The 57,671-nt window shown below is 27.9% G+C and carries 53 protein-coding genes and 1 tRNA gene (1 of these 54 running past the window's edge); 33 read left to right on the forward strand and 21 right to left on the reverse strand.

Annotation, left to right across the window (positions count from 1 at the left end; genetic code table 11):
- The first annotated feature begins 1,283 nt into the window (after positions 1-1,283).
- The 26 genes from cysQ (at position 1,284) to Q0731_RS07195 (ending at position 27,042) form a co-directional block, all read left to right on the forward strand.
- A complete protein-coding gene (cysQ, locus tag Q0731_RS07070) occupies positions 1,284-2,087 on the forward strand; it encodes a 3'(2'),5'-bisphosphate nucleotidase CysQ (protein ID WP_299061898.1) in 804 nt (267 codons plus the stop codon).
- Positions 2,077-2,508, forward strand: coding sequence for a DUF2061 domain-containing protein (locus tag Q0731_RS07075; protein ID WP_299061901.1), 432 nt, complete (start codon positions 2,077-2,079; stop codon positions 2,506-2,508). Before cysQ ends, Q0731_RS07075 begins: the two co-directional genes overlap by 11 nt.
- Positions 2,490-3,089 (forward strand): adenylyl-sulfate kinase, encoded by a 600-nt coding sequence (gene cysC / locus Q0731_RS07080; RefSeq protein WP_299061904.1) that lies wholly within the window; start codon positions 2,490-2,492, stop codon positions 3,087-3,089. Before Q0731_RS07075 ends, cysC begins: the two co-directional genes overlap by 19 nt.
- The gene (gene cysD, locus Q0731_RS07085; protein WP_299061907.1) at positions 3,086-3,991 is read left to right on the forward strand and encodes a sulfate adenylyltransferase subunit CysD; all 906 of its coding nucleotides are present in this window, start codon (positions 3,086-3,088) and stop codon (positions 3,989-3,991) included. The genes cysC and cysD overlap by 4 nt, the downstream gene beginning before the upstream one ends.
- 33 nt (positions 3,992-4,024) lie before the next feature.
- Positions 4,025-5,281 (forward strand): GTP-binding protein, encoded by a 1,257-nt coding sequence (locus tag Q0731_RS07090; RefSeq protein ID WP_299062355.1) that lies wholly within the window; start codon positions 4,025-4,027, stop codon positions 5,279-5,281.
- Positions 5,282-5,298: 17 nt separating this feature from the next.
- Positions 5,299-6,249: a KpsF/GutQ family sugar-phosphate isomerase gene (locus Q0731_RS07095; RefSeq protein WP_299061910.1), complete on the forward strand. Its 951-nt coding sequence runs from the start codon at positions 5,299-5,301 to the stop codon at positions 6,247-6,249.
- Positions 6,250-6,253: 4 nt separating this feature from the next.
- Positions 6,254-7,012 carry a 3-deoxy-manno-octulosonate cytidylyltransferase gene (kdsB, locus tag Q0731_RS07100; protein WP_299061912.1) on the forward strand — a complete coding sequence of 253 codons (759 nt, stop codon included), beginning with the start codon at positions 6,254-6,256 and terminating at the stop codon, positions 7,010-7,012.
- Complete coding sequence (locus Q0731_RS07105) at positions 7,002-7,538, forward strand: HAD family hydrolase (RefSeq protein WP_299061913.1); 537 nt, start codon at positions 7,002-7,004, stop codon at positions 7,536-7,538. Before kdsB ends, Q0731_RS07105 begins: the two co-directional genes overlap by 11 nt.
- Positions 7,539-7,554: 16 nt before the next feature.
- Entirely contained in the window at positions 7,555-8,382 is an 828-nt protein-coding gene (gene kdsA / locus Q0731_RS07110) for a 3-deoxy-8-phosphooctulonate synthase (RefSeq protein WP_299061914.1), read from the forward strand.
- Positions 8,375-9,559 carry an oligosaccharide flippase family protein gene (locus Q0731_RS07115; RefSeq protein WP_299061915.1) on the forward strand — a complete coding sequence of 395 codons (1,185 nt, stop codon included), beginning with the start codon at positions 8,375-8,377 and terminating at the stop codon, positions 9,557-9,559. The genes kdsA and Q0731_RS07115 overlap by 8 nt, the downstream gene beginning before the upstream one ends.
- Complete coding sequence (locus Q0731_RS07120) at positions 9,556-10,407, forward strand: hypothetical protein (RefSeq protein ID WP_299061916.1); 852 nt, start codon at positions 9,556-9,558, stop codon at positions 10,405-10,407. The genes Q0731_RS07115 and Q0731_RS07120 overlap by 4 nt, the downstream gene beginning before the upstream one ends.
- A 185-nt stretch (positions 10,408-10,592) precedes the next feature.
- Entirely contained in the window at positions 10,593-11,543 is a 951-nt protein-coding gene (locus Q0731_RS07125; protein ID WP_299061917.1) for a hypothetical protein, read from the forward strand.
- Positions 11,544-11,915: 372 nt separating this feature from the next.
- Complete coding sequence (locus Q0731_RS07130; RefSeq protein ID WP_299061918.1) at positions 11,916-12,716, forward strand: putative capsular polysaccharide synthesis family protein; 801 nt, start codon at positions 11,916-11,918, stop codon at positions 12,714-12,716.
- Positions 12,704-13,723, forward strand: a complete 1,020-nt coding sequence (locus Q0731_RS07135) for a hypothetical protein (RefSeq protein ID WP_299061919.1) — start codon at positions 12,704-12,706, stop codon at positions 13,721-13,723. Before Q0731_RS07130 ends, Q0731_RS07135 begins: the two co-directional genes overlap by 13 nt.
- The gene (locus Q0731_RS07140) at positions 13,720-14,292 is read left to right on the forward strand and encodes an acyltransferase (protein WP_299061920.1); all 573 of its coding nucleotides are present in this window, start codon (positions 13,720-13,722) and stop codon (positions 14,290-14,292) included. Before Q0731_RS07135 ends, Q0731_RS07140 begins: the two co-directional genes overlap by 4 nt.
- A 1-nt stretch (position 14,293) precedes the next feature.
- Complete coding sequence (locus Q0731_RS07145; RefSeq protein WP_299061921.1) at positions 14,294-15,427, forward strand: NAD-dependent epimerase/dehydratase family protein; 1,134 nt, start codon at positions 14,294-14,296, stop codon at positions 15,425-15,427.
- The gene (locus tag Q0731_RS07150) at positions 15,427-16,461 is read left to right on the forward strand and encodes a hypothetical protein (protein WP_299061922.1); all 1,035 of its coding nucleotides are present in this window, start codon (positions 15,427-15,429) and stop codon (positions 16,459-16,461) included. The genes Q0731_RS07145 and Q0731_RS07150 overlap by 1 nt, the downstream gene beginning before the upstream one ends.
- A gap of 4 nt (positions 16,462-16,465) precedes the next feature.
- On the forward strand, positions 16,466-17,338 hold the full coding sequence (rfbA, locus tag Q0731_RS07155) for a glucose-1-phosphate thymidylyltransferase RfbA (protein ID WP_299061923.1): 873 nt from the start codon (positions 16,466-16,468) through the stop codon (positions 17,336-17,338).
- A 4-nt stretch (positions 17,339-17,342) separates the two neighbouring features.
- On the forward strand, positions 17,343-17,897 hold the full coding sequence (gene rfbC, locus Q0731_RS07160) for a dTDP-4-dehydrorhamnose 3,5-epimerase (RefSeq protein ID WP_299061924.1): 555 nt from the start codon (positions 17,343-17,345) through the stop codon (positions 17,895-17,897).
- 1 nt (position 17,898) lies between these two features.
- On the forward strand, positions 17,899-18,771 hold the full coding sequence (rfbD, locus tag Q0731_RS07165; protein WP_299061925.1) for a dTDP-4-dehydrorhamnose reductase: 873 nt from the start codon (positions 17,899-17,901) through the stop codon (positions 18,769-18,771).
- Positions 18,772-18,778: 7 nt separating this feature from the next.
- On the forward strand, positions 18,779-19,828 hold the full coding sequence (rfbB, locus tag Q0731_RS07170) for a dTDP-glucose 4,6-dehydratase (RefSeq protein WP_299061926.1): 1,050 nt from the start codon (positions 18,779-18,781) through the stop codon (positions 19,826-19,828).
- 21 nt (positions 19,829-19,849) lie between these two features.
- Complete coding sequence (locus Q0731_RS07175; protein WP_299061928.1) at positions 19,850-20,824, forward strand: glycosyltransferase family 4 protein; 975 nt, start codon at positions 19,850-19,852, stop codon at positions 20,822-20,824.
- Positions 20,814-21,920: an aminotransferase class I/II-fold pyridoxal phosphate-dependent enzyme gene (locus Q0731_RS07180; RefSeq protein ID WP_299061929.1), complete on the forward strand. Its 1,107-nt coding sequence runs from the start codon at positions 20,814-20,816 to the stop codon at positions 21,918-21,920. The genes Q0731_RS07175 and Q0731_RS07180 overlap by 11 nt, the downstream gene beginning before the upstream one ends.
- 24 nt (positions 21,921-21,944) lie before the next feature.
- Positions 21,945-23,840, forward strand: coding sequence for a nucleoside-diphosphate sugar epimerase/dehydratase (locus Q0731_RS07185; RefSeq protein ID WP_299061930.1), 1,896 nt, complete (start codon positions 21,945-21,947; stop codon positions 23,838-23,840).
- A gap of 39 nt (positions 23,841-23,879) precedes the next feature.
- A complete protein-coding gene (locus Q0731_RS07190; protein WP_299061932.1) occupies positions 23,880-24,650 on the forward strand; it encodes a polysaccharide biosynthesis/export family protein in 771 nt (256 codons plus the stop codon).
- A gap of 4 nt (positions 24,651-24,654) precedes the next feature.
- Complete coding sequence (locus tag Q0731_RS07195; protein WP_299061934.1) at positions 24,655-27,042, forward strand: tyrosine-protein kinase; 2,388 nt, start codon at positions 24,655-24,657, stop codon at positions 27,040-27,042.
- Between the two features lie 41 nt (positions 27,043-27,083).
- Here Q0731_RS07195 and Q0731_RS07200 read toward each other — a convergent pair whose 3' ends face one another.
- On the reverse strand, positions 27,084-27,824 hold the full coding sequence (locus Q0731_RS07200; protein ID WP_299061936.1) for a CpsB/CapC family capsule biosynthesis tyrosine phosphatase: 741 nt from the start codon (positions 27,822-27,824) through the stop codon (positions 27,084-27,086).
- Positions 27,825-27,979: 155 nt separating this feature from the next.
- Here Q0731_RS07200 and Q0731_RS07205 point away from each other — a divergent pair, with 155 nt between their 5' ends.
- The gene (locus Q0731_RS07205) at positions 27,980-28,831 is read left to right on the forward strand and encodes an N-acetylglucosamine kinase (RefSeq protein WP_299061938.1); all 852 of its coding nucleotides are present in this window, start codon (positions 27,980-27,982) and stop codon (positions 28,829-28,831) included.
- On the opposite strand, the gene murF is transcribed toward Q0731_RS07205, so the two are convergent.
- Complete coding sequence (murF, locus tag Q0731_RS07210) at positions 28,824-30,077, reverse strand: UDP-N-acetylmuramoyl-tripeptide--D-alanyl-D-alanine ligase (protein WP_299061939.1); 1,254 nt, start codon at positions 30,075-30,077, stop codon at positions 28,824-28,826. The genes Q0731_RS07205 and murF overlap by 8 nt on opposite strands.
- Before the next feature lie 71 nt (positions 30,078-30,148).
- Positions 30,149-31,813, reverse strand: coding sequence for a gliding motility lipoprotein GldJ (gene gldJ / locus Q0731_RS07215; protein ID WP_299061940.1), 1,665 nt, complete (start codon positions 31,811-31,813; stop codon positions 30,149-30,151).
- A gap of 201 nt (positions 31,814-32,014) precedes the next feature.
- Between gldJ and porU the strand changes: the two genes are divergently transcribed.
- The 6 genes from porU to Q0731_RS07245 all read left to right on the forward strand — a co-directional run bounded on the left by porU (position 32,015) and on the right by Q0731_RS07245 (position 41,949).
- Positions 32,015-35,437, forward strand: a complete 3,423-nt coding sequence (gene porU / locus Q0731_RS07220) for a type IX secretion system sortase PorU (RefSeq protein ID WP_299061942.1) — start codon at positions 32,015-32,017, stop codon at positions 35,435-35,437.
- A 41-nt stretch (positions 35,438-35,478) separates the two neighbouring features.
- Complete coding sequence (porV, locus tag Q0731_RS07225; protein ID WP_299061944.1) at positions 35,479-36,594, forward strand: type IX secretion system outer membrane channel protein PorV; 1,116 nt, start codon at positions 35,479-35,481, stop codon at positions 36,592-36,594.
- A gap of 348 nt (positions 36,595-36,942) precedes the next feature.
- Entirely contained in the window at positions 36,943-37,326 is a 384-nt protein-coding gene (locus Q0731_RS07230; RefSeq protein ID WP_299061946.1) for a group III truncated hemoglobin, read from the forward strand.
- Between the two features lie 115 nt (positions 37,327-37,441).
- Positions 37,442-38,506, forward strand: a complete 1,065-nt coding sequence (locus Q0731_RS07235) for a 3-oxoacyl-ACP synthase III family protein (protein WP_299061948.1) — start codon at positions 37,442-37,444, stop codon at positions 38,504-38,506.
- A gap of 267 nt (positions 38,507-38,773) precedes the next feature.
- The gene (guaA, locus tag Q0731_RS07240; RefSeq protein ID WP_299061950.1) at positions 38,774-40,309 is read left to right on the forward strand and encodes a glutamine-hydrolyzing GMP synthase; all 1,536 of its coding nucleotides are present in this window, start codon (positions 38,774-38,776) and stop codon (positions 40,307-40,309) included.
- A complete protein-coding gene (locus Q0731_RS07245) occupies positions 40,300-41,949 on the forward strand; it encodes a LysM domain-containing protein (protein ID WP_299061952.1) in 1,650 nt (549 codons plus the stop codon). Before guaA ends, Q0731_RS07245 begins: the two co-directional genes overlap by 10 nt.
- A gap of 708 nt (positions 41,950-42,657) precedes the next feature.
- On the opposite strand, the gene Q0731_RS07250 is transcribed toward Q0731_RS07245, so the two are convergent.
- The 18 genes from Q0731_RS07250 to Q0731_RS07335 all read right to left on the reverse strand — a co-directional run.
- On the reverse strand, positions 42,658-43,173 hold the full coding sequence (locus tag Q0731_RS07250) for a DUF2892 domain-containing protein (RefSeq protein ID WP_299061955.1): 516 nt from the start codon (positions 43,171-43,173) through the stop codon (positions 42,658-42,660).
- Between the two features lie 105 nt (positions 43,174-43,278).
- The gene (gene ccsA, locus Q0731_RS07255) at positions 43,279-46,422 is read right to left on the reverse strand and encodes a cytochrome c biogenesis protein CcsA (protein ID WP_299061957.1); all 3,144 of its coding nucleotides are present in this window, start codon (positions 46,420-46,422) and stop codon (positions 43,279-43,281) included.
- Between the two features lie 148 nt (positions 46,423-46,570).
- Positions 46,571-48,634 carry a methylmalonyl-CoA mutase gene (scpA, locus tag Q0731_RS07260; protein WP_299061959.1) on the reverse strand — a complete coding sequence of 688 codons (2,064 nt, stop codon included), beginning with the start codon at positions 48,632-48,634 and terminating at the stop codon, positions 46,571-46,573.
- Positions 48,627-48,959: a TIGR00366 family protein gene (locus Q0731_RS07265; protein WP_299061960.1), complete on the reverse strand. Its 333-nt coding sequence runs from the start codon at positions 48,957-48,959 to the stop codon at positions 48,627-48,629. Before Q0731_RS07265 ends, scpA begins: the two co-directional genes overlap by 8 nt.
- 9 nt (positions 48,960-48,968) lie before the next feature.
- Entirely contained in the window at positions 48,969-50,324 is a 1,356-nt protein-coding gene (locus tag Q0731_RS07270) for a methylmalonyl-CoA mutase subunit beta (RefSeq protein ID WP_299061961.1), read from the reverse strand.
- The gene (locus Q0731_RS07275) at positions 50,325-50,642 is read right to left on the reverse strand and encodes a septum formation initiator family protein (RefSeq protein ID WP_299061962.1); all 318 of its coding nucleotides are present in this window, start codon (positions 50,640-50,642) and stop codon (positions 50,325-50,327) included. It lies immediately after the preceding gene.
- A gap of 370 nt (positions 50,643-51,012) precedes the next feature.
- A tRNA-Thr gene (locus tag Q0731_RS07280) sits at positions 51,013-51,086 on the reverse strand.
- 269 nt (positions 51,087-51,355) lie between these two features.
- Positions 51,356-52,663 (reverse strand): deoxyribodipyrimidine photo-lyase, encoded by a 1,308-nt coding sequence (locus Q0731_RS07285; RefSeq protein ID WP_299061963.1) that lies wholly within the window; start codon positions 52,661-52,663, stop codon positions 51,356-51,358.
- Positions 52,663-53,127 (reverse strand): SRPBCC family protein, encoded by a 465-nt coding sequence (locus Q0731_RS07290; protein ID WP_299061964.1) that lies wholly within the window; start codon positions 53,125-53,127, stop codon positions 52,663-52,665. Before Q0731_RS07290 ends, Q0731_RS07285 begins: the two co-directional genes overlap by 1 nt.
- A gap of 1 nt (position 53,128) precedes the next feature.
- Complete coding sequence (locus Q0731_RS07295) at positions 53,129-53,590, reverse strand: TspO/MBR family protein (RefSeq protein ID WP_299061965.1); 462 nt, start codon at positions 53,588-53,590, stop codon at positions 53,129-53,131.
- 7 nt (positions 53,591-53,597) lie between these two features.
- Positions 53,598-53,768, reverse strand: a complete 171-nt coding sequence (locus Q0731_RS07300; protein ID WP_299061966.1) for a Lacal_2735 family protein — start codon at positions 53,766-53,768, stop codon at positions 53,598-53,600.
- Between the two features lie 4 nt (positions 53,769-53,772).
- Positions 53,773-54,246 (reverse strand): glutathione peroxidase, encoded by a 474-nt coding sequence (locus Q0731_RS07305; protein ID WP_299061967.1) that lies wholly within the window; start codon positions 54,244-54,246, stop codon positions 53,773-53,775.
- A gap of 15 nt (positions 54,247-54,261) precedes the next feature.
- Positions 54,262-54,945 carry an SDR family oxidoreductase gene (locus Q0731_RS07310; protein ID WP_299061968.1) on the reverse strand — a complete coding sequence of 228 codons (684 nt, stop codon included), beginning with the start codon at positions 54,943-54,945 and terminating at the stop codon, positions 54,262-54,264.
- Between the two features lie 6 nt (positions 54,946-54,951).
- A complete protein-coding gene (locus Q0731_RS07315) occupies positions 54,952-55,167 on the reverse strand; it encodes a hypothetical protein (protein WP_299061971.1) in 216 nt (71 codons plus the stop codon).
- Between the two features lie 77 nt (positions 55,168-55,244).
- A complete protein-coding gene (locus tag Q0731_RS07320; RefSeq protein ID WP_299061974.1) occupies positions 55,245-55,469 on the reverse strand; it encodes a hypothetical protein in 225 nt (74 codons plus the stop codon).
- Between the two features lie 36 nt (positions 55,470-55,505).
- Complete coding sequence (locus Q0731_RS07325) at positions 55,506-55,778, reverse strand: TIGR03643 family protein (protein ID WP_299061977.1); 273 nt, start codon at positions 55,776-55,778, stop codon at positions 55,506-55,508.
- 10 nt (positions 55,779-55,788) lie between these two features.
- Positions 55,789-56,223 (reverse strand): hypothetical protein, encoded by a 435-nt coding sequence (locus Q0731_RS07330; RefSeq protein WP_299061980.1) that lies wholly within the window; start codon positions 56,221-56,223, stop codon positions 55,789-55,791.
- A gap of 83 nt (positions 56,224-56,306) precedes the next feature.
- Positions 56,307-57,671, reverse strand: partial view of a cryptochrome/deoxyribodipyrimidine photo-lyase family protein gene (locus Q0731_RS07335; protein ID WP_299061983.1) — the 3' portion only. Its footprint extends 126 nt past the window's final position; the window shows 1,365 of its 1,491 coding nt (coding positions 127-1,491); the start codon falls outside the window, past its right edge; the stop codon is at positions 56,307-56,309.

The following is a 57,671-nucleotide window of genomic DNA, read 5'->3' on the forward strand; positions in this document are numbered from 1 at the left end:
ACTAAAATGTTATATTCTTTGCTAAAATCGTCTAAAAGACAAAATATTTCGATAATTTTACTGTCAGTAATCATAGAGGAGATATTTATTATCAACTTGTTATTCAGACCATTAAGTTAATAATTTCTTCTCTATTTTACTAATAACTAATACATTTTCTTAGCTCGAACTCACGTTAAGTTAATTATTCCTTCTCTATTTTACTAATATTTAGACTTTTTATTAAGTCGAACTCCTATTAATTATATAAATACAACTAAATATTTATAATTGTACTAATTGAAGATACAGCTTTTATTGCTAAAAGATAATTACATGTATTTAATACCTAAAACAACCAGTAAGTTAGTTTTTTATCTTGTAATAGGATAAATTTGCTAGTTATTTAGAATTTAAAAACAAAAGTTTAAGTTAGCTTTTGTGAGATGATTAAAGTGTTTTAAGCAATTGGCTAAAAACACAAATAATTTTTCCTTCATAGTAGTTTATAATCTAGCAAAAGACTTTATTACCAATTTGTATCCTAAAATTTATAATTAAATATTGAAAGGAAACAATTTTAGGCTAAGATTTCTATGAAATTCATAGAAATTGTTTGTGATATTAGGAATATGGTAATTAGTGAAGTTGGCAAGTATTCAATTCTTTGTAAAGTAAATAAATAGTATATATTTGTAGGAATAGTTTTATAATATCAATTTACATATTTTACTGCTAAACATTTTAAAATTTTTAACAAGTTCTGTATTGTTGTGGTCATTATAACTTAAGAAAGTAAGTTGAAAAAGAAATTAAATTTTATTGATAAAATAGTTGATTTTAGTTATGTTTGGTTTATTTTGATTTTTAAATAGAAAATATTTACAAGCAAAACTGTCTATTTATCGACTAAAAAAAAATAATAAGATTACCTTATCTAGTTTAATTAGGGATATGACTCTGTAAATGTGAAATAACTATACTAATTTTAAGAATTATTTTATCTTTGCGGCATATTGTATATTTATAACCTAGTCCTTAAAAAAAATATTTTTAGTAACATTGATTGGTTCTTTTAGTACGACGACAAGTTTTGTTAGTTAAATTATTGTTTAGTAATAATATCATTAACCATGTAATAGAGGTGATAATTGTTTTGTAGAAATAGGTTTAAAAGTATGTTAGGAGTGCTTAAATATTTTCTGTACAAATTGGTAAAGAAGTTTTAGTGATATTCAAATATCAACTAAGCAACATTATAGGTATCGAAGTGATTAGTTTTAGAATTAATACTATTAAAAATAATGAAAAAAGAATATAAGATAGCAATTGAAGCTTCATTAAAAGCAGGACAAGCTATAATGAATGTATATGAAAATGAGGATTTTAATGTGGAGTTAAAAGGTGATAAATCACCATTAACTCAAGCAGATAAAGATGCAAATGATATTATTAATTCATTTTTAATTTCTACAGGAATCCCTATCATAAGTGAAGAAAATAAACAGATAAATTACGGAATTAGGAAAGATTGGGACATCTGTTGGATTGTAGATCCGGTAGATGGAACTAAAGAATTTATTAAACGAAATGGTGAATTTACAGTAAACATTGCCTTGGTTTCAAATTGTAAACCTGTTTTTGGTGTTATTTATGTTCCTGCTACTAAAATTATTTATTTTGCAGATGTAGAAAAGAAGAAAGCATATAAATCAGCATTAGATTCCCATAATGTTGATGTTGAAATCGTTTTAGATTTAGCAAAAGCTATTCACCCTAAAGATGTAAGTAATAATGTTCAGGTTGTAGGTAGTAGGTCGCATATGAGTAAAGAAACTTTAAGCTTTATTGAGTCTTTACAATTAAAAGGAAAAGAAGTGGAAATTGTTTCCAAAGGAAGTTCTTTAAAGTTTTGCCTTGTTGCAGAGGGTAATGCAGATGTATATCCTCGTTTTGCACCAACAATGGAATGGGATACTGCTGCTGGACAAGCAATTTGTAATGCTGTAGGTATAGATGTAATTTCTAAAGAAACAAACAATTCATTGCTGTATAATAAGGAAAACTTATTAAATCCCTGGTTTTTAGTTTCTAAAAATGATAAATAGTTCTAGGAAAAGACATATACTCAAAGCATTTACTTGGAGGTTTGTTGGTTCAATAGATACTTTTTTTTTATCTTGGTTGATATCAGGAGATCCAATGATAGGTATGAAAATCGGTTTTACCGAAGTGATTACTAAAACTTTTTTATATTATTTACATGAGAGGGCTTGGTTTAAATTTAGTATAATTGATAGTAAAAAAAGACATTTTGTTAAAACTATTACTTGGAGGTTTATAGGTACTTTAGATACGATGCTTTTGTCATGGTATATGACAGGTGATCCCCTTACAGGATTGAAAATAGGAATAGCAGAAGTCTTAACAAAAATGTTGTTATATTATTTGCACGAAAGACTTTGGTATCAGATTGATTTTGGATTAAAGAAACGTAGAAGATTAAAAAAATGGAAAAAAACATTATAGAACATTCGTATCAGATTTCTCTGAGTGATAGAAAGATATTAAATAACCATAATTCCTTCTTGATTTGGTTTACAGGTCTTTCAGGTTCTGGGAAATCGACAATTGCAAACGCAGTTGAGCAAGAATTATTTAAAAAAGGAATAAAAACTTATACCTTAGATGGCGATAATATTAGGAGAGGGATAAATAAAGATTTAAGTTTTAGTCCAGAAGATAGAACTGAAAATATTCGTAGAATTGCCGAGATTGCAAATTTATTTATTGATGCTGGTATTATTGTTTTAGCAGCATTTATATCACCATATAAAAAAGATAGGGAGAATATTAAGAATATAGTCAACGACGTTAATTTTGTAGAGATTTATATTGAAACAAGTGTTCAGGAATGTGAGCGAAGAGATGTAAAAGGTCTTTATAAAAAAGCTAGAGCCGGAGAAATTAAAAATATGACTGGTATTTCTGCTCCATATGAAGCACCTGAAAACCCAGCGATTAAAATAGAAACAGAAAAAGAATCAATAGAGTCTGCTGTAAAAAGAATTGTTGATTATGTAAAACCTAAATTAGAAATAAAAAAATGAGTAAGTATTATTTAAATTATTTAGACGAGTTAGAGAGTGAAGCAATTTTTATTTTACGTGAAGTTTGGACACAATTTGAAAACCCAGTAATATTGTTTTCTGGTGGAAAAGATTCAATTTTAGTTACTCATTTAGCTAAAAAAGCTTTTTATCCTGCTAAAATACCTTTTCCATTAATGCATGTAGATACAGGTCACAACTTTCCAGAAACCATAGAGTTTAGAGATAAAACGATAAAGAATTTAGGGGTTGATTTAATAGTTGGTTCTGTTCAAGAATCTATAAACGATGGAAGGGTTGCTGAAGAAAAAGGGAAAAATGCAACAAGAAATGCACTTCAAATTACTACTCTATTGGATGTTATTGAAGAAAATAAAGTTGATTGTGCAATAGGAGGAGGTAGAAGAGATGAAGAAAAAGCAAGAGCAAAAGAACGTTTCTTTTCTCATCGTAATGAATTTGGGCAATGGGATCCAAAAAATCAACGACCAGAATTGTGGAATTTATTTAATGGTAAGTATTTTCAAGGAGAGCATTTTAGGGCTTTTCCAATTAGTAATTGGACAGAAATGGATGTATGGAATTATATAAAACGTGAAAACATAGATATTCCTTCATTATATTTTGCCCACGAAAGAGAGGTTGTAAGAAGAGATGGTACTTGGATACCTAATTCTAAATTTTTAAAGTTAGATCCTAACGAAGAAATTGTTACTAAAAAAATTCGTTTCAGAACATTAGGTGACATCACAATTACTGGAGGAGATGAATCTGATGCAGATACTCTTGAAAAAATAGCAATTGAAGTTTCTGGTATGCGACAAACCGAAAGAGGTAATAGAAGTGATGACAAGAGGTCTGAATCAGCAATGGAAGATAGAAAACGTCAAGGATATTTTTAGGAACACTTCATTTTAATTAAAAAAAAATAAAATATTATGATAGATAATAATCAATTATTACGTTTTACAACTGCTGGAAGTGTAGATGATGGAAAAAGTACCCTAATTGGTAGGTTGCTTTATGATTCAAAATCAATTTTTGAAGATCAAATTGCGTCAATTGAAAATACGAGTAAGAAAAAAGGGCATAAAGGTCTAGATATGGCACTTTTTACAGATGGCTTAAGAGATGAAAGAGAACAAGGAATCACTATTGATGTTGCTTACAGGTATTTTACAACTCCAAAACGTAAATTTATTATTGCAGATACACCAGGACATATACAGTATACCCGAAATATGATAACTGGTGCGTCAACAGCCAATGTAGCAACTATTTTAATTGATGCAAGACATGGTGTAATCGAACAAACTAAGAGGCATACTTTTATAGCCTCTTTATTAAATATACCTCATGTTATTGTTTGTATAAATAAAATGGATTTAGTAGGTTATTCAGAGAAAATTTTTAACGATATTGTTTCTGAATTTGAAGAAATAGCATCTAAAATGCAAGTACAAGATGTTCGATTCATCCCTATGAGTGCCTTGCTAGGGGATAATGTAGTTAACAAATCTGAAAATATGCCTTGGTTTCAGGGAGCTCCTATGTTACATACTTTAGAAACTATGCATATTAGTAGTGATATTAATAAGATAGATTCTCGTTTTCCTGTACAAACAGTTTTAAGACCCCAAACAGAAGATTTTATTGATTATAGAGGTTATGCAGGTCGTATTGCTGGAGGTATTTTTAGATTAGGTGATGATGTTACAGTACTGCCTTCAGGATTTAGTTCTAAAATTAAATCTATAGATACTATGGATGGTCAAATTAATGAAGCTTTTGCACCAATGTCAGTATCAATAACACTCGAAGACGATATAGACATTAGCAGAGGTGACATGATTGTGAAATCGAATAATAAACCAAGTGTTACTCAAGATTTAGAAGTTATGTTATGTTGGTTAAATGATGCACCTGCAAAACCAAGAGCTAAATATTCTATTAAACATACTTCTAATCTTCAAAAAGCAATGATAAAAGAAGTTTTTTATAAAATAGACATTAATTCATTAAGTCGAAATTTAGAAGATAAAGATTTAAATATGAATGAAATTGCAAAAGTAAAAATTAGAACTACCAAACCTTTAATGTTAGATTCTTACAGAGAAAATAGAACTACCGGAAGTATTATTCTTGTCGATGATATGACTAATGAAACTGTAGCTGCTGGTATGCTTGTCTAAATGTACTTATAAAAAAAATGGATTTAAAAAAAATTGCGAAAAAAGTTTTTGAAATCGAAGCCGAACAAATTGCAAACTTATCAAAACTTCTGACGGAAGATTTTGAAAAATCAATTAATTTAATAAGCTCATGTTCGGGTAAGTTTATTATTACAGGTATGGGAAAATCTGGAATTGTTGGAAAAAAAATTGCTGCGACTTTGGCTAGTACAGGTACACCAAGTTTTTTTCTACATCCAGGAGAAGCTTATCATGGTGACCTAGGTATGATTGAAAAAGAAGATGTTGTTTTATTAATATCTAATTCGGGTGAAACTGATGAGGTTTTAAAGTTGATTCCTTTTTTGAAAAGTCAAGAAAATATAACAATCTCTATGACAGGGAATCTTAGTTCAACTTTAGCCAACAACACTAATTGTCATTTAAATGTTTTTGTTGAAAAAGAAGCTTGCCCTCTTCAGCTAGCTCCCACTTCATCTACTACAGCCACAATGGTTATGGGAGATGCACTAGCAGTTGCTTTAATGAAAGTTAGAAAGTTTAAAGATGTGAATTTTGCTAAATTTCATCCAGGAGGAAGTTTAGGTAGAAGATTATTACAAACTTTAGAAAATGTAATGAAAAAAGAAAATTTGCCATTAGTACTTCCTTCTGCTTCCATCAAAGAAACAATTCAAGTTATTACTAATGGTAAGTTTGGTCTTGTAATAGTTGTAAACAATAATAAGGAAATAGTCGGAGTAATTTCTGATGGAGACATTAGAAGAGCTATGGAAACAAATCAAAATGATTTCTTTTCACTTAAGGCTAAAGACATAATGACAGACAGTCCTAAGACAGCTATTTTGAGTACTAGTTTGGTTGAGGCAGGAAAGAAAATGAATAATGAAAAAATCAGTTCTCTTATAGTTGTTGATAATCAAAATAAATTAAGAGGAATTGCCCAGTTATTTGATTTAGGTATTTAGGATTATGAAAAGAGTTATTATAATTCCTGCAAGGTTAAATTCCAGCAGACTCCCCAATAAAGTACTGTTAGATTTAGAAGGTAAAACTGTATTGCAAAGAGTTTTTGATCAATGTGTAAAAGTACAAAATGTAATTACTTATATAGCTACTGATAGTGAGTTGATTAGGGAAGAATGCTTGACTTTTACTGACAACATCATAATGACAAAAACTACGCATGATTCTGGGACGGAAAGAGTAATTGAGGCTGTTTTAAATTTGGATTGTAACGTTGTGGTAAATGTACAAGGAGACGAGCCTTTTATAAATCCTTTATTAATTGAAAATCTATTTCAAACAATTGAAAAAGATTCCGTATTAATGGCAAGTGTAAAGGAAAGAATTACAGAAAAAAAAGATTTAATTAACTCAAACTCTGTTAAAGTTATTACTGATAAAAATAACAACGCATTGTATTTTTCAAGGTCAGTTATTCCTTTTTTTAGAGATGGTTTAGAGAGTATACTTGATGATAATGGGAAAATTTCCAGTTCATATTTTTTTTATAGGCATGTTGGTATATATGCATATAAAAAATCATTTTTATGTGAGTATTCAAATTTAAATGAAGGTTATTTAGAAAAGTTAGAAAAGTTAGAACAATTGCGTGTACTTGAGAATGGTATAAAAATTAAAATGATAGAGACTAGTTATAAGTCAATTGGTATAGATACAAAAGATGACTATTACAGTGCTTTAAAAATAATAAGGGATGGTTTTTAATAATGAAAAAGTAAAAGAGAAAGCACTTAAAATTAAGGCGTTTTTATTAGATGTAGATGGTGTGTTGACAGATGGTAGTATTATTTATGATAACGACGGCTTGGAATATAAAAAATTTAATGTTAAAGACGGTCAAATAATATCTCATCTTAAATCTTTAGGTTTTTTTATAGGTGTTATTACTGGAAGAGAATCAGATGTTGTTAAAAATAGGTGTAAAGAGTTAAAAATTGATTTTCATAAACACGGAATTAAAAATAAGCTGATAGAATATCAAAAATTTAAAGAAACTTATAATGTTAATGATGATGAAATTGTATATGTAGGTGATGATATTATTGATTTGTGTATTTTGTCAAAGTGTGGTTTAAGTGTAACGCCTAATGACGCTAGGTTTTATATGAAAGAATCTGTAGATATAATAACAGAATCTAAAGGAGGAGAAGGTGTTTTTAGAGATATAGCCGATTTTGTGTTAGATAGCCAAAACCTTTTAATTGAAATAATTGAGAAGCTAAAGAAATAAATAATATAATAATACTATGAATACTGTTTTAAAAGGAATTCCTAATATCAAAAACCTAAACTCAGATAATTTTTTCTTATTATCTGGTCCTTGTGCTATCGAGGGTGAAGACATGGCATTGCGCATTGCTGAGAAAATTGTTACTATTACTGATAAATTACAAATTCCGTATATTTTTAAAGGAAGTTTTAAAAAAGCAAACAGAAGTAGAATTGATAGTTTTACAGGTATTGGAGATGAAAAAGCACTAAAAATTTTACGCAAAGTTTCAGAAACTTTTAACGTGCCAACTGTTACAGATATTCATGAAGTTTCTGATGCTATAAAAGCAGCTGAGTATGTAGATGTTTTACAAATTCCTGCTTTTTTAGTTCGTCAAACAGATTTAGTGGTGGCTGCTGCAAAAACAGGTAAAGTTGTCAACTTAAAAAAAGGACAATTTATGAGTCCTGCTGCGATGAAACATGCTGTACAAAAAGTAAAAGATGCAGGTTCAGAAAAAGCATGGATTACAGATAGAGGTACTATGTTTGGCTACCAAGACATGATTGTAGATTTTAGAGGAATACCAGAAATGAGAAAATTTGCACCTACAGTTTTAGACGTAACCCACTCTCTACAACAACCAAATCAAACTGCGGGTGTTACAGGTGGCAGACCAGACATGATTGAAACCATTGCCAGAGCAGGAATTGTAAATAATGTAGATGGTTTGTTTATAGAAACTCATTTTGACCTTGCAAATGCAAAAAGTGATGGAGCTAATATGCTACATTTAGATAATTTAGAAGTATTATTATACAACCTTAAAGAAATTAAGAAAACAGTTAATAGTCTTGATTAAATCTAATATAAAAATTCTTCTTTTAAAATTTTCAGGATCGTTATTTTTATTTTTAATAACTATTTTGATTTCAAAAAACATTTCCTTAGAAGAATTCGGAACATATGAAGTTTTAGTTAGAATTTCATTGTTAATTTCAACAATATCGGTATTTGGTTTACCAGCCTTAATTAATAGAACTAAGAGTTTTTATGAAGCAAAAAAAATTTTTGTTTCAGGAATACAAACTGTTATAACAATTGATTTAATTATATCAATATTTAGTTGTTTGATTATATACATATATCAAGAAAATCTTAAATTTGGATTATTAATAATTTTTGGGAGTTTTTTTTACCCTTTGTATAGATTAATAGGTGCTTTGTATTTGAAAAATAAAAAATACACAAAAAGTATTTTAACTGATGATGTGTTGTTTTATCTAATTTTATATTCTTTATTATTACTAGTAATAGCAGTATCTAATAAAATAAATATTTTTGAAATCTCACTGTTTGTTCTTATTTCTCGGTTAGTCGTTTTTTTATATTTCTACCCAATCAAAAAACTCTTTTTTTTTAAGATAAAGATTAATATAAAACTTCTTCAAAAATCTTTTCTACTTTTTTTACAATCTTTTTTACAAAAAGCGCTAAATAATTTACCCGTAATTTTGTGTGGTTTTTTATTTACTCAACAAGAAGCAGGAGTTTATGCACTTTCTGTTAGATTATCTAGCATTTATTTAATAGTTCTAAGTTCATTTAATTATTATATAACACCAAAAATTTCAGAGAATTTAAATAATAGCAGATTTAAAATAATGCTTAAAAAAGGATTATTACTTTTCTTAGTTTTTTCTATATTAATTTTCACAGTAAATCTTTTTTTGTCAAATATTATTACATCTATTTGGCCTGAAATGAAAGGAGAATTTTTAACAATTTATTTTGTAGTTCTATTAGGTTATCTAGTAAATTTATCAACAGGAAGTGTAGGTGTAATATTGAACATGACAGGTAACGAAAAAAAACACTTAAAGGTTAATCTCTTTTCATTAATTTTAATTATAATTTCATTTATTTCGTCATTATTTTATAATTCTTTTTTGTATTTCACAATTTTTATAAGTTTAATTATGGGACTTGAGAATATTTTAAAACTTTTATACGTTAGATTTTTTTTTAAAACTATATGAAAAAATTATATTTACATATTGGATTTCCTAAGACAGGGACAACATTTTTGCAGAGAAATGTTTTTACGGAGTCTAAAAAGAGCGGTTATAAATATATAAGTAAGGATTATGGTAATCATAAATATTTTAATGTTTTTTTATTAAAAAACAGATTAAAGCTATTAGAACTATTTAATAATAGTAATAATGTTTTAGTTTCTGATGAAACTTATATTTTTCAAAAAATACAAACAAGTGTAGAAAATAATTTTTTTACTGATTATAATGAACTTTATGATCTGTTAAAATTTCTTAAAGAAAAAAAAATTTCTGTAAAATTATATTTTATTACTAGGTTGCAAAGTGATATTTTATGTTCTTTGTATGTACAACTACTACAAGGTCATCTTAATAAAAATTGTAGTTTTCCTGATTTTTACAATTTATTCAAGCCTAGTTCTTCACTTCATAATTTACTATTATATGATAAATTAAAATCTAAAATTTTAAAGAACTTAGATGAGAAAGATTTATTTTACTATTCTTATGAAAAATTTAATCAAGATAAATTTAATTTTGTTTGTCAAATCTTAGATCATATGGAATTGCCAAAAGATTTTGTTAAAAATGTTGACTTAACTGAAAAAGTAAACAATAGGTCTCTAAAATCATCAAGTAAGGTTACTCATCCTTTAACTTTAAGATTTATTTTATATAGAATAAAAAGAAATATTTTTGGTAATAAAATAAGCTTTGGAGTTGGAGTAAAACTTAAACCCATATTAGACTCTATAAAATTTAAGAATTCTAAAGTAGTTACTTTTACTGAGCAAGATAAATCTATAATTTTTAATTGGTATAAAAAATGAGTATTATAGATTTAACTTTAATTTTTTTGTCCTTTTTCTTGTTGATTAAATCAAAAAACTTACTCTTTATATTTCTTTCATCATATATTTTACTTTATGGTCTTAATGTTATTTTTGTTACTTATATTCTTAAGATCCCTTTCTCACCTAGTACAGATAAATTTTCTTCTTTTGATTCAGTTACTATGGCTTTACTTTCCTTTTTAATTATTTCTTGGTTTAGTTTTGGGAACATTAAACTAACATTTAATAATTTTAAGATAAAAAAAACGTATAGTAATCTTGATTTTATAAAATCATTAGTAATTATATTTTACGGACTATTCTTAATTTATGATAAAGGTTTGAGAGTTTCAGGAGCTTTTGTTGATTTCAGGGGAGATAGGTCAATTCTAGAGGATTATATAGCAATAATTTTTTTAGTTTTTTTTATAAGTTCTAGAGCGTCAAAATTTTTAATTGTAGCATTTGCTATTATTTCTATTAGTTATTTAATGGCAGGTGAAAGAATGAGAATGTTTATTTACGGAGGTACTATTTTTGTTTATTTGTATAGGAATAAGTTGTTTTTATTAAAATTAGGGTTACCAATTGCATATATATTTGCAGAGATTATTTCCGTATTTAGGTCTAGTACTAGTTTTGGTGTTAGAGATAGTGGTTATTTTGTGTCACATTTTGGTTCGGTAACTGTAAGTTCTCTTTACTTAGATGAATTTACTTCAGTTCTCCCCTTTACAGAAAAAATACAATATTATTTTGGTATTATTATAGGGAATTTCATACCTTCTTCTACAATACCCAAAGGTTTTGATATTAGAGGAGATTTATTAGGTAAATTTGAAATTCCTGGAGGAGGATGGTTTACTAGTTTCATTTTATCTACAAGTAATTGGTATATATATATACTAACTATTATAATGATTTGTTTACTATTAAGGCATATGATGAACAAAAAGTCACTCGTTACAAATTATATGATTTTTTTTATAATCATAACGTCACCTAGATGGTTTATGTATTCTCCATATTTAATTTTTAGATTTTCTATATATGCTGTATTATTACTAACACCAATTTTATTAATAAATAAAGGTAGATATTTAAAAACCTCTCATTTTTCTTCATCAAGTTAAATTTTAAGTAATAAAATTAATTATAAACTTTACTTTATAATTAATTACTAGTAATTAAAATTATAATATTTAATAAATTAATAAATTAATAAAATGTTAAAAAAGAAAACGTCTAAATAAAAGTTCTTTATATATAATTAACTAAATAACTAGAACCAATACCCAGTTGTGTATTTTAATAAAAGTCATTAAATTAGAATAATTTTTATAATATAAATGACTGAAGTTTCTATTAATAATAATAGTTTTATTTTTAAATTATTGTCGATCTAAATTTATATTAAAAAGAATTTAAATTAAAAGCACTTATTTATCATAAAAAAATACCTAATAATTTTTAAAGAAAAAATACTAACCAAAAAAAATAAAAAAATGCAAGAATCAATTGATCCACTAAGAAAAGAGTTAAATTTAATTCAAAAAATAAAAACTTGGTTTGGGAGTAATTCTGTAATAGTTCTTACTATGGGTAAAGTTGGTACACTTACTATTTGTAATTCTTTAGAAAAAATAGATATTAACCATGTTCACCCACATTCATTAATACATTCATATCCTGGAACTCATTTCTTAAAAAATGTTAAACTGCCATTTAGTAAACATATATATTATACTTACAAAACTATTACCAAAAGGATAAAAATAAAAATTTGGAAATTACTATCTTCAGAAATTGTAATAGTTACAGGTATTAGAGATCCTTTTTCAAGATATATTTCTGCTTTTTTTGAGCAAGCACATTATTTAAATTATGATACTAATAAAAATGATATTGAAGATGTGATTAAGAAATTAGACTACCATGGAGACTTTAATTCAACTTTTAATTGGTTCGATAAGGAGATTAATAAAGTTTTTGGGATAGATGTTTTTAAATTTAATTTTGATAAAGAAAAAGGTTATTCTGTTATAACAAAAGGGAAGGTTAAATTATTCATTTATAGGTTAGATAAGTTAAATGATTTAGAAGCTGAGTTAAAAGATTTTATAGGTTCTGAAAAATTTAAACTTATTTCGCATAATATATTAGATAACAATTTAAACTACCTTAAATTAAAAGATGCTTATAAATTTAAAAAAATAGAAATAAATGAAGTGGTAAAATCAGAATTTATGAAACATTTTTATAAAAAAGATGAACTAAATAATTTATTGGATAAATGGACAAATTAAATATATCAATTAAAAACTATTTAAATCCAAAAGGTTTAAGAGGTTTTTTTTTAAAAATATTTTATTTCTTTTCAGACTACACAATTTCTGTTAGAGGAAGCTTAGGTAGTGGTGTATTGTTATTTATTAACAATGAATTTTCTCTTAGAAAAGACCATTACAAACAATTAGAGAGGGTGTATTTAAGTTTATTAGAAAGGGGTGTTGATGTTGTGTTTGTAAGTGCAACAAGAAGGCTGACTTTTTTTGGAAAGTTTAATTTTAAAAAACAATTTGAAAAAGTTTTCCTTAAAATTGGTTCGAATTATGAGAAAGTATTAGTTTTTTGCGATTCAGTTCCGCTACAAAACTTTCTAGTTTCAAAATATAATACTAATAAAGTACCTACTTATTCTTTACAGCATGGTTTTTATATAGAAGATTCTAATGAAGTTTTTTTAAATGTTTATAAATCATCTAATGCTAAAAATTTTTTTGTTTGGGATAAAAGAACTTTGCAATATATGAAGAAACATAATTTTGATAGAAATTATATTCTTGTTGGGCCGCATTTAGAGAAAGAATATAGTTCAAATAGTATCTCTGTTAAATCAAAATATCAAATTGCAATATATGGATGTGGTAAAGATCAAAATGAGGAGAATGACTACTTAAAAAAGGTGTACTTTTTTTTAAAGTCTAAAGATATTAAAACAGTAATTATACCTCACCCTAAATGGACTATATTTGATAAAATATTTTTTTATTTTAAAAATAATATTTGGTTAAAATCTAATAAATTAAAACATTGTAGTTTTGATTTATCTTTAGTTTTAAATTCAACTGTTTTTAATGAATTAAAAGTTAGAGGAGAAAAATATAAAATTTTAAATTCTTATTTTAAATCAGGAATAATACCTTCTGTAGAGCAAATGTTTGATGCAGATAATGAAAGAATGGATGTTTTGTCACCTTTTTCTGATGTGAAAGAATCATTAAGTATAATTATTAATAGTTTAAAAGTATGATTTTTAAGTTTTTTTGGTTTTTGAGAGGAATAATTTATAAACCTTTTTTTGGAAAATTTAGCCTACCTTCCTACATAGGAAAACCTGTTTCTATTCGTAATTTTAAACGTATTTTTATTTCAAAAAAAGTACGTATTTTTCCAGGAGCTCGTATTGAAGTTGTTAATAAAAAATCTTCAATTATATTTGAAGAAAATATTTCTATTGGTCAAAACCTACATATTACCTCAGGAGGGCAATTGAGAATTGGAAAAAATACTGTGTTTGCTGAAAATGTTATGGTTACCAATATTGATCATGAGTATCAAATAATTGGAATGCCTATATTAGATCAACCCCACAAAATAATTAAAACTGAAATTGGTGAAAACTGCTTTTTAGGTTATGGTGTGGTTATTCAAGCCGGTACAATTTTAGGAAAGCAGTGTGTTGTTGGTTCAAATTCAGTTGTAAGAGGTGTTTTTCCGGATTATAGCGTTATAGTAGGAGCACCAGCAAGGATAGTAAAGAGATATAATGAGAAATCAAAAAAATGGGAAAGAACAAATAATAAAGGAGAATTTATATAATATGAAAAATATTTTAATTACAGGAGGAGCAGGTTTTATAGGTAGTAATTTATCACTAGCTTTAATAGATAAAGGTTACAAAATTACAATATTAGACAATTTATCACCTCAAATACATGGAGAAAATCCAATAGAAACTTCTCCTTTGTATAAAAGTATAAAAGATAAAGTTACCTTTATTAAGGGTACAGTTACTTCTAGAGATGATTGGGAAAAAGCTTTGCAAAATCAACATATAATTGTTCATTTTGCAGCAGAAACAGGCACAGGCCAATCGATGTACTGTATTGAGAAATATACAGAAGTCAATATTCAAGGAACTGCAATTATGTTAGATATTTTAGCAAACTCTAAACATAATGTTCATAAAATTGTAGTAGCATCATCGCGTTCAATATATGGTGAAGGAAAATATGTTCACCCTGAGTTAGGAGAAGTTTATCCAAAACACAGAGATGAAAATGACATGCTATCTGGAGATTTTGAAGTGAAATATGATGGGTTTTCAGATTTAGAGCTCGTTGCAACTACAGAAGAATCTAAAATTCATCCCTCATCTGTCTATGGAATTACAAAACAAAATCAAGAACAGATGATTATGACAGTATGTCCTACAATTTCTATTGCTCCAGTAGCCTTTAGATATCAGAATGTTTATGGTCCTGGGCAGTCATTGTCAAATCCATATACAGGTATACTTTCTATTTTTTCTACTCAGATTAGAAATGGTAATGGAATTCAGATTTTTGAAGATGGAAAAGAAACTAGAGATTTTGTCTATATATCTGATGTAGTAGATGCCACTATACTTGGTATTGAAAAAGATTCAGCAAATGGAGAAGTATTTAACGTAGGTACAGGAGAGGCAATAGACGTTTTAACAGTTGCAAATACTTTAATTGATTCATACAAGATTGATGTTCCTGTAACTATAACTGGAAGATTTAGATTAGGAGATATTAGGCATAATTTTGCAGATTTAACCAAAATAAATAATTTATTAGATTTTAAACCAAAAGTTTTTTTTAAAGAGGGAATAAAACAATTTACAAAATGGGTTCTAAAACAAGAAATTCAAAAGGATGAGTTGTCTACATCTTTAGAAGAAATGAAAAGAAAAGGTTTGTTAAAGTGATGGATTTTATAGATTTGGATGGAAAAAAAATATTGTATATTTCTGTTAAAACGTTTAATTACGAAAAAGAAATAGAAAAGAAACTTGTTTCTTTAGGTGCAAAGGTAGATTACTTCGATGAAAGACCATCGAATTCTATCTTAGCAAAAGGTATTATTAGAGTTAAAAGATCTTTATACAAGAAAAAGATAGATGCCTATTATAAAAGTATACTAAATTCTATAAATGATAAAGTATATGATTACTTTTTTTTAGTAAAGGGAGAAGTTATACCTAGTTTTTTTCTAATTAAATTAAGACAAAAAATGCCTAAATGTAACTTTATTTTTTACACTTGGGATTCTTTTGATAATAATCCAAATGCAGTTTCTATACTTCATTTTTTTGACAGGAAATTTACATTTGATAATCAGGATGCAGAAAAATTTAAAATTGACTTTAGACCTTTGTTTTATATAGATAGTTATAAAAACGTTTTAAAGGATATACAAAATAGCCATGAATATGAATTGTTGTTTTTAGGGACTGCTCATTCTGATAGGTATAAAATAGGAACAAACATAGTGTCTTATTGTGATTCAAATAATTTTAAAAGCTTTGCATATTACTATATGCCTAGCAAGCTTGTGTATTTTATCAAGTCTTTATTTGATTCTTCATTTAAAGAATTTGACATTAAAAAAATAAGTTTTAAAAGCTTAAATTTAGAAAGAATTATTGAGTTATATAAAAAATCAAAAATTATATTAGATATAAATCATCCATCTCAAAGAGGTATGACTATGAGAACTTTTGAGGCTCTTGGAGCAGGAAAGAAAATTATAACCACAAATAAAGAAATAAAGAAATATTCTTTCTATAATTCTAATAATGTATTTGTAATAGATAGAAATAATATTAAATTAGAAAAAAAATTTTTCGAATCAACCTTTAACCCATTAAGTAAAGAAATGTTATATCAAATGTCTATTACAGGGTGGTTAAAATCAATATTTATTGAAAACGATACGGATTTTTGGTTAAATAATAAATAATTTTATGAAAGGAATAGTATTAGCAGGAGGTTCAGGAACAAGGCTTTATCCTATAACAAAAGGGGTTTCAAAGCAGTTATTACCAGTATATGATAAACCTATGATTTATTATCCAATATCGGTTTTAATGCTAGCAGGTATTAATGAAATACTAATTATTTCTACCCCAGAAGATTTGCCTAATTTTAAAAAATTATTAGGATCTGGTGCAGATCTAGGTATTCAGTTAACTTATAAAGAGCAGCCTAGTCCAGATGGTTTAGCACAAGCTTTTATTATTGGTGAGGACTTTATAGGGAATGATAATGTTTGTTTAGTGCTAGGAGATAATATTTTTTATGGGCATGGTTTAACTGAGATGTTGCAATCTGCCAGAAAAAATGTAGAAATAGAAAATAAATCAACGGTTTTTGGTTATTATGTAAATGATCCAGAAAGATATGGGGTTGCAGAGTTTGATAATCAAGGCAATGTAACCTCAATTGAAGAAAAACCAGAAAATCCAAAATCTAATTACGCAGTTGTTGGGTTGTATTTTTATACAAATGATGTTGTACAAATAGCCAAAAAAATAAAACCTTCTGATAGAGGTGAACTAGAGATTACAACAGTAAACCAAGAATATCTTAAAAAGAAAAGCTTAAAAGTTCAGTTAATGGGTAGAGGTTTTGCTTGGTTGGATACTGGTACACATGATTCACTCATGGAAGCAGGTCAGTTTATTGAAACGATTGAGAAAAGACAAGGTTTAAAAGTAGCTTGTTTAGAAGAAATAGCTTATTTTATGAAATACATAAATAAAGCACAATTAAAAAAACTAGCAGAACCATTAAAAAAGAATGGTTATGGACAATATTTATTAAATTTAGCTAAATAAAGTAATGAAATTTATAAAAACTGAAATTCCTGATGTTTATATTATAGAACCATCAGTATTTGGAGACAATCGAGGTTATTTTTTAGAGTCTTTTAATTTACAAAAATTTGAAGAAAACGTACATGAAATAAAATTTGTACAAGATAATGAGTCTAAATCATCAAAAGGTGTTTTAAGAGGATTACATTTTCAAAAACCACCTTTTAATCAAGCGAAACTTGTTCGTTGTGTAGAAGGAAAGGTTATTGATGTTGCTGTTGATGTAAGAAAGGGGTCTCCAACCTATGGCAAACACGTTGCTGTAGAACTTACAGGAGAAAATAAAAAACAGTTATTTGTTCCTAGAGGTTTTGCTCATGGCTTTTCTGTTTTAAGTGAAACAGCAGTTTTTGCTTATAAAGTAGATAATACTTATGCCCCAGAATATGATTTTGGTATTCGATGGAATGATAAAGACTTAAATATAAATTGGGGATTAGATGAAAGCGAAGTAAGACTATCTGAAAAAGATAAAGATTTAACTTTTTTCAAAGATTTAGATTCACCTTTTAATTATTAATATGAATATTTTAGTAACCGGATCAAATGGACAACTGGGTTCAGAATTACAAGATTTATCAACTAGTTTTTTAAATTTTAATTTTATATTTAAAGATCTACCAGATTTAGATATTTGTAATTATTCAGAAATAGAAAATTGTATCACTACCAATAATATTAATGCTGTAATAAATTGTGCAGCCTATACTGCTGTAGATAGGGCTGAAGAAGATCAACAAATTGCTCAAAAAGTTAATTCAGATGGTGTTTTTAATATTGTAAAAGCTCTTAGTAAAGTAAAAGGTAAATTAATTCATATTTCTACAGATTATGTTTTTGATGGAAATGGTTATTTACCTTACCAAGAATTTGACCAGGTTAATCCTATAGGTGTTTATGGTAATACCAAAAGAAGTGGAGAATTATCAGTTATTAATTCTGATATTGATGCCATCATCATAAGAACATCATGGTTGTACTCTGCTTATGGTAATAATTTTGTAAAAACAATGTTAAGATTAGGGGGTGAAAGGGATGAGTTAGGTGTCATTTTTGATCAAGTTGGTACGCCTACAAACGCAGCAGATTTAGCAAAAGTTTGTCTTGATATATTCTCTTATAATAATGAATCTAATATTTCAGAGAAATGTCAAGTGTATCATTTTTCTAATGAAGGTGTTGCTTCTTGGTATGATTTTGCAAAAGCAATAATGGCAATTGGAGGGGTTAAATGTAAAGTAAAACCAATCGAAACAAAAGAGTATCCAACACCTGCAAAAAGACCTCATTTTTCAGTTTTAAATAAATCTAAAATTAAAAAAGATTTTGAAATTAAAATTCCTTATTGGAGAGATTCACTTGAAGAGTGTATTTCAAAGTTAAACAATAAATAAAAATTAAATGAAAAAGAATATATTAGTTACAGGAGGAGCAGGTTTTATAGGATCTCATTTGGTAAGGTTGTTAGTTAATAAATATCCAAATTATCATATTGTTAATATGGATAAGTTAACGTATGCAGGAAACCTTGAAAATTTAAAAGATATTGAAAGCAAAGAAAATTATTCTTTTGTTAAATGCGATATTTGTGATTTTGATAAGGTTAAAAATGTTTTTATCGATTACAAAATAGATAATGTTATTCATTTGGCAGCAGAATCTCATGTAGATAGATCTATAAAAGATCCTTTTTCATTTGCTCAAACCAATGTTATGGGTACTTTAAGTTTATTACAAGCTGCAAAATTATATTGGGCTAATAATTTTAAAGACAAATTGTTTTATCATGTTTCTACAGATGAAGTTTATGGCTCTTTAGGTAAAGAAGGTTTCTTTTTAGAAACTACAGCCTATGACCCACATTCACCTTACTCAGCATCTAAGGCATCGTCAGACCATTTTGTTAGATCTTTTCAAGATACTTACCAGTTTCCTACAGTTATCTCAAATTGTTCAAATAATTATGGGTCTTATCAATTTCCTGAAAAATTAATACCATTATTTATTAATAATATTTGCCAAAACAAACCCTTACCAGTTTATGGTAAAGGAGAAAATGTAAGAGATTGGTTGTTTGTAGATGATCATGCAAGAGCTATCGATGTAATTTTCCATAAAGGAAAGTTAGGGGAGACCTATAATATTGGAGGGTTTAATGAATGGAAGAATATTGATTTAATTAAAGTTATTATTAAAACTGTAGATAAGTACCTTGGTAGAGAAATTGGTGCTTCAGAAAAACTGATAACATACGTTACAGATAGGGCAGGACATGATTTAAGGTATGCCATAGATTCTACAAAGTTAAAAGATGAATTAGGCTGGGAACCTTCATTACAATTTGAAGAAGGTATAGATAAAACAGTAAAATGGTATTTAGATAATGAAACTTGGTTAAAAAATGTAACCTCTGGTGATTATGCTAAATATTACGAAGCAATGTATAAATAATTTTTTCTTTAATTTTAGTTTATGAATTTATACTTATTGGTATTTGCAATTTTAGCAATAACTTGTTTTATTTATTTAAAATTAGCTATTAAATTTAAAATTATAGATAAACCCAATCAAAGAAGTTCTCACACAAAAATTACAGTGAGAGGAGGAGGAATTGTTTTTCCAATTGCTGTTCTATTATGCTTCTTTTTCAATGAGTTTCAGTATTTCTACTTTACTCTTGGAGTTTTATTAATTTCTATTGTTAGCTTTTTAGATGATATATATACTTTAAGTTCTAAAATTAGGTTTCCTTTTCAATTTATAGCAGTTTTTTTAATTTTATACCAAGTCAGTCTTCCTTTTGTACCCATTTATTTTTTTGTATTTTATCTATTACTAGGTGTTGGGCTGGTAAATATGTTCAATTTTATGGATGGTATTAATGGTATTACAGGCATGTATAGTTTGGCTGTTTTGCTAGGGTTGTTCCTAATTAATAATAACGAGCAAATTGTAAATGAAGATTTAATTATCTACTCTGTAATTTCACTCTTAATATTTGGGTTTTATAACTTTAGAAGAAAAGCACTTTTTTTTGCAGGTGATATTGGAAGCATAGTAATTGGTATGGTTATATTTTTTATAGGCTTGTTATTTGCGATACAATTAGCATCACCATTAATTTTATTAATTGTTATTGTTTATGGAGCTGATTCTGGTATGACACTTTTGTATAGAAAGTTTTATACTCAAGAAAATATTTTTGATGCTCATAGGCATCATATTTATCAAAAAATAGTAGATGTTTATAAAATTTCGCATTTAAAAGTAGCAGCTATTTATAGTGTAATTCAGTTAATTATAAATTATATTATCTTTAATACATATAATTTAGAACTCTCTAGCCAACTTATAGTTTTCTTTGGGTTAGTTTTATTATTTATGATATTGTATGTTTTATTATTTAGAATAATAAGAAAAAAAGATTTAATTAAAAATGCCTCATAAAATTCACTTATCAACTTCAGAAATATCTTTAAAGTTTCCTTTTAAAATTTCAACTAAAAATACCAATTCTATTTTAAATTTTGAGGAAAAACTAGAAAGATATTATGGTACTGATAAGAAAATTGTAGCTTTAAATTCTGGCACTTCAGCAATACATTTAGCATTAATTTTAAGTGGTGTTAAAAAAGGAGATGAAGTTTTATGCCAATCATTTACCTATGTAGCAACAGTAAATCCAATACAATACCAAAATGCAACCCCTATTTTTGTTGATAGTGAGCTTGATACGTGGAATATGTGTCCTGTATATTTAGAGAAGGCTATAAAAGATCGAATTTCAAAAGGTAAAAAACCAAAAGCAATTATTTTTGTTCATATATATGGCATGCCAGCAAAAGTAGATGAAATTGTTAGTGTAGCAAAAAAGTACAATATTGCTTTGATTGAAGATGCTGCTGAAGCACTTGGCTCTGAATATAAAGGTAAAAAGTGTGGTAGTTTTGGTGATTTTGGAATTCTTTCCTTTAACAACAATAAAATCATATCCACCTTTGGTGGAGGAGCATTAATTTGTAACACCAAAATAGATAAACAGCAAGCTATTTTTTTAGCAACTCAGGCAAAAGATAAATCTACACATTATGAGCATTCTAAATTAGGGTATAATTATAGATTGAGTCCCTTGTTAGCAGAACTTGGTTGTTACCAATTAGATACTTTAGATCAAAATATAGCTTTTAGAAGAAAAAACAATCAATTTTACCAAAACCTATTTAAACATCGTAACCAAGTTTTACTTTTTAAAGAACCATCTAAAAGCTATTTCTCTAATCATTGGCTAAATTGCATTTTATTTTCTGAATGTAATAATGATTTTTTTAAAGAAGAGTTAAAAGTACAATTAGATAAAGATAAAATTGAATATAGAACTTTATGGAAGCCAATGCATTTACAACCACTTTTTAAAAAACATCCATTTTATGGAGCTCGTAAAAGTGAGTATTTATTTAAAAATGGTTTATGTTTACCCTCTGGATCGAATCTTAAAAAAAATGATTTTATCCGAATTAAAGATTCTATTAATAAAATTTTGTAGTTTCGTTTTAAAATGCACAAATAAATGTTAAAGAAAATTATATTAAATGCTTTAAAGAATCACGCCTCTAAATGGGTGGTTTTATTTGTAGATTTAGTTTTGATATCTTCAAGTTATGTTTTTACTTATTTTGTAAGGTTTATAGATTTAGAAGCGCAGTTTGAAATTTTATTAAAACAATTGCCAATACTAATTATAATAGCACTAATTAGTTTTCTTGCAGTTGGCTCTTATAAAGGTATCATTAGACATACAGGAACAAAAGATGTTTTTAACGTCTTTTTTGGTGTGTCTATATTCAGTTTAATTTTAACATTTGGTGTAATTTTAAATAAACTGTTTACAATAAGTTCTGTTTTAGTAATTCCAAGATCTGTATTATTGATACATTATTTAGTGTCCATATTTGTATTAGTAATCAGCAGGTACATTTTTAAAGCCTTTTATGAAACTATTTCATCACAATTAAAAACATTAACAAATGTATTAGTTTTTGGTGCTGGAGAATCTGGTATCATAACTTATAACGCACTAAATAACGAAAGAAAAAGTAATTATGTTGTTTTTGGTTTTATTGATGACGATAAAAATAAAATAAATAAAAAAATAAATAGGATTAAAATATATGATGCAAAAAAGATAACAGAAGATTTTGTATCAAAAAATCATATCCAAGAAGTAATCATATCAATTCAAAATTTAAAACCTAATAGACTTCTAGAAATAACTGATGAATATTTAAAATTAAATTTAAAAGTAAAAATTGTTCCACCTTTATCAAAATGGATAGAAGGAGATTTAAATGCAAACCAAATACAACAAATTAATATTGAAGACCTATTAGATAGAGATCAAATTACAATAGATAATCCGATTGTTCAAAGAGATGTAGATAATAAAGTGGTTTTGGTTACTGGAGCAGCAGGGTCTATTGGAAGCGAAATTTCTAGACAATTATGTCTTTACAGTTGTAAGTTAATTGTTTTATTAGATCAAGCAGAGTCGCCTCTTTATGATTTACAACAAGAGTTAATTCAAAAAGGTATCACTAATTTTGTTGCTATAGTGTCAGATGTAAGGGATAAACACAAAATTTCTAGAATTTTTAAAAAATATAAACCAGAAAGAGTTTTTCATGCTGCAGCATATAAGCATGTGCCTTTAATGGAAAAAAGTCCTTATGAAGCAATTAAAGTAAATGTTTTGGGAACAAAAAATTTAGTAGATTTATCCTTAGAAAATGAAATTGAACGATTTGTAATGATTTCTACAGATAAAGCTGTAAACCCAACCAATGTTATGGGAGCTTCTAAAAGAATTGCAGAATTGTATATTAGCTGCGCTAGCAAAAATTCTAAAACAACAAAATTTACAACAACAAGATTTGGAAATGTTTTAGGTTCAAATGGATCTGTAATTCCGCTCTTTAAGAAACAAATTGAAAATGGAGGTCCTTTGACCGTGACTCATAAAGATATTACTAGGTATTTTATGACAATTCCAGAAGCATGTAGTTTAGTTTTGGAGGCAGGAACGATGGGGAAAGGTGGAGAAATCTACATATTTGATATGGGTAAATCAGTCAAAATTTTTGAAATAGCAAAGAGGATGATTGATTTATCAGGCCTAAAATACCCTGAAGATATTGATATAAAAATAACAGGTTTAAGACCTGGAGAAAAATTATATGAAGAGTTATTAGCTAATGGAGAAAATACAATTAAGACGTATCATGAAAAAATTATGATTGCTAAAACTCAAACACTAGAGGATCCCGATATAAAATCTAAAATTGATGATTTAACTACTGATTTTAATTTATTAGACAATAGTAATCTTGTTAAATTAATGAAAGCCGTCGTTCCAGAATATGTGTCTAACAACTCAGAATTTGAAAAGCTAGATAATGTTAGTTTCTAGTTATTTTTTATGCTACTTTTGAAAAAATTTTTTAATATGATGAAGCTTAAAATTAAAGCAACTTTTATTTTATTAATATTATTAATTTCCTCATGTGTCTCAAATAAAGATATTGCTTACTTTCAATTTGATGAAATTGAGCAAAATAAGGTAAGTAATAGATTTAAAACAATATTTAAGCCAGATGATTTATTACAGATCACAATTTCTTCAGAAGATATTGATGCTGCAATGCCTTTTAATCTTCCAGCAGTAACTTTTGGAGCCTCTAATTCTGCTGCAATCGGTAGCCCAAGACAACAAAATTACCTTATAGATAGTAAAGGAGAAATAGATTTTCCAATATTAGGAAAATTAAAGCTAGGAGGTATAACAAGAGAACAGGCTATAGAGTTGTTAAAAACTAAATTATCACCAGATTACATTTCAAATCCAACAATAAATATAAGAATAGCTAATTTTAAAATAACTGTTTATGGAGATGTTCAAAGGCCAGGTACTTTTACAATTCCAAATGAAAGAGTAAGTATTTTAGATGCAATTGGTTTGGCCGGAGATTTAAACATTTCTGGTCGTAGAGATAATGTAATGGTTATTAGAGAAGAGGGGAATAGAAAAGTAAAATATAAAGTAAACTTGCTTTCTAATAAAACACTTACTTCTCCTGTTTTTTATTTACAACAAAATGATGTTGTTTATGTTGAACATAATAAGGCTAGAATACAATCTGCCATATCTAATACAAGTGTTAGTCTATTCATCTCAGTTACAGGTTTACTTATAACTATTGTTTCTCTTTTAACAAGATAATAAAATGCAAAATTTTAAAGAAAAAACCAATTTAAAAGTTGATTTAGATTCAGATACTTTAAATGTTAGAGAAGAATTAGAAAAATATCTTTTTCATTGGAAATGGTTTGTGTTAAGTGTTATAATATCATTTCTAATTGCTTTTACATATTTAAGATATACTACACCACAATTTAGTGCTTCTACTTCTATTATGATAAAAGATAATATGAAATCTGGAATATCAAAAGAGTTTGCAGCCTTTGAAGATCTAGGCATTGTAGGGGGGTCTGCAAACAACACAGATAATGAGATAGAAATTATTAAATCAAGAAAAATTGTTGGAGCAGTTGTTGATTCTTTAGATTTAAAAACGCTTTATTTTGTAGAAGGAAGAATAAAGAAGTACGAAATATACGATAATATTCCTTTTAAGATTTTATTTAACACTCTTAAAAACGATTTTGCTGAATTTAAACAAGATACATCTTTTACAGTAAATATTATTTCTGATAAAAGTTATGAATTAATAGATATGAATGATAAATTGATATCTACACACGATTTTGATAAAACTGTAAAATCTAAACTGGGTGTTTTTAAAATAAAAAAAACAAAATTATTTAATTCAACAAAACATAATAAAATTTATGTTAATTTATGGGATAGAGAAAAAGTAATAGATAGCTATAGATCTAAAATAAAGATTAATTTAGTTAATAAAAACTCTAGTGTTTTAAATTTGTCTATTATTTCACCCTTAAAAAAGAAAGCAGAAGATATATTAAATGAGTTGGTTACTCAGTATAATTTAGACGCTATTTCAGATAAAAGTGAAGTGTCTCAAAAAACTAAAAAATTTATAGACAATAGGTTAGAGGCTATTGGAAAAGATTTAAATTCAATACAAGATAGAGTTCGCCAATTTAAAACGGATAATAAAATAACTGGATTATCAACTGAAGGTGAACTAGCCTTACAAAAAGCCTCTATTAATGATGAAAAACTCATACAAATAAAAACAGAGCTAGATATTGCTAAGGGGGTTTTATTAAATATCAATAAAAATTCTAATATAACTGAAACTTTACCTCAAAATTTAGGTTTTTCTGATGTAAGTATATCACATTCAATCAATACTTATAATGAAATAGTAATTTTGAAAAATAGATTAAGTATGAGTGCTGGAGATAAAAACCCTACATTAATACTATATCAAAAAGAATTAACAGCTAAACGAGAAAACATAAAAAGAAGTATTTTAAATTTAATTACTTCTTTAGAAACTAAATACAATCAAATTAATTTAGAAAGCAAAAAAAACAACTCAAAAGTTTCTGAAATACCCTTTTTAGAAAGAGGTTATATAGATATTGCAAGACAGCAAGAGATTATATCAGGTTTGTATTCATACTTATTAAAGAAAAAAGAAGAAACAGCAATTTCACTAGCAGTTACTGTAGCTAATGCAAAAATTATTGATGTTGCTTATAGTTCAGGTTTACCTGTTTCCCCAAAGAGAGCAATAATTTATTTAGTATCATTTTTCCTTGGTTTGCTAATTCCTTTCATTATCATCTATCTTAGAAATTTGTTAGATACTAAAGTTCATTCTAGACATGATATTGAAGACCTAACAAATATTCCTTTTCTAGGAGATATACCACATTCATTATCTCAGGAAAAAATAGTTATAACTTCAGAGTCAAGAACTAGTGCAGCAGAGGCATTCAGGTTAATAAGAACTAATTTAGAGTTTATGTTTGCAAAACCGACTAATAATAATGAAGGGAAAACTATTTTTGTTACTTCTACAACAAGTGGAGAAGGAAAATCCTTTGTTTCAATTAATTTGGCAACTGCCTTATCTTTATCAGAAAAAAAAGTGTTATTGATTGGTATGGATTTAAGAGCTCCTAAAGTAACAGAATATCTTGGTATAGCCGAAAGAAAAGGGGTCACAAATTATATTGCAAATGATTCTATATCTTTAAATGATTTGAAATTTTCTATTCCTCAAATTAAAAAATTAGATATAATTGCTTCTGGTGCAATACCACCAAATCCAGCAGAACTACTTTTAACAAATAGAGTAAAAGATTTGTTTGAAGAACTTAGAAAAGAGTACGATTATATTGTAGTAGATACTGCACCTGTTAATTTAGTAACAGACACCTTGTTAATTGCTAAATATGCAGATATGTTTTTATATGTTGCTAGAGCAAATTATTTAGATAAAAGAATGCTAGTAGTACCACAAACCTTACATAAAGAAAATAAATTACCTAATATGGCTATTGTATTAAATGATACAGATATTACTAGAGGTTATGGTTATGGCTATGGTTATGGCTATGGTTATGGCTATGTTGTAGAGGAGCTAAGACCATGGTATAAAAGAATTTTCTCATAATTAAAATGAATAAAAAAAACGGATATTTATTATCCGTTTTTTTATGCAAATTTTTTAATATTATTTTTAATTAACTTTTCAATTTTAATTAAGTTTTTTTTAGTTCCCACTTTTTTTAATAATTCTAAATGATTAAGATGATGTGTGTCAGTACCTACAAAATCATATAGCCCTTTATCTAATAATTTGTAACTTGTTTTTTGAACATGTTTTCCATAATGTTCTGTTAAAGACAATAAATTTAATTGAAATAAACACCCTGCATTTTTTAACTTATAGTAGCTTTCAATATCATTGTGATAAAAACTATATCTTTCAGGGTGTGCTAAAATAGGTTTATAGCCTTTTAATTGAATTTCAAACAATACTTCAAATAAGTTTATAGGAGCACTAAAATAAGACATTTCTACAAGGATTAAATTATCCTTTAAAACTAAAATATCGTTATTTTTTAATCTGTCAGAAAATTGTTCGTCCATCATGTATTCAGCAGCAGCATGAATAGAAATATCTTTAACACCTCTATTTATCAATTCTTTTTTAACTTCACTTAGCTTCTCTTTTATTGTTTTCGAAGAGTTGGGATATACATTGCCTAGAATATGAGGTGTAGTGATAAAGTTCTTTATTCCGTAAGAACTCATTTTAGTAATCAATTCAATAGAATTTTCTATATTTTTTGCACCATCGTCAATACCAGGTAAAAGATGAGAATGAATATCTATAAAACCTTCTGAAAATAATTCAACCAAAGAAATTTTCTTTTTCTTTAAAAAAAACATACAATTAATTTTCTACAAATTTACAATAATTTAATCCTTTATTAAAGATGATACTTAATTCAAAAAAATATTTATCAACGAAAACGATTGAAGATTGATGAGGTATTGCACAAGAGTTTTACTTGTAATATATTTGGTTAAAACAAAGTATAATTATGATTTTAATAGCAGATGGAGGTTCTACAAAAGCAGATTGGATTGCTTTAAACAGAGATAAAGAAGAGGTGTTTAGAACAAGAACATTAGGACTAAATCCTGCTGTTGTTCCAGAAAAAGAACTTTATAATAGAATTATTAATATGTTTCAGTTAATTAACGTTAAAGATGATGTTGAGGAGATTCATTTTTACGGTGCTGGTTGTGGTACTCCAAAACCAACACAGATTTTAAAAAATATTTTAGAATCTATTTTTGTTAACGCCAAAGTTTTTATTGCAGAAGATATGTTAGCTGCTGTGTATGCAGCAACTGGCAAAGAGCCTGCATTGGTGTGTATTTTAGGTACAGGTTCTAATAGCTGTTATTACGATGGTAATAATATGCAAATGTTAGTAGCTTCTTTAGGCTATATTTTAATGGATGAAGCAAGTGGAAACTATTTTGGTAAAAAGCTTATTGTAGATTACTTTTATAATCAAATGCCAAGTGCAATTGCTAAAAAGTTTAAAGAAGAGTTTGATCTAGAACCAGATTATATTAAGAAAAATTTATACAGAGAGTCTAACCCTAATATGTATTTAGCCTCTTTTGCTAAATTTATGTTCGATTTTAAAGATAATTCTTACATAAAAGAAATCATTAAAAAAGGGTTTCAAGAGTTTTTTAAATACCGCGTTTTACCTTACAATAAAACAGTAAAAACCCCTATTTATTTTATTGGTTCAATAGCATATTATTTTAGAGATATTTTAGAACAAGTAGCTAAAAATAATGATTTAGTAATTACTGATGTGATACAAAGACCAATTGACAACTTATTAGAATATCATAAAAATAATATCAATTAATACAATCTAACAACCTTTCTAAACGCATTCCTCTAGAGCCTTTAATCAGTATTGATTGATGTTTTAGAGGATTGTCTTTTATATATTTTAATAAATCATCAAACGTTTTAAAAAGTTTGTTTTTTGTATTCGTTTTATAAAAATTTTCTCCCACAAAGTAAGAACGTTCAAAACCTAAACTATTGACTAAATCTACAATTTTCTGATGCTCTTCTTTACTTTCTTTACCAAGCTCAAACATATCTCCCAAAATAACGGTTTTAGATTTTTCATCAATAGCTTCAAAATTTTCTAAAGCAGCTTTCATACTTGATGGATTCGCATTATAAGCATCTAATAGTATTTTATTCGACCTTTTTTCTATTATTTGAGACCTATTATTATCAGAAATATAGCTTTCAATAGCATTTTTAATATTTGTTTCATTAATCTTAAAATAATTTCCAATAGTACAAGCTATTGCAATATTTGTATAATTATATTTTCCAATCAAATTACTTTGAATTTCGTTTGTTTTAAAGAGGATTTTTACAAAAGGATTCACTTCTAAAAAACTTAGAGTATCATCAAAAGTAACACGCTTTATATTCCTTGTTTTATCAACTTGAATCTTATCTTTAGGATTGATAAAAGCTATTTTGTTGTTTTTTTCTAAGAAAGTATATAGTTCACTTTTACCTTTAATTACACCTTCAATTCCGCCAAAACCTTCTAAATGAGCTTTTCCAAAATTTGTGATGTAACCAAAGTCGGGTTCACAAATAGTTGATAAAAGTGCAATTTCTTTTTGGTGGTTTGCACCCATTTCAACGATTCCTATTTCAGTTTTAGGCGTCATTGATAATAATGTAAGTGGAACACCAATATGATTATTTAAATTTCCTTTTGTTGCAGTTGTTTTATATTTCTTTGATAAAACTATGTTTATAAGTTCTTTGGTTGTTGTTTTACCATTACTACCTGTTAACCCAATAATTGGAGCTTTTAACGTTTTTCTGTGATAGTTTGCTAACTTTTGTAGAGTTTCTAAAACATTATCAACTAACAGAATATGATCATTAGTTTTGTAGGCTTTCTCATCTACAATAGCATAACTTGCACCAAGTTCTAAGGCTTTTTCCGCAAATTTATTGCCGTTAAAATTATCTCCTTTTAAAGCAAAAAATAGTGAGTTTTTTCTAATGTTTCTTGTATCTGTATCAACAAGATAGTGTTTTGAGTATAATTTGTAAATTTCGTTAATCATTTTTTAAATCAATAAAAAACCTCACTGCCATTGTTAACAGTGAGGTTGTATTTTATAAATGTAATATTTAATTATCTTACTGTATGTCTAGCTTTCTTTTTAGAAGATATTGGTCCTACATTGTCAGTAACACATCTAAAACCAATATGGTTTGTTGCCATATATTCAGGTAAAAATCTTCTTTGGGCAGGATCTAACCAATACTCTCTATCAGACCAAGCACCACCTTTATAAACTCTAGTTTTATTACTAATTAATGTAGTTCTTTTTTTAGCATCGTTTACAAAATAAGTTTCTCCAGTCTCTGGATCAGTAAATGTTTTAGGATCTTTAGGTGAGTTGTACATACTTGGTTTTGTACCAAGTTCATCTTCTTCAAAAAATCTAGAAGAATTTAAATCTCCATCTCCTATATCTGTATTGTTAGACCTTGTAAAGTTTCTTCTTAACCTTGAGTCTGCTTTTGTAATAGGAGTGTATTTAATACTTCCAGGCAATTCTTTTGGTACAATTCTTCCATTAGGTAGGGTGTCATAAGCAGCTTGTCCTCTATTGCTACTATTTGCTATAACAACTTTACCATCTTCTCCAATCATTTTTTTTGTAAAAATGTTTCCTCTGTAATAATTAAAATCATTTGCATCATTATCTATAACTGGTCTATAAACATCAGCAACCCACTCAGAAACATTACCAGACATTTCATACAATCCAAATCCATTTGGAGGGTAAGATTTTACTTTGATAGGAATATCAGCACCATCAGAACTCCAACCAGATATACCACTGTAATTACCTTGCCCTTGCTTAAAATTGGCTAATTGATCTCCTTTTAATTTTCTTCCTTTTTCTCTTGAGTATTTTCCATCCCAAGCATATTTTTTTCTACCTCTAATATTGTTATATTCTCTGTTTTCAACATTTGCTTTTGCAGCAAATTCCCACTCTGCTTCTGTAGGCAATCTGTAGTTTTCTTGAAGTATACCATCTTGTTTGGTAATTTTTCTTCCTTGAAAAGAGTCTCTTCCTTTACTAGCAACACCTCTCATTCTAACACCTTTTTTGTAAACAGTGCTATCTCCATCAAATAAGCTACCAGAATCTGCTAAGAAAACATCTGTATCAAAAAAGTTTCTAAGAGAATCATTTGCAAAAATATTTTTAATATGTCCTTTGTCTATTAATCTTTTAAGATTCACAGCGTCTGTTCTCCATTTACAGTATTTATTAGCCTGTAACCAGCTAACACCAACAACAGGATAATCTGCATAAGCAGGATGCCTTAAATAATTTTCAGATAAAATATCTGTATTTCCTAAACTTTTTCTCCAAACCAAAGTGTCTGGCAAAACTGAGCTATAAATGTGTTTATAGTTTTCTTCTGATGGAGGAAATACATCTTTAATATGTTGTACATATAAAAAGTATTCAGCATTTGTTACTTCTGTTTCATCCATATAAAAAGAACGAACATGTATTTGCTTAGGAGTTGTATTCCAATCAAACATAACATCATCTTGTACTGCTCCCATTGTAAAAGAACCACCTTCTACAGCAACCATTCCTAAAGGTATTTCTTGACCAGCAAGTTCTCCTCCTTTAAAATAATTACCAAATTTAGGGTTATTAAAAGTCCATCCAGTAAGTTTTGAATCACTTGAGCCAGACTTGCTACCACAGCTAGCTAGGGCTAACACTGATAGTACTACCAAAGATATTTTAAATACGTTTCTCATTTTCTAATTGAAAATTGTTTGTTATTTTTGTTATAATGATGCAATTTACAATAATTCTACATTCAAACAAGTAAAATATTGATTTTAACGCCTTATTTTTCTACTAACACTATCTTTAACGAGTCTTTTTTTGATTTAGTATAATTAATATTTAATACAACTAAAATAACTACAAGTAATTTGCGTTATTTGAATACCCATATGAAAAAAATATTTTTTACCCTTTTTTTTAGCTGTTTAGCTCAAGTAATTTTTACACAAGTTTCTAGTTCAGTATTATCTTCTGGTGACTGGTATAAGTTTTCTGTAGATACTACAGGTGTTTTTAAAATAGATAGAAACTTATTGCAACGAATAGGTATTTCTACCAATGGATTAGATCCAAAGAAAATTAGTATTTATGGAAATGGGGGAAAGCTTTTACCTGTTTTAAATTCTGATTTTAGGTATGATGATTTACAAGAAAATGCAATTTATGTAGAAGGAGAAAGTGATGGTTCTTTTGATAGCAATGATTTTATTCTCTTTTATGCAGTGGGACCTCATAGCTGGGTAACCAACACCTCTAATCAAACAGCAAATCATGTTCAAAACATTTATTCAGATGAATCTTTTTATTTTATTAGAGTAAATGATGTAGATGGAAAAAGAATTCAGCAAAAAGTGCCTGTAACAACAAGTGCTACAAGTCAAATAACAATTTTTGATGATTTTACCTTTTACGAAAAAGAGGAGCGAAGTTTATTTGCAGCAGGAACGCAATGGTTTTTTAGCAGGGATTTTAATATCGAAAACACACAAAATTTTAAAATATCTTTTCCAAATGTTGTACCAGATGAAGACGTTTCAGTTAGGGTTAGAGGTGCATCTATCTCAACATCTAGTTCAAGCATGGCTGTTAAAGTTAATGGTGTTGATATTTATACTTTAAATTACAATGCCGTAAGTTCTGCTTCATTAACCAAAGGTACTTCTTCAGAAAGAACTTTAAAAATTCAAAATTCTTCAGAATTAATTGATGTAGCTATCACTTATAATAATAATGGTATTCCTTCTGCAAAAGCCTATTTAGATTTCATTGAAATTGTTGGTAAAAAACAATTATTAGCAGATGGTAAACAATTTTCTTTTAGAAGTTTTGAGCAAGCAAATGCTGTTGGAACTGTTGAATATCAAATTCAAAATACTACTAATATTTTTCAAGTTTGGGATGTAAGTTCTCCATTAAACCCTAAAAATATTATAAATGAAAGCACAAATAACGATTTTACTTTTAAAGACAACCCAGGTCAAAATATTGATGGTACTTTAAAAGAGTATGTTTTATTAGCAAATAATGATTATTACACACCAAGATTAGTAAGAAATGCTAAAGTTGTAAATCAAGATTTGCATGCATTAAAAGATATTAATTATTTGGTCATCACAAATTCAGAATTAGCTTCTGAAGCACAAAGACTAGCAGATTATCATCAAACAAGTTCAAGTTTATCTACAAAAGTTGTTGTTTTAGATGAAATTTACAATGAATTTTCTTCTGGTTCTAAAGATATTACTGGTATTAGAGATTTTATTAGGCATTTGTATCAAACAAGTTCATCCGAAGAACAAAAGCTGAAATACGTGTGTTTTTTTGGAGATGCTACTTATGATTATAAAAATAGAATTTCTGGCAATAATAATATTGTACCAGTTAAATTAGCTGAAGATAGTTTCAATTTAGCAAATTCTTGGGTTACAGATGATTTTTATGTGATGCTCGATGATAATGAAGGTACTATGTTTCCCAATCATACTGTTGATGTTGCTTCAGGTAGAATTCCTGTTTCCACAATTTCTCAAGCCAAAGAGGTTGTAGATAAAATTTTAACATATTACAATAAAAATGCTATTGGTAATTGGCGTAATTCAATTACACTATTAGCAGATGATATTGATGTTAATAATGAAGAAGATTTACAAGAGGGAGTTGAGCTTATTGCTGATGAAATAAAAGCGAGCAAACCCATATTTAATATTAATAAAATATATTTAGATGCTTTTGTGCAAGAAAATTCTTCTGGAGGTGAACGTTATCCTGAAGTTAACACAGCAATTACAAATGCAATTGAAAGAGGAACGTTACTTTTTGACTATTTTGGACATGGAAGTGAAGATGGTTTTGCTTCTGAAAAAATCTTAGAGAAATCACAAATAAATAGTTTTAACAACCCCAATACATTACCGCTTTTAATTACTGTTACTTGTGATTTTTCTCGATTTGACAACCCAAGTAGAGTTACTGCAGGAGAACTTACTTTTTGGAATCCTTCTGGTGGTGCAGCAAGTATGATAACCACCACAAGAGAGGTTTTTATAACGATGGGGAATAGATTTAATAGAGAATTATTAAGAATATTGTTACAGTTTAATGACGAAGATTTAACGATTGCAGAGGCTTTGGCAAAAGCTAAAAATGAATATAGAGGTTCATTTCAATTCCAAAAATTCTTTATTTACTTTTTTGGTGATCCTGCAATGAAATTAGCAATTCCAGAACCAAATGTTAGAATTACTAAAATGAATGGAAAGGACATTTCACAACCTTTAGATACTATAAAAGCCTTGTCTAGAATTAGTTTTGAAGGCGAAATTGTAGACAATGCAAATACAGTTTTAAATGATTTTAATGGTTCACTTTCTACTACTGTTTATGACAAATCTATAGATAAAACAACTTTAGATAATGATGGTTTTGGAACAAAAATGATTTTTGATACCCAAGTAAGTAAAATATTTTCGGGAAAATCTACAGTTGAAAACGGATTGTTTAAGTTCGATTTTATTGTACCTAAAGATATTAAAATAGCTTTTGGAAAAGGAAAACTGAGTTTTTACGCAGAAAATGGAGAAATAGACAGAGCAGGGTATAATTTTGATGTTGTTGTAGGTGGTATTGATGGCAATGCACCTAGTGATACTGTTGGTCCAGAAATACAATTATTTTTAAACGATAAAGTTTTTAATGATGGAGGCAATACAAATGCCTCACCCAATTTAATTGTAGATTTATTTGATTTAAGTGGTATCAATACTTCTATTACAGCAGTAGATCATGATATTGTTGGTATTTTAGATGGCGATACAACAAACCCTATTGTATTAAACGACTTTTATCAAACGGAATTAAACGATTTTACCAAAGGAGTAGTTAATTATAAATTGAGAGATTTAGTAGATGGTCCACATACTTTAAAAGTTAAAGCTTGGGATACTTACAATAATTCATCTGAAGCTACGTTAAACTTTGTGGTTGTTAGTGACGCCACTTTAAAACTAGAAAATGTGTTAAATTATCCAAATCCTTTTATCAATTATACAGAGTTTTGGTTTAAACACAACAAAATTAATGATGTTTTAGAAGTACAGGTTCAAATTTTTACAGTTTCTGGTAAGCTTGTAAAAACAATTCATCAAAATATAACTACTACTACAGAAACTTTATCTAGAAGTATTTCTTGGAATGGTTTAGATGATTTTGGTAACAAAATAGGTAAAGGAGTTTATGTTTATAAATTAAAAGTAAAATCTACTAAAAGTAATTTAGTTTCAGAGAAGTATGAAAAATTAGTAATACTTCAATAAAATTTAGATATTTGCAAACCAAAAATTAGAATAAAAATCAAATGAAAAAAATAGGAATTTATTTTATATTATGTTTCTTAATAAGTACAAAACTTATTGGGCAAACCAACCCTATAACTACAGCTACACCTTTTCTATTAATAGTACCAGATGCTAGGTCAGGTGCAATGGGAGATACTGGTGTTGCAACTTCTGCAGATGCATTTTCTCTTTTTCATAATCCTGCAAAAATGACTTTTAGTGATAGACAGGTAAAAGCAGGAATTACTTACTCACCTTGGTTACGTAATTTAACAGACGATATATTTGTAGGAAGTGGTTCTTACATGAATCGTTTTAATGAAAGATCAGCTTGGGGTGCAGATTTTAAGTTTTTCTCTTTAGGGCAGATAGATTTAACAACGGATCAAGGTGACCCTAATGGAACTATCAACCCTAATGAATTGGTTTTTACAGGTTCTTATGCTTTAAAATTAAGTGAAACTTTTTCTGGAGGTATTTCGTTAAAATTTATCAGATCTAACTTAACTTTTAATGGTACAGCAGGTAGTTCTATACAACCCATAAATTCTTTTGCAGTTGATATTTCTGGTTATTACCAATCTTTAGAAGAAAATTACGGAAATTTTAATGGTCGTTACAGATTAGGTTTTAATATTACAAATATTGGTCCTAAAGTAAATTATACTACAGATGCTAATAATGAGGACTTTATACCAACTAATTTAAAATTAGGTGGTGGTTTTGATTTTATTTTAGACGATTATAATACATTATCTACAACAGTAGAATTCACAAAATTATTAGTACCTAATGCTGCAGATGGTACAGATGCAGAAACAGGTTGGGTAGAAGGAATTTTTAGTTCTTTTGGCGATGCTCCAGGAGGTTTTAGTGAAGAGTTGCAAGAAGTTACTTATGCTTTAGGTGCAGAGTATTTATATAACAATGCATTTGCATTAAGAGGAGGGTATTTTCATGAAAGCCAAGAAAAAGGAAGTAGACAGTTTTTTACTTTAGGAGGTGGTTTTAAAACCAACGCTTTAAATATAGACCTTTCTTACTTGATCAATGCTTCTGATGTAAATAATCCGTTAGAGAATTCTCTTAGATTTTCATTGTCTTTTGATTTAGGACAAGTTTTTGATTATTACTAGTAGAAAATACAGTTAAGTAAGTTTATAAAGTGTAAAAGCAGTCATAATTGACTGCTTTTTTTTAGCAAAAATTTTAAGAAAAAAAATCGATTTTTAAATTTAAACGATTCATTAATAGCAATTAATCAATTAAAGTTTTCAAAATGTTAGATATTTTTAACGTTTTACAATTACATAAAGGATTTGTCAGTCTGAGCTTGTCGAAGACTTTTTAGTGAACCTTTAAACATCCTTCGACAAGCTCAGGAAGACATTTATATGTTTAATTGTTTTTACGAAATTTTTAGAACAGAACCCTTACTTTCTTTAGTATCTTTATCTTTTGATAATTCCTATTTATAAAATAATATGAAACCAGATATTACTTCAAGAAAAGATATAAAACATATAATCACTAAATTTTACGATCAACTTTTAGTTGATGAAAAAATGACTCCTTTTTTTGAAGATATCGTTCAAAAAAATCACTTAGAAGAACATTTAGAAATTATTTCAGATTTTTGGAACGATATTCTATTTGATACCAATACCTATAAGAATAACGTGATGCAAAAACACGTAGATAAAAACGTTTTTATAGCTTTTAAAAAAGAGCATTTTACAATTTGGATATCGTATTTATTTGAAACTATTGATGCATTTTTTGATGGAGAAAATGCAATCAACATGAAAAACAGAGCAAGGTCTATTGCTACTGTTATGGAGTTGAAAATGGGTGTTTATCAAAAATAAAAATTTTTAGATTCGATATTATTTATCATCTTTGAATTTCGTTTATATTATTTTTTTATACTTTAAACGTCAATTTTAAATTTACTATCTTTATAATAATTCAAAAAAAAAGTAAATGATTACATCTAAAATAATTGGTACAGGTACTTTTATTCCTTCCATAAAAAAAGAAAATTCAGCATTTTTAAATGAACATTTTTTAAATGAAGATGGTTCTACTTTTACTGCTGATAATAAGGTAATTATTGAAAAATTTGAAGCAATTACAGGTATTGCAGAAAGGCGTTATGCTAAATCAGAATTGAATACTTCAGACTTGGCTTTTTTTGCAAGTCAAAAAGCAATAAAAGACGCTAATATAAATCCAGAAGAAATAGATTATATTATTGTAGCTCATAATTTTGGAGATGTAAAAAAAGATACTTTTCAAAGTGATATGTTACCAAGTTTAGCTACCAGAGTTAAATTTAGATTGGGTATAGAAAACCCTAATTGTGTAGCTTATGATATTCTTTTTGGTTGCCCTGGTTGGGTAGAAGGTGTTATACAAGCTCAAGCATTTATAAAAGCAAAAATGGCAAAAAAATGTTTGGTAATTGGTGCAGAAACCTTGTCTAGAGTTGTTGATAAATTTGATAGAGATTCCATGATTTTTAGTGATGGAGCAGGTGCTACTATTCTTGAAGCAACAGAAAACGGTGATTCAGGAATTTTAAGTCACGCTACTCAAACATTTGCAAAAGACGAAGCCTATTTTTTGTTTAATGGAGAATCCTATAACAAATCTACAGAAAATAATACGCGTTATATTAAGATGTTGGGAAGAAAAATCTATGAATTTGCGTTGGTAAATGTTCCTTTAGCAATGAAAACAGCATTAGATAAAAGTGGAGTTTCTATTGATGAAGTGAAAAAAATCTTTATCCATCAAGCTAATGAAAAAATGGATGAAGCAATTATTAAGCGTTTCTTTAGATTGTACAAAAAGCCTGTTCCTAGTGATGTTATGCCAATGAGTATTCATAAATTAGGAAATAGTTCTGTAGCAACTGTACCAACTTTATTAGATTTGGTTTTAAAAGGAGAACTTAAAAATCAAAAAGTACAAAAAGGAGATGTTGTTATCTTTACATCAGTAGGTGCAGGAATGAATTTAAACGCAGTTGTATATCGTTTTTAGTAAATTTCCCTGAGATTCTCAGAGAAACATACAGCGTTTTTTATCATTTAGTTTACTTAAAATATACACACAATGATTACAAATTACCCTATGTTTTCTATGTTTTTATGTAGTAATACTTTTTTTGTTTAAAAGTTAGTACATCAAAAATTAGTTGTTTTTTCTAATTTTTAATCAAAATATACTTTATTATTTACAAATTTTAATTAATGATAAAAAAAAGGGTTTTTCAGTATTAAAATTTAATCTGAAATACTATTTTTGCACATGCAACAAAACAACGTACTTATTTTAGATTTCGGATCGCAATACACACAATTAATTGCAAGAAGAGTTAGAGAATTAAACATTTATTGTGAAATTCATCCCTACAACCATCCACCAAAAAACCAATCAGAATTTAAAGCAATCATTTTATCAGGAAGTCCAAATTCTGTGAGAGGTGAAAACGTTTTACATCCAGATTTATCAGAAATTAGAGGAAAAAAACCTGTTTTAGCAGTTTGTTATGGAGCACAATATTTAGCTCATTTTTCTGGCGGACAAGTAGCTCCTTCTAATACAAGAGAATATGGTAGAGCAAATTTATCCTATATAAAAAGTGATGAAACTTTCTTTGAAAACATTTCTGTAGGAAGCCAAGTTTGGATGAGTCATTCTGATACGATTAAAAATTTACCAACCAATGGAGAGTTATTAGCAAGCACAAAAGATGTAGAAAACGCAGCCTACAAAATAAAAGGTGAGCAAACGTTTGCAATACAATTTCATCCAGAAGTATACCATTCTAAAGATGGAAAACAAATTTTAGAAAATTTTTTAGTAAAAATTGCAGGAGTTTCACAAACCTGGACGCCAGATTCTTTTGTAGAAAGTACAGTAGCAGCAATTCAAGAAAAAGTTGGGAACGATAAAGTAGTTTTAGGCCTTTCTGGAGGTGTAGATTCTACAGTAGCAGCAGTTTTATTAAACAAAGCAATTGGTAAAAACTTATATTGTATTTTTGTAAATAACGGACTTTTACGTAAAAACGAGTTTGAAAGTGTTCTCACTCAATATGAAGGTATGGGTTTAAATGTAAAAGGTGTAGATGCATCGGCACGTTTTTTGAAAGCTCTAGAAGGTATTTCAGATCCAGAAAAGAAAAGAAAAGCTATTGGAAACTCTTTTATAGAAGTTTTTGATGATGAAGCTCATAAAATTACAGATGTAACTTGGCTTGCTCAAGGAACTATTTATCCAGATGTTATTGAGTCTGTTTCAGTAAACGGAGGTCCATCAGCAACTATTAAAAGTCATCATAATGTGGGAGGTTTACCAGATTATATGAAACTAAAAATTGTGGAGCCTTTAAGAATGATTTTTAAAGATGAAGTAAGAAGAGTAGGTGCTTCTATGGGAATTGATTCAGAATTATTAGGACGTCATCCTTTTCCTGGACCAGGTTTAGGAATTAGAATTTTAGGAGATATTACTGCCGAAAAAGTAAGAATTTTACAAGAAGTAGATGCTGTTTTTATAAACGGATTAAAAGAAGATGGTTTGTATGATAAAGTGTGGCAAGCAGGTGCAATGTTACTACCAGTAAATTCTGTAGGTGTAATGGGTGATGAAAGAACCTATGAAAAAGTAGTTGCTTTAAGAGCCGTAGAAAGTACAGATGGTATGACTGCAGATTGGGTAAATTTACCTTATGAGTTTTTACAAAAAACATCTAATAAAATTATAAATCAAGTAAAAGGTGTAAACAGAGTTGTGTATGATATCAGTTCAAAACCACCAGCAACAATAGAATGGGAATAAAGTATATGAAGCATGTAAAGTTTTTTGTTTTTCTATGTATTTTAACGTTTACTATTTCTTGTGGTCAACAAAAAAAATATGTTGAGTATAAGGTAAAACAAGGTGAAACGATGAAGGATATTGCCCAGAAATTGGACATGAAAACCAAAGATTTACTAAAGTTGAACCCTGATATTGGCAGAAAACCAGCTATAAATTCAGTAATTATAATTCCTAATAAAAAAATAGAAGTTAAAGATAAGCCTGTTCTTGTTAAAGAAGCGGTAGTTGTATCAAAAGAAAAACCAATTAATAACGAGCAAATAAAGAAAATCAAGCAAAAAAAGGATAGCCTTTTATATGAACTTAAAAAAAAGTTTGTTATTCATAATGTAAAACCTAAAGAAACTATTTATGGTTTAAAACGTTTTTATAATGTTACCCAAGATGATTTATTACTTTTAAACCCAGAATTGTCTGAAGGTTTAAAAATAGGACAAATCATTAAAATTAAAGCTATAGAAGAAGGAGAACAGGTAAAGGTAGAAAAAACAAACTTGAACTCTATTTATGAAGATATTATTGAAGAAGACGCTTCTTTAAAAATGGCGTTGTTATTACCATTTAGAGCTAAAGAATACGATTCTATTTCTGCCAAAGAAATATTTCAGAATAGTATGCTTGCTAATATTGTAACCGATTTTTACTTAGGTGTAGAAATTGCCATTGACTCTTTAAGAAAGCAAGGAATTCAAATAGATTTAAACGTTTTTGATACAGGCAGAAATAGTAGTAAAATTCATACTATTTTGTCTTCTAATGATTTAAATTCTAACGATGTTGTTATTGGTCCCTTATATTCTGAAGAAGCAGAAATTGTTGCAAAAACAGTAAAAACTCCTGTCGTTTTTCCTTTATACTCTAAAAATCAATCAAAGTTTTCTTCATCAAAATTGATTAAAACATCTCCAGAAAAAAAAGTTTTTAGAGATGAGTTGGCTACTTATGTAAAAGAAAATTTTACAAAAGGGAACTTAATTGTAGTTGGTGATGGCAAAATAGATTCAAATATTTCTAATATTTTAATAAAAAAATCTTTAGAATCTCTAGACTCTGTAGCTACTATAAATGTTTTAAAGCCTGAAAAAGGATATATCGCTAAGTCTCGTTTTTTAGATATTTTAAAACCCAATGTAGACAATTGGGTTATCTTAACTTCTAATGATATGATTATAGTTGCTGATGCTATTAATAGCCTAATTAGTTTGCCAGAAGATACAAATGTTAAAGTTTTTACCTTTAACAAAGGAAGTGCTTTTGATAAAATAGACAACCTAAAATTAGCCAAAGTAAATTTAACCTATGTTAGTGATCAATATGTAAATGAGGCATCTATAACAACACAATTATTTAATAAACAGTATTATAAAAAAAACAATGCGTTGCCCTCTTTTTATGCAACCAAGGGTTTTGATATAACCTATGATATTTTAATAAGATTAGCTTCTGGGAATACCTTAAAAGAATCTTTTGATAAAGGTGCTTCTTACAGGGTAGAAAGTAAATTTGATTATTCAAACAAAACGAATTCTATTTCAGGAAACAAAGGGTTGTTTATTATTCAATATAATAACGATTTAAGTTTAACAAGATTAAAGTAATTTTTTTAGAAGCTATTTCCTGCTTTCCACTATATCTTTTTTATGAAAAATAAAAAAGGATGCCGTTTCAATCAGGGCTAAAATTTTTTGCAAGCTATTTGATTTACAGAAATAGTTGTTACTCTTTTAAATTAGAACAATAAGTTGAAGTTCTAAACTTACATTTAAAAGCACAAAACGCTCTTCTGTTGAAATAGTTTTTCTATTACTGTTTTGTTCGTATTTAATTTTTTAGAAGATTATTCTTATAACAGAATTCTATGATATGATTAATCATCCTTGTAATACTTATCATTACTATTTCAATTTATGCAAACGAATGTCAGTCTGAGCTTGTCGAAGACTTTTTATGTTATCATCGTGTGCACTTCGACAAGCTCAGTGTGACATATCGAGTTTTGATTAGATTTGCGTCATTGTATAATACTATTTACATTTAATTTTTCGTTTAAATCTAGTGTCATTCAGAGTGAATTTAATTGACCAACAGGGAAATTAAATTAGTATCGAGAAGTTGTTTATTATTTTAGCTACAATTTATATTCCGTTATCACTTTGTAAAACATTTCGAAGTGACAATTGCAAAATTTTTAATCAAAAACAGGATATAAAAATATATGTTGATATTTAAAACCAGCTGAATTCAAGCTATCTATAACAAAAAATCCGCTTAAAAGCGGATTTTTTATATTTTAAAAATAAAAGTAATTAGATTTTCTTCATTTGATCTTTCATCATTTTCATTTGATCTTTTAACATTCCTTGCTTGTCTAACTTTTTTGCTTCAGCCATTAAATTAGTAGCTTCACGTTTACGTCTTTTTGTCATTGCAATTCCAGCCAATTGTAATTTTGCCATTGCCAAATCATGATCCATAGATAAACCTAATTTAACAGCTTTACGTAAATATTTTTCTGCTTGTGTAATGTTTGTTTGGCTTAAAATAATTCCATGTAAATAATTAAAATAGCCTTGTTGCTTCACAATTAATGCAGCTTCAGGATTTTTAATATAGCCTAACCATTTTTTTGTGCCTTCAAAATTTTGCTTACGTAACTGTAAAAAAGCCATTAAAATAAACTCATTTTTAAAGTATAATAACACAAAAATCCCTGCTAATAATAAGATAGAAATTCCGTTCATTATATTGCCTTGGCTAAATTGATATACTGCCCAAACAGAAATTAAACCAGCTATAATTAATTTTATATTTTTATGAAACATCGTATTTTTATTTTTAAAGTCGGAAGCAAAAATACATTTTCTTATGAACTTTTACTGTTACTTCTAGTGAAATTTCTTTTTTAGAAACTTTCAATTTAAAGGTTGTTATTTTTTAAAGTATTTTTTGTATTTAAAAGAAGCCCCAACAGTTAGTAAAACTAAAGCAGCAATATAAATGTAGGCTTCTCTTGGTGTTACAGCTTTATCTCCACTAGCATAAGAATGCAACCCAGATAAGTAGAAGTTTACCCCAAAATAGGTCATCATTATTGATAAATAAGCAAGTGCTGATGCAAAGTTAAAAGCCAACCTACCTCTTAAACCAGGAATTAAACGCATGTGTAAAACAAAAGCATAAATCATAATAGAAATTAAAGCCCAAGTTTCTTTAGGGTCCCAACCCCAATAACGTCCCCAACTTTCATTAGCCCACATTCCGCCAAGAAAATTACCAATGGTTAGCATAACCAAACCAACAGTAATTGCCATTTCATTGATAATAGTAATTTCTTTAATGTTTAAATCCATTTTCTTTTTGTTTTTATCGTTTGTAAAAACCATTAAAACTAGAGCAAAAATACCTAGAATCATTCCTAAAGAAAAAGGACCATAACTTGCAACAATAATTGATACGTGTACCAATAACCACCAAGAATTTAATACCGGTTGCAAGTTTGCAATTTCTGGATCTAACCAATTTTGATGAGCAAAAGCTAAAATTATTGCTGTTAAAAAGGTTGTAGCTGTAATGGTTAAGGCAGATTTTCGTCCGAAGAATAAACCAAACAACATGGTTGCCCAAGCAACGTAAATAATAGATTCATAAGCGTTACTCCAAGGTGCATTACCACTAATATACCAACGAGATATTAAACCTAAAGTGTGTAAAATAAACAAGGTAATTACAACACCAATAAACACTTTTACAAGGGTATGAACCCATTTTTTTGAATTGAATATTTCTATAAAAACAAAAATGATTAGAAATAAACTTGCCAAACCATAATACTTAGCAAGTTGTTGAAAAGGTTGAATTTTATTGTAAGAAATTTCTAAATCAATCGTTTTTTCTGTTGGATATACTTTTGCCCCATATTTTTTTTGAAACTTTTTAAGTCCGTCTAAAATTTGATTTGCTTTCGTATAATCGTTCGATTTTTTTGCTTCTTGTAAAAGTTGAATATAAACAGGTAAAGATTGGCGCACAAAAACAGAATCTGTTGCTTTAAAACCTGCTTTAGAAGTTTCTGGTTGAGAAACCCAAGTATTATTATCGTCTCCAGGAATTGGGTAAATACGTAAAATACCACCACCAATTGCACTGTATAATAAGCCAATACGTCTATCAATATTAATTAAATCTTTTTCGAACTTGTTTTTTACATTTTTCTTTTGTGCTTCTGCAACTTGCTCTTTTATTTTATAAGCTCCTGTAGGAGTAATAAAATCTGATAAACGTGCATATTTTGCAGTTTTTTCAATGCCAATATCTTCTCTAATTTTAGTATTTCCTTTTTCTAAATAAATTATTGGTACTTCAAACCAAAGTCTTGGGTTTTCTATAATTGATAACAAAACCTGACTGGGTTTTAATCCATTAAAAGTTTCAGTTTTACTAACTTTTCTAACCAATTCAGAAGCAAAAGTATGTGCAGGTTTCATTCTTCCTCCAGCATCTTGAATTACTAATTTATTAAAGCTTTCTGCATGCTCAACTGCAACTATATTAGCTTTTAAAATAGAGTCTATTTGCTGGTTTGTAATTGTATTTGGTTGATGAGCTGTGTGTTGTGCAAAACCAAAACTAGACACTAACAATGTTCCTGTAAGAGACATTGCCATTTTTTTCTTTCTAATTTTTCTTAAGCCTTCTTTTAAGGTGTCAAAACGAGTATATTTTGCAAATAAGATACAAATCATTCCTGTGTATAAGAAAGAATATCCTAAATAGGTAATAAGAGTTCCTAAAAAATCATGATTTACAGAAAGATGTGTTTCTTCTATATCTCCAGATAAGTCATAACTAGATTGAAAAAGTTTGTAGCCATCATAATCTAAAATATGGTTCATAAAAATTCGATAATCAAATGTTTCCTTTTCTGCAATAACTGTAACTTCACTAGCATAAGATGCTGCACTTTCTGATCCTGGATACTTTTCTAACTGAAAATCGTTTAGTTTTACAGAAAATGGTGTTTCTAATATTTTTGATCCATATAAAAGTCTAAAATTTAAGCCTCCAACAGAAACTTCTTTAGAACCATCAGAGTTAAATTTACCTCCAGTTAATTCCACTCTTTTAGTTTTATTTTTACTAGTAATATCAACAACAATAATATCTAATTTTTTGTCATCTTTAGGTCCTGCAACAGTTTTCATAATCCCTTTTTCTGCAGGTCTAGGAATTACAAACTGCAAACCAGCAATGTTGTGTAATGTTAAGTATTGAAAGTTTTGGATAGAATCTTTAGTAATAGTACCTCTTTTCTGGTCTGCCATTCTAAACCAATCTCCATCATCTTTAGAAACCATTTTTAAATTTCCATTTTCTTCCTTGAAGTTGATGGATGCATTATCATCTGGGGCATCAAAGGCAACTAAAACTCCATGTATGTTTTGAATAGTTCCTTTTTTAATCCAATGTTCATGACGAGTTCCATCGGTAGATTCTACAAAAAATAAATGTTCAACGCCATTTTTATCTTTAATTAATTTTTTTTCGGCCCAAGGTATGTATTCTACCAAATTAAAACTAAAGTCTTGTTTTTCTCCTTTATAACTAAAGTTATCAGAATAAGACCAAGAGTTTTTACCCCAAGCAGATAATAATAAAGGTTTGTTTATTTCTGGTTTTTGAACTTTATTATTGTCAACAATGGCATTTAAATAGGTGGTTTCTGATAAAAATTTATTGGTAGTTTCTCCTTCTTCTATTAACATAATACCTTCATAACCAATATAACGTGTAATTCCTGCTCCAACTAGAATCAATATAAAAGATAAATGAAACATTAAAACAGGCCATTTTTCTTTTTTAAGTAATCTGTATCTAAATATGTTTCCAAAGAAGTTGATAACAAAAAATAGCATAATTAACTCAAACCACCAAGCATTGTAAACTAAAGCTTTAGAGGTTTGTGTGCCAAAATCGTTTTCTATAAAAGTGGCAATTCCCATAGCTGTAGCATAAAGGATAAATAATACTGCCATTAAGCGTGTTGAGTAGAGTATATTGAGAATTTTTTTCATCCTTTAAAACTGTTTTTTAGTAGTACAAATTTAAGGATAAAAGAAATAGTAGAACATCTAGAATTGCTCTTTTTCTTGTTAAGATTTGTTAAAAATAGCTTCTTTTTAAAAGTTTGTAATTTTTTATTTTTAGAAAATGAAATTTAAATTATTTTTTAATTCTATCAATTAGAATCGATAATAATTCTATAGCATTTTTAGTTATTTTAGTGCCAGAGCCAAAAACACTAACAACACCAGCATCTAACAAAAATTGACGGTCTTGATTAGGAATTATACCACCAAGAATAACTAAAATATCTTCTCGCTTATTTTTTTGTAATTCTGATATTACTTTAGGTACTAATGTTTTATGACCAGCAGTTAATGAAGATATTCCTATAACATCAACATTATTTTCTATCGCTTGTTTTACAACTTCTTGAGGTGTTTGAAATAAAGAGCCCAAAACAATTTCAAAACCTATATCAGTAAAGCCTGTTGCTACTACCTTTGCACCTCTATCATGCCCATCTTGTCCTAATTTAGCAATCATTATTTTGGGGTTTTTTCCTGATAAATTGCTAAATTCGCTTCTTAATTTAGTGGCTTCTATAAATAACTTATCTTTTTTTATTTCCTTATAGTATATGCCAGAAACTATTTTAGGCACTGCTTTGTATCTTCCAAAAACTTTTTCTAAAGCGTTAGATATTTCCCCTAAAGTAGCTCTGTTTTTTGCGGCTGTTATTGTAAGTTTTAGTAAGTTTTCTTTCCCCGATTTTGCAGCTTCTGTTAAATTATCTAGCGATTCTTGAACAGCTTTTATATTTCTATTTGCTTTTAAATTGTTTAGTTTCTCAATTTGAGAATTAAGAACATTTTCATGATCAACTTCTAAAATAGGTATTGGTTGTTCTTTTTTAAGTTGATGTTTATTTACACCAATAATAATATCGTTTTCACTATCAATATTAGCTTGCTTGATAGCAGCAGCTTCTTCAATTCTAAGTTTAGGGATGCCTTTTTCGATGGCTAATGTCATGCCACCTAATGTTTCAATTTCTTGTATAAGTTTCCAAGCTTTATTGGTAATATCTTCTGTTAATTTTTCTAAGTGATAACTACCAGCCCAAGGATCTACTGTTTTGGTAATGTTTGTTTCTTGTTGTAGGTAGATTTGTGTATTTCTTGCAATTCTTGCAGAGAAATCTGTTGGTAATGCAATGGCTTCATCTAAAGCATTGGTATGTAAGCTTTGTGTACCTCCAAAAGCAGCAGCCATTGCTTCTATGTTTGTTCTAGCAATATTATTATAAGGGTCTTGTGCAGTTAGGCTCCAACCACTAGTTTGGCAATGTGCTCTTAATAGTAAAGATTTTTGGTTTTTGGGGTTGAATTGTTTCACAATTTTTGTCCATAACATTCTAGCAGCTCTTAATTTTGCAATTTCTTTAAAATGATTCATGCCAACGCCCCAAAAGAAAGATAATCTTGGAGCAAGAGAATCAATGGGTAAGCCAATTTCAATGCCTTTTTTAAGGTATTCTAATCCATTTGCAAGTGTATAAGCTAATTCAATTTCTGGAGTAGCACCTGCTTCTTGAATATGGTATCCAGAGATAGAAATTGAATTGTATTTGGGCATTTTTTTATTCGTAAATTCAAGAATATCAGCAACAATTTTCATGGAAGGAGAAGGAGGGTAGATGTAGGTGTTTCTTACCATAAACTCCTTTAAGATGTCATTTTGTATAGTGCCAGATAGTTGCTCTAATGAAACTCCTTGTTCTTCTGCTGCAACAATATAAAAAGCTAAAATGGGTAAAACTGCACCATTCATTGTCATAGAAACCGACATTTTATCTAACGGAATTTTGTTAAATAAAATTTTCATGTCTTCAACAGAATCGATAGCAACACCAGCTTTGCCAACTTCTCCTTTTACACGTTCATGGTCTGAGTCGTAGCCTCTGTGTGTTGCTAAATCAAAAGCAACTGAGAGTCCTTTTTGACCTGCTTCTAAATTTTTTAAGTAAAAAGTATTCGTTTTTTCAGCAGTAGAAAAACCTGCATATTGTCTAATTGTCCAAAGTTTATTGGCATACATAGTACTGTAAGGTCCTCTTAAATAGGGTGCAAAACCAGCAGCAAAACCCTCATGTTTAAAGTAAGGTTCAGTTGTTTTTTTTAAGCTTTTAAGCTTTAAATGTTGTACGTTTTTTCTACCCATTTTCAGAGTCTACCTCTAATTTCATTAATTCGTATAATTGTGCTCCAATAATTTTTGCTGCTATTTTCTTTTTTTTGATTTTAAAATAACTTTTGAGAATAAAGAATAAAGAAAATAGACATATCATTACAACAACACTGAAAACAAAATTGACACTATTGCCAAAAAGTTGATAAAATTTTTCTTCTAAAAAATAAAGGCCTATAAAAGCAAAAAATATAAAACCAATAATATAAGTAGGTAGCTTTTTTTTAATTTTTTTAACCTCATTTCTTAATTCGCTTTGTTGTTTTTGTTTATTTCGAATTTCTTTTTGCTTATTCATTTTGAGGTTTTATTTTTTTTCAGATAATAATCGTTCTTTTTCTAAAAATTCTGAAAGTCTACTTCTAGTTAATGGAGTAATTATTGTTTTAATATTTCTTTGTTTTACAAAAGGGTACAACTCTAATTTTGGTTGCATTTTGTCTTTTTTATTTTGATGTAAGTTGCTACCTACTAAAATTATTTTTTGCTTTAAAAAATCGTTTTGTGCTTTTTTAGCACTTTCGCTAATCTTTTTTTGAATAACGCCTATTTTTAATTGTTTTAAAAAACCACCATTTTTTTCTATTTCTTTAAAAAGCGATAAGCCTTTCTCTGCTAATTGCTTTGTAATTGCTTCGATATAATAAGTGCCATCAGCAAAATGTTGAGCTTGTTTAAAATGGGCTTCTTGTTGTAAAATTAGCAATTGGTTTCTGGCAATTCGCTCACCAAAATGGTTAGATTTTTTAAAAATAGTATCATAAGAAATATTACAAATAGTGTTTGCACCCCCTAAAATTGAACTCATGCATTCTGTTGAGGTTCTAAGTAAGTTGGTATTATAATCGTACAATATTTTATTTCTTAAAGTTGGTTGTGTAAAAATATGAGCTTCTACATCAGTAATATTGTATACATCTAATAGAGTTGTCCATAAAATTCTAAATGCTCTTAATTTTGCAATTTCAAAAAAATAATTACTTCCAACAGAAAAATTGAAATGAATTTTTTTAGCAACTTCACTTCCATATTTGTTTAAATATTCGTTTGCATGTGCTAAAGTATACCCTAGTTGTTGTGTAATTGTTGCACCACAATTTTGATATAAATCATTAGAGACAGCAATACAATTATTCGTGTTTTTTTGAATGGAATCTAGCTTATTAAAATCATTATTTAAATTTGAAAACCAATTGCCTGTTTCAGCTAAATTACCAATAATATCTGTTTGAAAATAGGTGTTTTTTGAATTGATAAATCTAGATATTTCGATTTGAAAATTATCATCTAAAAATCTAAACTGAAAGTATAAAAGAATAGACTTTAGATCAATATTTACCAATAGTTCTTTATAATTAAAGATAGTATTTGCTTTAAATTGAATGGCATTTGCACCTTTATTGATAGCACTAATAGCTAATGAATTGGCTATTTTTACATCATCAATAAAAATAGTTTGACAAATATTAAATCCTTTTTTTGGTGTATCTATTTTATGGTTTACTCGATCTTCTGAGGTGTAAAAAGGTTTTACAACAATTCCTTCTTCTGTTTTCCAGAGTAAGGTTTCATTATAATCTTTACCCTCTAAATCTACTTGAATTTTTTGTTTCCAAGCAGCAGCAGAGGTTTTTTGAAATTCATCAAACAGATCTGTGTTCATTTAATCTTTTATCGTGTCAAATTCTATAATATAAATATCTTCATTTTCCTTTTTCATCAAATATTTTTCTCTTGCAAAACGTTCTAATTGAAGTGAATCTTGTAGCTTTTTTATAGTAGCTTTGTCTGCTTCTAAATTTTTTTTATAAAATAAAATAGTGTTTTCTAAATCATTAATTTCTTTGTCAAACTTTCGATGTGCTAAATAAGAGTTTTCATCAAAAAAAAACATCCATATTAAAAAAGGAATTAATATTAAAACAAAAACATTTGTGATAATTTTAAAAGCTCTGTGATTTTTGAAATTATTAAAATTCATAAAAAAATATAAACGTTGGTTAGTGTTTCAAGTAAATTAATTGCAGAAGTATTATTTTTATTATTCAACTTTATACTATTTGTAAATATTAGCAAACTGTAAAAATTTTAATAAATTTTACTAATTTATTAATAGTTGTTTTATTATCGTCAATTTTTTTTGCAATTCTAATTATCATAATATAATTTGATGGCAACAATTATTGTACTAAAATAATAAACATTTTATAATTGTTCAGTTTTAATGCGACTTCTTTTTAAGATTAAAAATTAAATAAGTGTTTTATTTTATTTATTATAACGCCTAATAATTCAATTGTTTTTCAAAAAAAAAGCCTCAAAAAAATATTTTTTGAGACTTTTAAATATAGAGCCGATGAAGGGACTCGAACCCCCGACCTGCTGATTACAAATCAGCTGCTCTAGCCAGCTGAGCTACATCGGCTTTTTAATTTTGAGATGGCAAATTAAATGTAATTATTAATAGTTACCAAATTAAAAGTTGTTTTTTTTAGCATAAAAAAAGCTTCAAAATAAATTGAAGCTTTTATAGAAAGAATAATAATTTAAATAGAACAGAAAAATTCTTTGTTAATAATTTTTCTGTTCTGTAATTTAAAACGCTAACTTTTTAAAATTGTTGTACTTAGATACTATTAAAAGTAAAATAATAAAAAATAGTGCTTTTTAATTTTGATAAATAAGCAGTAAATTTTAAGAATCTGCTAAGGCCTTTTTATAAGTTTCTAAACAACGTTCTCTTGCAAATTTATGATCTACAATTGGTTTAGGGTAGGTTAGTTCTTGAAAATCTGCTGCCCATTCTTTTATATATTGTAAATTTTTATCAAATTTTTGAATTTGTGTGGTTGGGTTAAAAATTCTAAAATAAGGAGCAGCGTCAACACCAGTACCTGCAACCCATTGCCAATTACCAATATTACTAGATTGCTCATAATCATGTAGTTTTTCTGCAAAATAGGCTTCACCCCATCGCCAATCTATCAATAAATGTTTGCATAGAAAACTGCCTACTAGCATTCTAACTCTATTGTGCATAAAACCAGTTTTGTTTAACTCTCTCATACCTGCATCTACTAAAGGATAACCTGTTTCTCCTTTACACCATGCATCAAACTCATTTTCGTTATTTCTCCAGAGAATTCTATCATATTGAGGTTTAAAACTATCTTTTGTTGTATGAGGAAAATGCCATAATATTTGCATAAAAAATTCACGCCAAATTAATTCTTTTAAAAAGATATTATTTTCGCTTTTATTTGCTTTTTCTACCATTTTTCTAACACTTACTGTTCCAAAACGTAAATGTGTGCCTAGTCTTGAAGTGCCATTTTTTGCAGGATAATCTCTAGTTTCTTCATAATCATCAATTAATTTTGGAGTCACTTTATAAGAAGCTACTTTTATTGAAGATGCTGTAAAACCAATATCCTTTAAAGTTAAGAATGGATGGTTTTTAATTTTGATAAAATTTGTTAAAAAGTCTTCTGAAGGAAAAAATTGAATTTCTTTTTCTTTAAAAGTTTCTATCCATTTTTTTGAAAAAGGAGTGTAAACTTTATAGGGAGTACCGTCTTTTTTTACAATTTCATCTCTTTCAAAAATTACTTGGTCTTTAAATGTTTTAAAGTGGATGTTTTTTGAGGCCAATAACTCTTTAATTGCAGCATCTCTTTTTAAAGCATAAGGTTCATAATCATGATTTGTATATACAGTATCAATATTATATGTATCAGATAAATTTGTGTAAACATCAATAGGGTTGCTATTAAAAACGGCTAGAGAACTATCAACTTTTTTTAATTGTTGATTGATGTTCTCTAGCTCTTGATGAATAAAAGTAACACGAGAATCATCACTTTTAAGTTTGCCTAAAATTTCTTTATCAAAAATAAAAATAGGGATTACTTTTTTGCCAGATTTTAACGCGTGAAATAGTCCACAATTATCATCTAATCGAAAGTCTCTTCTAAACCAAAAAATGTTTATTTTATCTTCCATTATTTGTATTCGCCATAAAGTTCAAGTAACTTTTTTTGTCTGTAAGCAAAAATTTCTTCTAATTTAGGTTTCACTAGAAAAGGATGCACTAATTGGCCTAATATTCCCATAGGAACTTTATAATCTATAATATCTTCCATTTCTACACCTCTATCAATTTCTTTGATAAAATGTTTGTGGTGCCATAAAGCATAAGGGCCAAAACGCTGTTCATCAACAAAATATTCTTTATGTTTAACGTGCGTAATTTCTGTAACCCATTTTGTTTTTATCCCAAGAATTGGAGTTACAATATATTGTATTATTTGACCAGCATACATTGGTTTTTCTGCTCCAGATAAAATATTAAAACTCATATATTCTGGTGTAATTGTTTTTAAGTTTTTAGGACTTGATAAAAATTCCCAAGCTTGATCTAAAGTAATTGGTAATTTTTGTTTTCTATGAAATGTATAGATTTTCATTTTAATTATAAATTAGAATGTATAAGTTTAATGAAGTTGCAATGCACAACCAAATCATGTAAGGCAGTAATAAATATTTATAAAACCCAGTTTTGTTGCTTAATTTAAAGAAATAATAAAATAATAGTACTGTTAATAAAACAATGGTAACTAAGCCAAACAAAACAAAATGTTGATTGAAAAAAATAAAATTCCAGCTAACGTTTAATATAAATTGTAAAAAGAAGATGAGTTTTAACTTTTGATTATTTACTTGAGTAAATAGTTTTCCTAAATAAATAGAAAAACAAATCATAATTAATGTCCAAGCAATACCAAATACAATTCCTGGAGGTGTCCAAGGAGCCTTGTTTAAGCTATAATACCATTCAGTTAAAGGGCCATTGTTCATGAGCCAACTACCAAGTGCCAAACCACCAAAATTTATGATAAGAAATAGAATGGTAAACTTAAGTTGCTTCATCAATTAATTATTTTGCTTGTAAACCCTCAATTTTCTTTAAAATATCGTCTGCTTCTTTGTATTTTTTATCGCTATCTGTTCTGTTGATAGATTGAAGTTTATAGGCTTCTTCCATCACTTTTTTGTAGGATTCTTGTAATTTTTCTACCTCACTTTTCTTTTTAAAGAGACCAAACATAGTATTATGATTTTAAGTGTTTTGTAATTTTAGAGCTTAATGGTTTTGTGATTGAAAAATAATAGTCAATCAATTCTCCATTAGGAGAAACTAAATATTTTTGAAAATTCCATTTTACTGTTGAACTTTTCTTATTGTTTAGTTTTCTGGTTGTTAGCCAAGTGTATAATGGATGTTGATTTTCTCCTTTAACGTCTACTTTTTCTGTAATTAAAAAAGAAACTCCATAATTTACTTGGCAAAAGGTTTCAATATCTTTATTGTTACCAGGTTCTTGATTACCAAATTGATTACAAGGAACACCAATAACGACTAAATTATTTTTATAATTTTCATGTAATTCTTCCAAACCTTTGTACTGAGGTGTAAAACCACATTTAGAGGCTACGTTTACAAAAAGTAGGTGTTTTCCTTTAAAATCTGATAATTGTATAGGAGTATTTTGGAGACTATTCATCTCTATATCATAAATGTTCATGTTTGTTGTGTTTTATTAAATTTTAAAACTTACAATTCCACAATCTAATTCAAAAATTTGTCCAGAAATAGAGCTTGCTTTATCAGAAATTAAAAAAGTAGCCATGTCTGCCACTTCTTTTGGATCTAAATACTTTTTAAGAGGATGGCGTTCTGTAATGCTCTCAATCATACGTTCGTTTCGCAATAATTTAGAGGCCAATTCTGTATCTGTTACAGTAGGTGCAATGGCATTTACACGAATAGTTGGAGCTAATTCTGCTCCTAAAGATTTAGTTAAACCTTCTACAGCAGATTTTGCTGCTGCTACACTAGCGTGAAAAGGCATTCCTAATTTTGCTGCAACTGTACTAAAAAGTAGTATAGAAGGTTTGTTCCCTTTTTTTAATATTGGTAAATATTGTTGAATTACTTTCACTGCACCAATCACATTAATTTCAAAATCGTTTCTAAAATCTTCTAATTTAAGTCTAGAAATTGGTTTTAAATTGATGCTGCCTGGGCAATATATTATAGCATCTATTTCTTCAATATTTGGTAATTCATCAGAAAGCACATCACAGTTGAAGTGTGTAAGATTAGTATGAGTAAGCAAAGGAGCTGTTCTGCTTATATTAATAACTGAATTTTCTTCAACTAAAGAATTTATAATTGCATTTCCAATTCCTTTACTTCCTCCAATAACTAAAATTTTGTTCATATTTTTTTAAGGTCTTCCTTTCAAACGCTTTTCAATTTTCTGTTTTACAGCTGTTAAGCGTTTCATTTGATCCATAATTTGTGGATCTTTTTCTTGTTTATATACTTCGTTTAGTTCTAATATTAAGGCTTTTACCTCTCTAGAAGCTACAATTCTATCGCTTGTAGTTTTAAATGAGAACTTTCTGTGTTCAAATTCCTCCGCTCTTTCTAATAAATTCATTCTTTAATTTGCTGATTTATACTATAATTTTCGAATATAAATATAAAACTTAGAAAAGCAAGATAAATATGTGTTAATTATGCTGTTAATGGTTTTCCTTTTAAACGTCTTTCAATTTTTTGTTTAATAATCGTTAAACGTTTCATAATATCCATAATCTTTTTTTCTTTTGTTTTTTTGTAAATTTCATTTAAACTTAGTATCAAAGATTTGGCTTCTCTAGCTGCTAAAATACGGTCGCTAGTTGTTGGAAATCTTCTCTTTCTAGTCTCAAATTCTAATGCTTTTTCTATTAATTCCATGACTTTAAATTTTAAAGTGAATACTATTTTTACTAACTATCTTTTTGATATTCCGTTGTTTGAAATAGATCTTTGTCTGGTACATTTAAACCTGCCTTTTTCAAAAACTCTTAGTTTTTCATGTTTTGTTTTTCTTCCTTGAACTCTTTTTCTCCACATTCTGAAGCTTTTTGGCTTCATTTCTCTCCTCATTAAATCAATTACTTCTTGTTCTTTTAATCCAAATTGAAATAAAATTGCTTCAAAAGTGGTTCTATCTTCCCAAGCCATTTCTATGATTCTGTCAGTTGCTATTGCATCAATTTTCATCAATAATAAATTATTTTATAGGTTCATAGAAATCATATTGTTTGTCATTTTCAATTTTAAAGTCAATAATTTTAGCAATAAATTTTTTATTCTCTTTTAGAAGTTTATTGTTTTTAAAATTTATAAAATTGCCTTGAGCATGTATACTAAACCCCTCTGTTTTGTATGTGTAGAGTTGATAATATGGAATAGCCCAACTAAAGTTTTTTAATCCTTTATTAATGTGAATGATGATGCCCTTTTTACGAATTTCTATATTCCCATAATTGATATCGGAAATAGTATTCATGTATTTTAAAAAGCCAGGACTAACTTTTTGAATCATCATTCTTTTAGATCCAACACCACCTTTTTTTATAGCCTCAAAAAAAGTGTAGGGTTTTCCTAGCAAATCATTAAAAATTGCTGCTGCCTCTTTATTTTTATTTGTAGTGTTGTATATCATTTCTACTTCAAAAGTAAGAAATGTTTAATGATTAATAGTTATAGTTAAACAAAAATTAACATAAAATTATAACAAGCTAAAAATCAATTGTTTTTAAGTAATTGGTCTCTATTAGAAAGAGTATGTTTTTTTAATATTCTAAGACTCTCTTTTTGTACCTCTGTATCTTTTTTCATTTTCCAAAGAGTATCACTAGCTTTCTTTCTTGCAACTTTAATATCTACAATTGGTTTTGGGTAATTTACCCCTAATTCAAAATTATTAAATTGCTGGTCTAAAGGAGTCATTAAGTAGGGCTCGTGTATAAATGCTACAGGTAATTTTGCCAATTCAGGCACCCATTTTTTAATAAAAGTGGCATCTGCATCATGTTCTAAACTGTTTTTTACAGGGCTGTATATTCTTAAAATATTAATACCAGTTTCTCCAGCATTCATTTGTAGTTGAGGAAAATGAATACCAGGCTCAAAGTCTAAAAATAAACTAGATAAATGTTGTGATGCTGCCTGCCAAGGTTGCCATAAAATATGTGTAAAAAAAGAAATAAGCATGGCTCTCATTCTAAAATTCACATAACCAGTTTCTTGTAAACAACGCATACAAGCATCAATTAAAGGAAAACCTGTTTGCCCTTCTTTCCAAGCCTTTTGATACTCTAATGAAATACTTTTCTTTAATTTTTGATAGCCTTTATTGATGCTTTCATTTTCCATAGTATGTTCCATCTCAAATTTTTGTATAAAATGAGCTTGCCAACGTAATCTAGAAGCAAATGCACCTATATGCTTTTTATTTTCTGCTGTTAGGTGTTGATGTGCTTCTAAAAAAACTTGTCTTAAAGAAATATTTCCCCAAGCTATATAAGGTGATAATCTACTACAGCTTTCTCTTGCTAAGGCAGGTTTAGAAATGTTGGTCATATATTTTTGATGCCTATTTTTAAAAAAAGAATTAGCATATTTCCACCCCATTTTTGTACCACCTTTCTGAAAAGGACTTTCTTTTGGGGTTTCTAAATCTTCGATTTGAAAATATTTTTCTAGCTCTTTAATTTCATCTATACCAATAAATTGACTCGCTTTTAATTCGTTTTTAATGGGAGGTTGTAACATATAACTTTCCCATTTCTCTAGCCAGTCTTCTCTGTTTAATAAACCTCTTAAAACCCCATTATTATTGTTTTCAACCCATTTAACAGAATTGTTTCTGCAATATCTGGTGAATTCTTTGTCTCTATTGTAGGTAATTAATAAACCAGTTTCTTGATGTGAGAAAACTGTACCAATCTTGTAGTTATTAAATAATTGATTAAATGCGTTGATAACTTCTGTTTTTACACAAAGAACTTTGGTGTTGTATTTTTGTAAATCGCTGTTTAAATCAACAATTGATTGTTTTATAAAATCCCAATGTCTTTTATTATAGTGTGGGTCTTCTATTAAAGAGTT

This window comes from uncultured Polaribacter sp. (assembly GCF_947497695.1).
Lineage (GTDB): Bacteria > Bacteroidota > Bacteroidia > Flavobacteriales > Flavobacteriaceae > Polaribacter.

Coding starts and splice junctions, on each gene's coding strand:
- cysQ (WP_299061898.1), top strand. CDS start 1,284: ATGAAAAAAGAATATAAGATAGCAATTGAAGCTTCATTAAAAGCAGGA.
- Q0731_RS07075 (WP_299061901.1), top strand. CDS start 2,077: ATGATAAATAGTTCTAGGAAAAGACATATACTCAAAGCATTTACTTGG.
- cysC (WP_299061904.1), top strand. CDS start 2,490: ATGGAAAAAAACATTATAGAACATTCGTATCAGATTTCTCTGAGTGAT.
- cysD (WP_299061907.1), top strand. CDS start 3,086: ATGAGTAAGTATTATTTAAATTATTTAGACGAGTTAGAGAGTGAAGCA.
- Q0731_RS07095 (WP_299061910.1), top strand. CDS start 5,299: ATGGATTTAAAAAAAATTGCGAAAAAAGTTTTTGAAATCGAAGCCGAA.
- kdsB (WP_299061912.1), top strand. CDS start 6,254: ATGAAAAGAGTTATTATAATTCCTGCAAGGTTAAATTCCAGCAGACTC.
- Q0731_RS07105 (WP_299061913.1), top strand. CDS start 7,002: ATGGTTTTTAATAATGAAAAAGTAAAAGAGAAAGCACTTAAAATTAAG.
- kdsA (WP_299061914.1), top strand. CDS start 7,555: ATGAATACTGTTTTAAAAGGAATTCCTAATATCAAAAACCTAAACTCA.
- Q0731_RS07120 (WP_299061916.1), top strand. CDS start 9,556: ATGAAAAAATTATATTTACATATTGGATTTCCTAAGACAGGGACAACA.
- Q0731_RS07125 (WP_299061917.1), top strand. CDS start 10,593: ATGGCTTTACTTTCCTTTTTAATTATTTCTTGGTTTAGTTTTGGGAAC.
- Q0731_RS07130 (WP_299061918.1), top strand. CDS start 11,916: ATGCAAGAATCAATTGATCCACTAAGAAAAGAGTTAAATTTAATTCAA.
- Q0731_RS07135 (WP_299061919.1), top strand. CDS start 12,704: ATGGACAAATTAAATATATCAATTAAAAACTATTTAAATCCAAAAGGT.
- Q0731_RS07140 (WP_299061920.1), top strand. CDS start 13,720: ATGATTTTTAAGTTTTTTTGGTTTTTGAGAGGAATAATTTATAAACCT.
- Q0731_RS07145 (WP_299061921.1), top strand. CDS start 14,294: ATGAAAAATATTTTAATTACAGGAGGAGCAGGTTTTATAGGTAGTAAT.
- Q0731_RS07150 (WP_299061922.1), top strand. CDS start 15,427: ATGGATTTTATAGATTTGGATGGAAAAAAAATATTGTATATTTCTGTT.
- rfbA (WP_299061923.1), top strand. CDS start 16,466: ATGAAAGGAATAGTATTAGCAGGAGGTTCAGGAACAAGGCTTTATCCT.
- rfbC (WP_299061924.1), top strand. CDS start 17,343: ATGAAATTTATAAAAACTGAAATTCCTGATGTTTATATTATAGAACCA.
- rfbD (WP_299061925.1), top strand. CDS start 17,899: ATGAATATTTTAGTAACCGGATCAAATGGACAACTGGGTTCAGAATTA.
- rfbB (WP_299061926.1), top strand. CDS start 18,779: ATGAAAAAGAATATATTAGTTACAGGAGGAGCAGGTTTTATAGGATCT.
- Q0731_RS07175 (WP_299061928.1), top strand. CDS start 19,850: ATGAATTTATACTTATTGGTATTTGCAATTTTAGCAATAACTTGTTTT.
- Q0731_RS07180 (WP_299061929.1), top strand. CDS start 20,814: ATGCCTCATAAAATTCACTTATCAACTTCAGAAATATCTTTAAAGTTT.
- Q0731_RS07185 (WP_299061930.1), top strand. CDS start 21,945: ATGTTAAAGAAAATTATATTAAATGCTTTAAAGAATCACGCCTCTAAA.
- Q0731_RS07190 (WP_299061932.1), top strand. CDS start 23,880: ATGAAGCTTAAAATTAAAGCAACTTTTATTTTATTAATATTATTAATT.
- Q0731_RS07195 (WP_299061934.1), top strand. CDS start 24,655: ATGCAAAATTTTAAAGAAAAAACCAATTTAAAAGTTGATTTAGATTCA.
- Q0731_RS07200 (WP_299061936.1), bottom strand. CDS start 27,824: ATGTTTTTTTTAAAGAAAAAGAAAATTTCTTTGGTTGAATTATTTTCA.
- Q0731_RS07205 (WP_299061938.1), top strand. CDS start 27,980: ATGATTTTAATAGCAGATGGAGGTTCTACAAAAGCAGATTGGATTGCT.
- murF (WP_299061939.1), bottom strand. CDS start 30,077: ATGATTAACGAAATTTACAAATTATACTCAAAACACTATCTTGTTGAT.
- gldJ (WP_299061940.1), bottom strand. CDS start 31,813: ATGAGAAACGTATTTAAAATATCTTTGGTAGTACTATCAGTGTTAGCC.
- porU (WP_299061942.1), top strand. CDS start 32,015: ATGAAAAAAATATTTTTTACCCTTTTTTTTAGCTGTTTAGCTCAAGTA.
- porV (WP_299061944.1), top strand. CDS start 35,479: ATGAAAAAAATAGGAATTTATTTTATATTATGTTTCTTAATAAGTACA.
- Q0731_RS07230 (WP_299061946.1), top strand. CDS start 36,943: ATGAAACCAGATATTACTTCAAGAAAAGATATAAAACATATAATCACT.
- Q0731_RS07235 (WP_299061948.1), top strand. CDS start 37,442: ATGATTACATCTAAAATAATTGGTACAGGTACTTTTATTCCTTCCATA.
- guaA (WP_299061950.1), top strand. CDS start 38,774: ATGCAACAAAACAACGTACTTATTTTAGATTTCGGATCGCAATACACA.
- Q0731_RS07245 (WP_299061952.1), top strand. CDS start 40,300: ATGGGAATAAAGTATATGAAGCATGTAAAGTTTTTTGTTTTTCTATGT.
- Q0731_RS07250 (WP_299061955.1), bottom strand. CDS start 43,173: ATGTTTCATAAAAATATAAAATTAATTATAGCTGGTTTAATTTCTGTT.
- ccsA (WP_299061957.1), bottom strand. CDS start 46,422: ATGAAAAAAATTCTCAATATACTCTACTCAACACGCTTAATGGCAGTA.
- scpA (WP_299061959.1), bottom strand. CDS start 48,634: ATGGGTAGAAAAAACGTACAACATTTAAAGCTTAAAAGCTTAAAAAAA.
- Q0731_RS07265 (WP_299061960.1), bottom strand. CDS start 48,959: ATGAATAAGCAAAAAGAAATTCGAAATAAACAAAAACAACAAAGCGAA.
- Q0731_RS07270 (WP_299061961.1), bottom strand. CDS start 50,324: ATGAACACAGATCTGTTTGATGAATTTCAAAAAACCTCTGCTGCTGCT.
- Q0731_RS07275 (WP_299061962.1), bottom strand. CDS start 50,642: ATGAATTTTAATAATTTCAAAAATCACAGAGCTTTTAAAATTATCACA.
- Q0731_RS07285 (WP_299061963.1), bottom strand. CDS start 52,663: ATGGAAGATAAAATAAACATTTTTTGGTTTAGAAGAGACTTTCGATTA.
- Q0731_RS07290 (WP_299061964.1), bottom strand. CDS start 53,127: ATGAAAATCTATACATTTCATAGAAAACAAAAATTACCAATTACTTTA.
- Q0731_RS07295 (WP_299061965.1), bottom strand. CDS start 53,590: ATGAAGCAACTTAAGTTTACCATTCTATTTCTTATCATAAATTTTGGT.
- Q0731_RS07300 (WP_299061966.1), bottom strand. CDS start 53,768: ATGTTTGGTCTCTTTAAAAAGAAAAGTGAGGTAGAAAAATTACAAGAA.
- Q0731_RS07305 (WP_299061967.1), bottom strand. CDS start 54,246: ATGAACATTTATGATATAGAGATGAATAGTCTCCAAAATACTCCTATA.
- Q0731_RS07310 (WP_299061968.1), bottom strand. CDS start 54,945: ATGAACAAAATTTTAGTTATTGGAGGAAGTAAAGGAATTGGAAATGCA.
- Q0731_RS07315 (WP_299061971.1), bottom strand. CDS start 55,167: ATGAATTTATTAGAAAGAGCGGAGGAATTTGAACACAGAAAGTTCTCA.
- Q0731_RS07320 (WP_299061974.1), bottom strand. CDS start 55,469: ATGGAATTAATAGAAAAAGCATTAGAATTTGAGACTAGAAAGAGAAGA.
- Q0731_RS07325 (WP_299061977.1), bottom strand. CDS start 55,778: ATGAAAATTGATGCAATAGCAACTGACAGAATCATAGAAATGGCTTGG.
- Q0731_RS07330 (WP_299061980.1), bottom strand. CDS start 56,223: ATGATATACAACACTACAAATAAAAATAAAGAGGCAGCAGCAATTTTT.